This window comes from Syntrophorhabdales bacterium (assembly GCA_035541455.1).
In the GTDB taxonomy this organism is placed as follows: domain Bacteria; phylum Desulfobacterota; class Syntrophorhabdia; order Syntrophorhabdales; family WCHB1-27; genus JADGQN01.
Map to the genome: position 1 here is coordinate 1 of DATKNH010000131.1, position 57,671 is coordinate 57,671.

Annotated in this window: 54 protein-coding genes (1 of these 54 running past the window's edge); 32 read left to right on the forward strand and 22 right to left on the reverse strand. The window is 53.4% G+C overall.

Features of this window, described 5'->3' with window-relative positions:
* The 3 genes from larA to VMT71_14120 all read left to right on the forward strand — a co-directional run.
* Positions 1-972, forward strand: a 972-nt coding sequence (gene larA, locus VMT71_14110; GenBank protein HVN25103.1) for a nickel-dependent lactate racemase, incomplete at its 5' end; no start/stop codon positions are given.
* 53 nt (positions 973-1,025) lie between these two features.
* Positions 1,026-2,423: an FAD-linked oxidase C-terminal domain-containing protein gene (locus VMT71_14115; GenBank protein ID HVN25104.1), complete on the forward strand. Its 1,398-nt coding sequence runs from the start codon at positions 1,026-1,028 to the stop codon at positions 2,421-2,423.
* 363 nt (positions 2,424-2,786) lie between these two features.
* Positions 2,787-4,190, forward strand: coding sequence for an FAD-linked oxidase C-terminal domain-containing protein (locus VMT71_14120; protein ID HVN25105.1), 1,404 nt, complete (start codon positions 2,787-2,789; stop codon positions 4,188-4,190).
* Positions 4,191-4,274: 84 nt separating this feature from the next.
* Here VMT71_14120 and VMT71_14125 read toward each other — a convergent pair whose 3' ends face one another.
* Positions 4,275-5,438 (reverse strand): aldo/keto reductase, encoded by a 1,164-nt coding sequence (locus VMT71_14125; GenBank protein HVN25106.1) that lies wholly within the window; start codon positions 5,436-5,438, stop codon positions 4,275-4,277.
* A gap of 217 nt (positions 5,439-5,655) precedes the next feature.
* On the opposite strand from VMT71_14125, the gene VMT71_14130 reads away from it, so the two are divergent.
* Positions 5,656-6,753, forward strand: a complete 1,098-nt coding sequence (locus tag VMT71_14130) for an NAD(P)/FAD-dependent oxidoreductase (GenBank protein ID HVN25107.1) — start codon at positions 5,656-5,658, stop codon at positions 6,751-6,753.
* A gap of 94 nt (positions 6,754-6,847) precedes the next feature.
* On the opposite strand, the gene VMT71_14135 is transcribed toward VMT71_14130, so the two are convergent.
* Genes VMT71_14135 through VMT71_14145 form a run of 3 tightly spaced genes read right to left on the reverse strand, consistent with a single transcriptional unit; the run spans position 6,848 to position 8,715 of the window.
* Positions 6,848-7,681 carry an HDOD domain-containing protein gene (locus VMT71_14135; GenBank protein ID HVN25108.1) on the reverse strand — a complete coding sequence of 278 codons (834 nt, stop codon included), beginning with the start codon at positions 7,679-7,681 and terminating at the stop codon, positions 6,848-6,850.
* Positions 7,671-7,967, reverse strand: a complete 297-nt coding sequence (locus tag VMT71_14140) for a hypothetical protein (protein HVN25109.1) — start codon at positions 7,965-7,967, stop codon at positions 7,671-7,673. Before VMT71_14140 ends, VMT71_14135 begins: the two co-directional genes overlap by 11 nt.
* A complete protein-coding gene (locus VMT71_14145; protein ID HVN25110.1) occupies positions 7,945-8,715 on the reverse strand; it encodes a response regulator in 771 nt (256 codons plus the stop codon). The genes VMT71_14140 and VMT71_14145 overlap by 23 nt, the downstream gene beginning before the upstream one ends.
* Before the next feature lie 215 nt (positions 8,716-8,930).
* On the opposite strand from VMT71_14145, the gene VMT71_14150 reads away from it, so the two are divergent.
* The 15 genes from VMT71_14150 (at position 8,931) to VMT71_14220 (ending at position 26,117) form a co-directional block, all read left to right on the forward strand.
* Positions 8,931-10,064, forward strand: a complete 1,134-nt coding sequence (locus VMT71_14150; GenBank protein ID HVN25111.1) for a Xaa-Pro peptidase family protein — start codon at positions 8,931-8,933, stop codon at positions 10,062-10,064.
* A gap of 171 nt (positions 10,065-10,235) precedes the next feature.
* The gene (locus VMT71_14155) at positions 10,236-11,429 is read left to right on the forward strand and encodes a M24 family metallopeptidase (GenBank protein ID HVN25112.1); all 1,194 of its coding nucleotides are present in this window, start codon (positions 10,236-10,238) and stop codon (positions 11,427-11,429) included.
* 253 nt (positions 11,430-11,682) lie between these two features.
* Positions 11,683-12,666 (forward strand): NAD-dependent epimerase/dehydratase family protein, encoded by a 984-nt coding sequence (locus VMT71_14160; GenBank protein HVN25113.1) that lies wholly within the window; start codon positions 11,683-11,685, stop codon positions 12,664-12,666.
* Positions 12,663-13,631 (forward strand): tripartite tricarboxylate transporter substrate binding protein, encoded by a 969-nt coding sequence (locus VMT71_14165; protein ID HVN25114.1) that lies wholly within the window; start codon positions 12,663-12,665, stop codon positions 13,629-13,631. Before VMT71_14160 ends, VMT71_14165 begins: the two co-directional genes overlap by 4 nt.
* A gap of 56 nt (positions 13,632-13,687) precedes the next feature.
* A complete protein-coding gene (locus VMT71_14170; protein HVN25115.1) occupies positions 13,688-14,884 on the forward strand; it encodes a M24 family metallopeptidase in 1,197 nt (398 codons plus the stop codon).
* 78 nt (positions 14,885-14,962) lie between these two features.
* Entirely contained in the window at positions 14,963-15,967 is a 1,005-nt protein-coding gene (locus tag VMT71_14175; GenBank protein HVN25116.1) for a D-2-hydroxyacid dehydrogenase, read from the forward strand.
* Between the two features lie 90 nt (positions 15,968-16,057).
* Positions 16,058-17,026, forward strand: a complete 969-nt coding sequence (locus tag VMT71_14180) for a tripartite tricarboxylate transporter substrate binding protein (GenBank protein HVN25117.1) — start codon at positions 16,058-16,060, stop codon at positions 17,024-17,026.
* Between the two features lie 41 nt (positions 17,027-17,067).
* Positions 17,068-18,036, forward strand: coding sequence for a tripartite tricarboxylate transporter substrate binding protein (locus tag VMT71_14185; GenBank protein HVN25118.1), 969 nt, complete (start codon positions 17,068-17,070; stop codon positions 18,034-18,036).
* Positions 18,037-18,207: 171 nt separating this feature from the next.
* Complete coding sequence (locus tag VMT71_14190) at positions 18,208-19,179, forward strand: tripartite tricarboxylate transporter substrate binding protein (protein ID HVN25119.1); 972 nt, start codon at positions 18,208-18,210, stop codon at positions 19,177-19,179.
* A gap of 24 nt (positions 19,180-19,203) precedes the next feature.
* Positions 19,204-19,671, forward strand: coding sequence for a tripartite tricarboxylate transporter TctB family protein (locus VMT71_14195; GenBank protein HVN25120.1), 468 nt, complete (start codon positions 19,204-19,206; stop codon positions 19,669-19,671).
* A gap of 15 nt (positions 19,672-19,686) precedes the next feature.
* On the forward strand, positions 19,687-21,186 hold the full coding sequence (locus VMT71_14200; protein ID HVN25121.1) for a tripartite tricarboxylate transporter permease: 1,500 nt from the start codon (positions 19,687-19,689) through the stop codon (positions 21,184-21,186).
* A 254-nt stretch (positions 21,187-21,440) separates the two neighbouring features.
* Complete coding sequence (locus tag VMT71_14205) at positions 21,441-21,890, forward strand: tripartite tricarboxylate transporter TctB family protein (protein HVN25122.1); 450 nt, start codon at positions 21,441-21,443, stop codon at positions 21,888-21,890.
* 1 nt (position 21,891) lies between these two features.
* Positions 21,892-23,400, forward strand: a complete 1,509-nt coding sequence (locus VMT71_14210) for a tripartite tricarboxylate transporter permease (protein ID HVN25123.1) — start codon at positions 21,892-21,894, stop codon at positions 23,398-23,400.
* Between the two features lie 351 nt (positions 23,401-23,751).
* Positions 23,752-24,741: a tripartite tricarboxylate transporter substrate binding protein gene (locus VMT71_14215; protein ID HVN25124.1), complete on the forward strand. Its 990-nt coding sequence runs from the start codon at positions 23,752-23,754 to the stop codon at positions 24,739-24,741.
* Between the two features lie 173 nt (positions 24,742-24,914).
* Positions 24,915-26,117, forward strand: a complete 1,203-nt coding sequence (locus VMT71_14220; protein HVN25125.1) for a mandelate racemase/muconate lactonizing enzyme family protein — start codon at positions 24,915-24,917, stop codon at positions 26,115-26,117.
* A 34-nt stretch (positions 26,118-26,151) separates the two neighbouring features.
* Here VMT71_14220 and VMT71_14225 read toward each other — a convergent pair whose 3' ends face one another.
* A complete protein-coding gene (locus tag VMT71_14225; protein HVN25126.1) occupies positions 26,152-27,261 on the reverse strand; it encodes an aminotransferase class V-fold PLP-dependent enzyme in 1,110 nt (369 codons plus the stop codon).
* A 230-nt stretch (positions 27,262-27,491) separates the two neighbouring features.
* Between VMT71_14225 and VMT71_14230 the strand changes: the two genes are divergently transcribed.
* Both VMT71_14230 and VMT71_14235 read left to right on the forward strand, forming a co-directional pair.
* On the forward strand, positions 27,492-28,268 hold the full coding sequence (locus VMT71_14230) for a sugar phosphate isomerase/epimerase family protein (protein HVN25127.1): 777 nt from the start codon (positions 27,492-27,494) through the stop codon (positions 28,266-28,268).
* The gene (locus VMT71_14235; protein ID HVN25128.1) at positions 28,268-31,249 is read left to right on the forward strand and encodes an AIR synthase-related protein; all 2,982 of its coding nucleotides are present in this window, start codon (positions 28,268-28,270) and stop codon (positions 31,247-31,249) included. Before VMT71_14230 ends, VMT71_14235 begins: the two co-directional genes overlap by 1 nt.
* On the opposite strand, the gene panD is transcribed toward VMT71_14235, so the two are convergent.
* The 5 genes from panD to VMT71_14260 all read right to left on the reverse strand — a co-directional run bounded on the left by panD (position 31,250) and on the right by VMT71_14260 (position 35,155).
* Complete coding sequence (gene panD, locus VMT71_14240) at positions 31,250-31,606, reverse strand: aspartate 1-decarboxylase (protein HVN25129.1); 357 nt, start codon at positions 31,604-31,606, stop codon at positions 31,250-31,252.
* Positions 31,603-32,451, reverse strand: coding sequence for a pantoate--beta-alanine ligase (gene panC / locus VMT71_14245; protein HVN25130.1), 849 nt, complete (start codon positions 32,449-32,451; stop codon positions 31,603-31,605). Before panC ends, panD begins: the two co-directional genes overlap by 4 nt.
* A gap of 77 nt (positions 32,452-32,528) precedes the next feature.
* Positions 32,529-33,326: a 3-methyl-2-oxobutanoate hydroxymethyltransferase gene (panB, locus tag VMT71_14250; protein HVN25131.1), complete on the reverse strand. Its 798-nt coding sequence runs from the start codon at positions 33,324-33,326 to the stop codon at positions 32,529-32,531.
* Between the two features lie 189 nt (positions 33,327-33,515).
* Complete coding sequence (locus VMT71_14255; GenBank protein ID HVN25132.1) at positions 33,516-34,103, reverse strand: hypothetical protein; 588 nt, start codon at positions 34,101-34,103, stop codon at positions 33,516-33,518.
* Between the two features lie 77 nt (positions 34,104-34,180).
* A complete protein-coding gene (locus tag VMT71_14260) occupies positions 34,181-35,155 on the reverse strand; it encodes a TAXI family TRAP transporter solute-binding subunit (GenBank protein HVN25133.1) in 975 nt (324 codons plus the stop codon).
* A 186-nt stretch (positions 35,156-35,341) separates the two neighbouring features.
* Here VMT71_14260 and VMT71_14265 point away from each other — a divergent pair, with 186 nt between their 5' ends.
* Both VMT71_14265 and VMT71_14270 read left to right on the forward strand, forming a co-directional pair.
* Entirely contained in the window at positions 35,342-36,769 is a 1,428-nt protein-coding gene (locus VMT71_14265; protein HVN25134.1) for a UbiD family decarboxylase, read from the forward strand.
* A gap of 26 nt (positions 36,770-36,795) precedes the next feature.
* Positions 36,796-36,951 carry a hypothetical protein gene (locus tag VMT71_14270; GenBank protein ID HVN25135.1) on the forward strand — a complete coding sequence of 52 codons (156 nt, stop codon included), beginning with the start codon at positions 36,796-36,798 and terminating at the stop codon, positions 36,949-36,951.
* 11 nt (positions 36,952-36,962) lie between these two features.
* Here VMT71_14270 and VMT71_14275 read toward each other — a convergent pair whose 3' ends face one another.
* The 3 genes from VMT71_14275 to VMT71_14285 form a co-directional block, all read right to left on the reverse strand.
* On the reverse strand, positions 36,963-37,946 hold the full coding sequence (locus VMT71_14275) for a glycosyltransferase family 4 protein (protein ID HVN25136.1): 984 nt from the start codon (positions 37,944-37,946) through the stop codon (positions 36,963-36,965).
* 261 nt (positions 37,947-38,207) lie between these two features.
* A complete protein-coding gene (locus VMT71_14280; GenBank protein HVN25137.1) occupies positions 38,208-38,393 on the reverse strand; it encodes a hypothetical protein in 186 nt (61 codons plus the stop codon).
* A 139-nt stretch (positions 38,394-38,532) separates the two neighbouring features.
* Positions 38,533-39,786 (reverse strand): ATP-binding protein, encoded by a 1,254-nt coding sequence (locus VMT71_14285; GenBank protein ID HVN25138.1) that lies wholly within the window; start codon positions 39,784-39,786, stop codon positions 38,533-38,535.
* 184 nt (positions 39,787-39,970) lie between these two features.
* On the opposite strand from VMT71_14285, the gene VMT71_14290 reads away from it, so the two are divergent.
* Together VMT71_14290 and VMT71_14295 are read left to right on the forward strand one after the other, a co-directional pair.
* Entirely contained in the window at positions 39,971-40,258 is a 288-nt protein-coding gene (locus VMT71_14290) for an antibiotic biosynthesis monooxygenase (GenBank protein HVN25139.1), read from the forward strand.
* A 69-nt stretch (positions 40,259-40,327) separates the two neighbouring features.
* On the forward strand, positions 40,328-41,740 hold the full coding sequence (locus VMT71_14295; GenBank protein ID HVN25140.1) for a lipopolysaccharide kinase InaA family protein: 1,413 nt from the start codon (positions 40,328-40,330) through the stop codon (positions 41,738-41,740).
* Here VMT71_14295 and VMT71_14300 read toward each other — a convergent pair.
* Genes VMT71_14300 through VMT71_14310 form a run of 3 tightly spaced genes read right to left on the reverse strand, consistent with a single transcriptional unit; the run spans position 41,718 to position 45,182 of the window.
* Positions 41,718-42,869, reverse strand: a complete 1,152-nt coding sequence (locus tag VMT71_14300) for a radical SAM protein (protein ID HVN25141.1) — start codon at positions 42,867-42,869, stop codon at positions 41,718-41,720. The two genes, VMT71_14295 and VMT71_14300, sit on opposite strands and share 23 nt — an antisense overlap.
* Complete coding sequence (gene rnc / locus VMT71_14305; GenBank protein ID HVN25142.1) at positions 42,866-43,546, reverse strand: ribonuclease III; 681 nt, start codon at positions 43,544-43,546, stop codon at positions 42,866-42,868. Before rnc ends, VMT71_14300 begins: the two co-directional genes overlap by 4 nt.
* Before the next feature lie 55 nt (positions 43,547-43,601).
* Positions 43,602-45,182, reverse strand: a complete 1,581-nt coding sequence (locus VMT71_14310; protein HVN25143.1) for a class I adenylate-forming enzyme family protein — start codon at positions 45,180-45,182, stop codon at positions 43,602-43,604.
* 123 nt (positions 45,183-45,305) lie between these two features.
* On the opposite strand from VMT71_14310, the gene VMT71_14315 reads away from it, so the two are divergent.
* Positions 45,306-46,901 carry a class I adenylate-forming enzyme family protein gene (locus VMT71_14315; GenBank protein ID HVN25144.1) on the forward strand — a complete coding sequence of 532 codons (1,596 nt, stop codon included), beginning with the start codon at positions 45,306-45,308 and terminating at the stop codon, positions 46,899-46,901.
* A 160-nt stretch (positions 46,902-47,061) separates the two neighbouring features.
* Entirely contained in the window at positions 47,062-47,463 is a 402-nt protein-coding gene (locus tag VMT71_14320; GenBank protein ID HVN25145.1) for a hypothetical protein, read from the forward strand.
* Between the two features lie 64 nt (positions 47,464-47,527).
* Here VMT71_14320 and VMT71_14325 read toward each other — a convergent pair whose 3' ends face one another.
* Both VMT71_14325 and VMT71_14330 read right to left on the reverse strand, forming a co-directional pair.
* The gene (locus VMT71_14325) at positions 47,528-48,028 is read right to left on the reverse strand and encodes a hypothetical protein (protein HVN25146.1); all 501 of its coding nucleotides are present in this window, start codon (positions 48,026-48,028) and stop codon (positions 47,528-47,530) included.
* Positions 48,029-48,212: 184 nt separating this feature from the next.
* Positions 48,213-49,055 carry a HesA/MoeB/ThiF family protein gene (locus VMT71_14330; protein HVN25147.1) on the reverse strand — a complete coding sequence of 281 codons (843 nt, stop codon included), beginning with the start codon at positions 49,053-49,055 and terminating at the stop codon, positions 48,213-48,215.
* 259 nt (positions 49,056-49,314) lie between these two features.
* Between VMT71_14330 and VMT71_14335 the strand changes: the two genes are divergently transcribed.
* Both VMT71_14335 and VMT71_14340 read left to right on the forward strand, forming a co-directional pair.
* The gene (locus VMT71_14335) at positions 49,315-50,607 is read left to right on the forward strand and encodes an OFA family MFS transporter (protein HVN25148.1); all 1,293 of its coding nucleotides are present in this window, start codon (positions 49,315-49,317) and stop codon (positions 50,605-50,607) included.
* A 124-nt stretch (positions 50,608-50,731) separates the two neighbouring features.
* Entirely contained in the window at positions 50,732-51,595 is an 864-nt protein-coding gene (locus tag VMT71_14340) for a M48 family metallopeptidase (protein HVN25149.1), read from the forward strand.
* Positions 51,596-51,644: 49 nt separating this feature from the next.
* Here VMT71_14340 and VMT71_14345 read toward each other — a convergent pair whose 3' ends face one another.
* The 4 genes from VMT71_14345 to VMT71_14360 form a co-directional block, all read right to left on the reverse strand.
* Positions 51,645-52,262: a CPBP family intramembrane glutamic endopeptidase gene (locus VMT71_14345; protein ID HVN25150.1), complete on the reverse strand. Its 618-nt coding sequence runs from the start codon at positions 52,260-52,262 to the stop codon at positions 51,645-51,647.
* Positions 52,259-53,146: a 1,4-dihydroxy-2-naphthoate octaprenyltransferase gene (gene menA, locus VMT71_14350; protein ID HVN25151.1), complete on the reverse strand. Its 888-nt coding sequence runs from the start codon at positions 53,144-53,146 to the stop codon at positions 52,259-52,261. The genes VMT71_14345 and menA overlap by 4 nt, the downstream gene beginning before the upstream one ends.
* Before the next feature lie 169 nt (positions 53,147-53,315).
* The gene (locus tag VMT71_14355; protein HVN25152.1) at positions 53,316-53,753 is read right to left on the reverse strand and encodes a hypothetical protein; all 438 of its coding nucleotides are present in this window, start codon (positions 53,751-53,753) and stop codon (positions 53,316-53,318) included.
* A gap of 50 nt (positions 53,754-53,803) precedes the next feature.
* Positions 53,804-54,499, reverse strand: a complete 696-nt coding sequence (locus VMT71_14360; GenBank protein ID HVN25153.1) for a GntR family transcriptional regulator — start codon at positions 54,497-54,499, stop codon at positions 53,804-53,806.
* Between the two features lie 273 nt (positions 54,500-54,772).
* Between VMT71_14360 and trpS the strand changes: the two genes are divergently transcribed.
* The 3 genes from trpS to VMT71_14375 all read left to right on the forward strand — a co-directional run.
* Positions 54,773-55,753 (forward strand): tryptophan--tRNA ligase, encoded by a 981-nt coding sequence (gene trpS / locus VMT71_14365; GenBank protein HVN25154.1) that lies wholly within the window; start codon positions 54,773-54,775, stop codon positions 55,751-55,753.
* Between the two features lie 63 nt (positions 55,754-55,816).
* Positions 55,817-56,641, forward strand: coding sequence for a glutamate racemase (gene murI, locus VMT71_14370; protein ID HVN25155.1), 825 nt, complete (start codon positions 55,817-55,819; stop codon positions 56,639-56,641).
* A protein-coding gene (locus VMT71_14375; GenBank protein ID HVN25156.1) for a hypothetical protein crosses the window boundary here: on the forward strand, positions 56,638-57,671 show its 5' portion. 922 nt of this gene lie beyond the right edge of the window; only the first 1,034 of its 1,956 coding nucleotides appear in the window; its start codon is at positions 56,638-56,640; its stop codon lies off the right edge, out of view. The genes murI and VMT71_14375 overlap by 4 nt, the downstream gene beginning before the upstream one ends.

Genomic DNA, 57,671 nt, shown 5'->3' on the forward strand with positions numbered 1-57,671 from the left:
ATACATAGGCCCTCGACCGAGGAGGAGCGCGCTCGACTGGTAGGGCAGGAGATCGTGAGCGCTTACCGAATCGTTGATCACCTATCCAAGAGAAAAGAAGACATGGTGGAGGTGGGTACAATTGCGGGCGCCGTCCCAGCGCTCGTGAACCGTCTCTATGTAGAGGCCGACCTGAAGATTCTCACAGGCTTTATAGAGCCCCATATGTGGGCTGGTTATTCCGGTGGCAGAAAATCGATCTTACCGGGAATCTCTTCTGTTGAAACGCTCGAATTCATGCACGGTCCGGAAATGATTGCGCACCCGATGACCGAATACGGCCAGCTGGACGGAAATCTTTTTCACGAAGCCGGCCTCCAGATTATGGAGAAAACAGGCGCCGACTTCATGGTGAATGTGACGCTCAACAAAAAGAGAGAGATTACCGGGATTTTCTCGGGTCACCCCGTAAAGGCGCATCTGGGGGGCTGCGCGTTTCTGGCAAAGCACTGCGTGCGTGAGATCGATGCGCCGCTTGATTTTGTTATCACCACAAATTCCGGCGCGCCTCTCGACTGCAACCTGTATCAGAGCGTCAAGGGCATGACCGGAGCCGCAACAGTGGTCAAGCGAGGCGGCGATATTCTTATTGCCACACGTTGCGCGGAAGGTGCGGGCAGCCCTGAATACAAAGAAGTGCTCAACATGGTCGATTCTCCTGAATCTTTTGTCTGTCGGATCATGCAAAAAGAATTTTTCATTCCTGACCAATGGTGCGCTCAGGAAATGTACCAGGTGCTGATGGAGAAGGACGTATGGGTTTACACAGAAGGTTTTTCGCAGGAGGAGCTCAAGCGATACCATCTGCGTCCCGTTGATTCAATCGAAGGATGCATCCGTTCACTTTTTCAGAAACATGGCGTACATGCCCGCTGGGCAGTGGTTCCCGACGGGCCGATGGTGATTCTCAGGCTGAAAGAAGCAGGGGCGTGAGCAGTAAAGGATAAGGCAGAGAAGGACAGGAAATCACTATAAGAAGGTATTCTATGAAAGAAAAAATAGAGCAACTGATTGGAGAGTGCCGGGGTTTCCTCAAAGATGAGCAGATAGTCACGGACAAGGAAGGCATGTCCCACTACTGTTACGATGCGACCGAAATGCGCTTCATGCCTGACGTCGTGCTCCTGCCATTCTCCACTGAAGAGATATCGAAGATACTGAAGCTGGCTTACACTAACGATATACCGGTCACGCCGCAGGGTGGCAGAACAGGTCTCTCTGGAGGCGCGTTGCCCGTAAAGGGTGGTGTGCTTCTCTCCCTCCTCAGGATGAACAGGATACTGGAGATCGATGAGAAAAATATGCAGGTTGTGGTGGAGCCGGGTGTGGTTTCAGCTGATCTGCAGGAGACATTGAAAAAGTACAATCTCTTTTTTCCGCCGGACCCGTCAAGCACCATAGAGAGCACGCTCGGCGGCAATGTGGCAGAGAATGCCGGCTACACGAGAGCGGTGAAGTACGGAGTGACCAGGGACTACATTATCGGTCTTGAGGCTGTTTTGCCGAATGGCGACGTAATCAACGTGGGCGGCCGGACGGTGAAGAATGTCACAGGGTATGATCTTGTCGCGCTTATTATCGGCTCTGAGGGTACCCTTGCGGTGGTGACTAAGATTACTGCAAAGCTGCTGCCGAAACCCTTCCTTCGACGGACATGCATTTTTTATCTGGATGATCTTGTTGCAGCCGCAGACCTTGTGGTCTCGGTGTTCGGCTGCGGGATAATCCCCTGCGCTATAGAATTCATGGATAACACAAGCATTAAATGTGTTGCCGATTACCTCTCTGCGGATCTGCGCAAGGATGCGGCGGCGATGGTGCTGATCGAAGTCGACGGGAGCAATCAGGCTGCCGTGGATGAAGACGTCAAACTGGTGATGGCGACCGCTGATAAAGCCAGGGGCGTGATCGAAACCAAACTCGCCGGCAGTGATGAGGAAGCAGAACGGTTGTGGCGTATCCGGAGGGAGACCCTGCCTGCCTTAAAGGCACTCGGGAAAGATCACCTCGAGGCCGATGTCGTGGTCCCCCGGTATCAACTGCCCTTGCTTGCCCGGTCGATACAGGAGAGTGGTGCAGGAAAGAAAGTGAACATAGCGACGTACGGCCATTCAGGAGACGGGAATCTCCACGTCACGATCCAGTACAGGAAAAGAAACTTTGCTGAGACTGAGGAAGCATACGAGCTACTGGGAGAGATATACAGAAAGACTATCGATATGGGAGGAAAGCTGAGCGGCGAACACGGCATCGGGCTTACTGCGAAAAATTACATGTCTGCGCAGATGGGCAGAACCGAGATTGAGCTGATGAAACGCATTAAACAGGCCTTCGATCCTAAAGGCCTGCTTAATCCACAAAAAATATTCCCTGATGAGGAATGAAAAAATGCAGACCGCTCCGCTAGGACGACCGCCCTGCGGGCTAGGAAGATGGAAGGGGAAAGTGAAAACCCATTTCAGCACCAGAGCTGTGGCTTCTTTCGCGCTCGCGGCGCAAGCTTCGCTCGGGGCTGCCGGGATGGGTTTGATGTATTTCGAGGCGTTAGGAGTTGGGAGTCGGAGATAGTACTGATGTACATCGACGAGTCACGACGACGCGGCGTGCGACCCGCGAAGCGAGCTGGCTGCATTCTATTGTTGTTAAAGGTCGCGGGTGCCCCGCTAAATCATCGGGCAAACTGTTAAACGTGGGCGCAAACCCTAATCCTGGCGGCACCGACGAACATTACAAGGAGAGAAAGAAAAATGAGAAAAGGATTACAGCAGGACATAATCAAAAAATTGGAGGACATAGTCGGGGAAAACCATGTACTGAAGACCGAAGAGACTCTGGAAAAGTACAGCAAGGATGAAACACTGGGCCTCCAGGCCTGGCCCGATGCGGCTGTGCGAGTCGGCTCGGCTGATGAAGTCTCTAAAGTACTGCGCGTGGCAAACGAATACTCAATCCCGGTGACACCGCGGGGGCTGGGCACTTCCTTGAGCGGAGGTTCAGTGCCCGTTCACGGTGGGATAGTCCTTTCCCTGGAAAGAATGAATCAGCTGCTCGAAATCGATCAGGAGAACCTGATGGCGGTCACGCAGCCCGGCATCGTTACATCCGAACTCCACCGGCTTGTGGAGGAGCAGGGCTGTTTCTATCCCCCGGACCCTGCCAGTAAGGATAGTTGCAGTATCGGGGGAAATGTCGCCGAGGGATCAGGTGGGCCCCGGGCTGTCCGTTACGGGACCACCAAAGATTATGTATGCGGCCTGGAGGCGGTTTTGCCTTCCGGAGAGATGATGACTATCGGAGGAAAGGTGGTGAAGGACGTTACCGGGTATAACCTTTGCCAACTCCTGGTAGGCTCTGAGGGCACGTTGGCCATAGTCACCAATATTATCCTTCGTCTGATCCCCAAACCCAAGATGAAAGTGGATCTGCTTGCGCCGTTCAATGCACTTGCACCCGCGGCCGAAGCTGTCTCCGCGATCATCGGAGAGAAGATTGTGCCTACTGCGATAGAGTTCATGGATAACCCCGCGATCAGGCTTGCCGAGAGGTACCTCAACAAGAAGGTCGTTTTCAATACTGCTGCCGCTCATCTGTTAGTTCAGCTTGACGGAAATCGGCAGGAGGATTTCGAGCATGCGATGGACGTGGTGGAGCACATTTTTGAAAAATTCGGCGCCTGGGATCTGCTTGTAGCAAAAGAGCCCGAGGCCCAGAACAGACTATGGGAAGCCCGCCGCTGCATCTTTGAGGCAGCCAACCGCATGGGCGTTATATACGAGACCATGGATGTGGTGGCGCCGCGCTGCTGCGTTGCAGACCTCGTGAAAGCCAGTGAAACGATAGCCGAAGAGTTTCGTCTCGACCCCTTGTGCGTGGGCCACGCGGGTGATGGAAACGTTCATGTGCTCTATTTCAAAAAAGATGACATGGACAAGGAAGAGTGGGATAGGACCCTTCCAAAAGCCAGCAAGCTGCTCTACCAGAAGACTCTTGAAATGGGCGGAAAGATAACGGCTGAGCACGGCATAGGTCTTACCAGAAAAAAATATCTGCGCATGGACTACACTGAAAGGCAGATCGATCTCTTGAGGGGGATAAAGAAGACATTTGATCCGAAGGGGATTTTGAATCCGGGAAAAATTTTCGATCCGTGATCGGCGGGTGCACAGGTAAGCGCGCGTAAGTCAATCGCTATGCCTGCAGTCCCCTTGCGCGTGAAGTCCAGCAGGAATTATTCTTCAGCCTTGCCCTCCTTCTCTGAAAAGCCGGGTATGGACCTTCTTGAGTTCCTCGGGGATAGCAACGTGCTGAGGGCATTTCTCCTCGCATTCGCCACACTCGGTACATGCGGACGCCCTCTGCTCGGGAGCCAAGAAGGCGTTGTAGACCAGCACCCCTGTAGGATCTTTGAACGTCATCGTGTCATTGTAGAGGGAAAGGTTCATGGGGATATTGACGCCCGAAGGGCAGGGCATACAGTAGGCGCAGCCCGTGCAGTTGACGGTAAGCAGGCTGCGATAGACATTGCGCGCCTGGTCAATGAGGAGCAAATCCGCAGGCGAGAGAGAATTTGCCGTGCCTTTTTGCGCAGAGCGGACATTCTCCCACACCTGCTCCAGGCTGCTCATGCCTGAAAGGACCGTTGCCACCTCGGGGCGATTCCAGACCCACCGCAACGCCAGCTCGCTAGGGAGCCTCTTTTCAGGTGACGCCTCGAAGAGTTCCTGCACTTGAGGCGGTACCTTTGCCAGCTTCCCTCCGCGGAGTGGCTCCATCACCACAACGCCTATGCCTTTCGATGCCGCGTACGCGATGCCTTCGCCGCCCGCTTGGTATACCTCGTCCAGGTAGTTGTACTGGATCTGACACATGGTCCAATCGTAGGCGTCTGCTATCTCCTTAAATACGGCGAAGGTGTCATGAAAAGAGAAGCCCACGCGGCGCACGCGGCCTTCCTTCACAGCCTTCTCAAGGAACGGAAATACGCCAAGGTTCTTCGCGTTCTCCCACGTCACTGCATTCAACCCGTGGAGGAGATAGAGATCGAGGTAGCCTGTCTGGAGTCGTTTGAGCTGCTCACCGAGAAACCTGTCGAAGTCCTCACGCTTCTTGGCCAGGAACACAGGCAGCTTCGTGGCGAGAGTGACGCGGTCACGATAGGGTTTCAGCAGTTTGCCGAATACCATCTCGCTCTTGCCACCGTGATAGTTGTAGGCCGTATCGAAGTAGTTGACGCCGTGCTCTATAGCATACTCGACCATCTTCGCGGTCTCTTCCTCATCGATTGATCGTGCGGGATCGAAGGAATCGGTCGGATTCTGCGTTCCTCCGACCAGGGGAAGGCGCATGGCGCCGAAGCCGAGGATGGAAACGGGTATCTCTTTCAGGGACCTGTACAGCATATGCCCTCCTTATGTTCCTGTGGTCAGACTACAACAGACAGTTTACCAGCACCGAAGGGTGGCGTCCAGACAAGCGCCATGCCCAGCGTGTGGATCGAGACGAAACCAATACCCTTGACTGCCGTATAAGGAAAAATGCTTCTTCAAATTGATACTGCATTTGAATCAGCGTAGAGTGGAATTAAATGCAGGAGAGTCGTGACAGGACGGAGAGCATATGAATGAATTCGACGTGATCGTCATAGGGGCGGGTCCTGCCGGTTGTTACGCCGCATTGAGCGCTGCTGCAAGAGGATGCACAGTGGCCCTTTTCGAGGAACATAGTGCCATAGGATGGCCCAGACACGACCCGGGTTGGCTGATGGCGTCTGATTTTTCCGAGTCCATCATAGGCAGTATGGGTGCGTCTGTTCCATGGGCAAGGGTCAAAGAATATAGAGTGTGCCATGCAGAATCGGGTGAGCTCATAGAGGCGAGCACACGGGCGGGTTTTATTGTCAGGAGAGACCTCCTTGAAAAAGAGTTAGCATCATTGGCAGTAAAAGCGGGCGCCCGCCTGTATCTGAAAACAAGGGTTGTGAATATTATCAAAACAGGCGATACAGTTGAAGGTATTGAAACAAACTCCAGAGCTACTCCAGAGGCCAGGGCGCGGATCATCATATGTGCTGACGGTATCAGATCCGCAAGTCATGGATTCGCCGCAAAGGAAGCGTTGTGCAAGAGCACCGATCCAAAGCCGGGAATAAGCTACCTTCTTGCAAACGCGGATGTAGCACCGGGAGTCATTGAACACTTCATGTCCCCGGATCCGCTGCTCAATTACAAGACCTTCTTTACCCATGGCGATGGTTTATCCATTTTCAGCATGTTGTCCGCGGCAGCGTTTCATGATCTGAGGGAGAGAAAGGATAATGTGGTATCGCGCAAAATAGCGAATGCCTGTCCTCTGGAGATCAGTGGGTTCGCAAGAACATCAGCGGGCAAATACGGAGACTATTTCAGCAGCATGATCAGTGGGAACATCATCTTCGTAGGAGATGCTTCAGGTGGCGCAGGAAATATTCATGGAATGATACAAGGGCAGATGGCCGCAACGGTCGCCGCGTCTGCCCTGAGGGATAAGGACACAGGCAAAGAAAGATTATCTGAATATCACGAACTGGTGCGAAGCACTTTGGCTAAGGCTCCCTTTTTCTATTTCAGTGCGCGAAAAGATTTCAGCTCTTTTGAAAACTGGTTTCGCGAAGTAGAAGAGGCAACGCAAGGATTGACAGCTTCAGAGTGTTCACTTCCTTTTCGCAGGTTTTTATAGCGATATAGTGAAGCCGCCATCGATAGGCAGCAGTGCGCCGACGATATACCCGGCATTATCCGGGTGAAGCGGTTACGCGGATGAAGAGACGCACTCACTCGTCGGCGAGAAAACTCCGTGCCTCGTGGATAAACTGCTCACTTTCCCAAAGGATAGAATTGATCTCCGAGCGGGACATCGCCAGCCGTGTCCATGCCGTCTCGTCAAGAAGTGGCACAAGAGAATCACCGCCGGAGCCAAACCCGCGAGCCCGCGTGAGGATATCTGCAACGTGCAGCAGTGCGGACCTCGTCGGCCAGGTCCTGGCAAGAGAAGGCTTGTGATGGTATCTGATGGGCTCAATGAAGTAGCGGGGGAGGTTCCAGTTTTCGAAGACCCAGTTCGCAACTTCTGGATGAGTTGATTGGAAGAGCTTCTGTTCTGCGTCGATAATAGGGATCCTGTTCTTTTCGGCCATTTCGAGAGCACTCCGGTAGGTGTCGGGAAGCTTCAGGTACATGAAGACTTTCCCGATGTCGTGAAGCAGGCCCGTAATGAAAAGCTCCTTGGCTTCTCGCATCCTTTTTCTCCGTGCGGTAATCTGCGCTATGATCGCGCATCCGATGGAGTGAGCCCAGAGCCCCTCCATCTCCTTCATGAAATCAAAGAGACGCATGCCCATGAGGAGCGCTTTTGCCTGATTAAGCCCAAGGAGCAAGAGCGCCTGCGCCACGGAACCTATCCTTCCCTTAAAGCCGAAGAAGGGCGAGTTTACAACCTGCAGCAAGCGCGCGGTGAGCACCGGATCTTTTGATACGAACGCGGCAATGTCGCTGAGCGAGAGGTAGGGGTTGTCAAAGATCTGGAGTAATTTCCTCACTATAACGGGTATTGTAGAGAGTTCCTGCATCTGCTGCATCTCATGGTGAAAGGCCTCTCTAGTCTGCATAGAGCTCCTTCAGGTACTCCGCTACGGCGCTTTCCAGGAGCGCCATGTGAGCCTCGTTGCGCGTGAGGTCAAACCTCCTCTTCAGCTGGTCAAGGGCTTCGTCCAGCGTTGCGGCATCCGGATCTCCGCCAATGCACACGCTTCTCACGCCTATTCTCAGCAACCTGCGGATCAATGGCTCCGTCAGTGTTGTTCCGGATTCGAGCAGGACCACGCCGGCCTCGTTGGTTGCGGGTCTGGACAACTTCATGCCATCCTGTGCCTTATCCAGAGAAATGAAGCGCACATTCCACCTCGTTCTGCTGATCCCCCGCCGGTTCCCTGAAGATGAGTACCATCCCCCGCACCTCCTCGGTCCCGTTCACCACAGGAGCTGCTCGGTATACTATGGGCACGACCTTTTCATCCCTTGTGCGTACGAACGCTTGTCTATCGCCTTTCTCAGACATCAGCCGTGCCCCGGGCATATCTTCCTGGATCACATTGAATACTTCGAGCCCACTTCTTCCCAGTGCCTCAGTTTCGGGCCAGCTCAGGAGCGCTTCTGCAGCGGGATTAATGAAGCTGACCGCACCCCGCGCATCGAGTGCAATGATCGCCTCATCGATGTTAGCGAGGGCGGTCTTGAACCACCCCCTGCTTTCCCGCAGCTGTTCCTCCATCCTGTGGCGGTAGAGGGCCATCTCGATTGCTGTGTGCAACTCGCGCTCGCTTATCGGTTTGAGGATATAGCCGAAGGGTGCTGTCACCTTTGCCCGGTCCAGAGTGGACCGGTCTGAGTGGGCGGTGACGAAGATCACCGGACAAATATCTCTTCTCTGAATGATTTCGGCGGCCTCGATGCCATCCATGGGCCCCTTCAGGACAATGTCCATCAGGACCACGTCCGGCCGCAGGGTCAGGGCGGAAGCAACAGCGTCGTTGCCTGAAGCTACAGGGCCGACGGGCTCATAGCCCAATTCCTGGACGGTCTGATGGATCTCCGTGGCGGTAATCTTCTCATCCTCGACAATAAGTATGCGCTCGTGTGCCATTGTGCCCTCCTCAACACATAGATATTATCGGCTAAATAGAGAATAACGAGAGCCCCTAAAATTTTCCTGTGTGGACTTCACACGTGAATCTTGTGGTATGATACATTTTACCCAATCATAAGTCGTACCCCATCCAGGGCAAGCCAGTGAGATCAACGCAGCGTGGCAGAGCAAATCTCAGCAGCGGAACGGCTTAGAGTAAAGGAGACGACATCATGTTCAGTGGTGCAGAAAGGGCGCGGAGAGAGAAAGCCATTCGCGGGGTGATGGAAGCCAAAGGGCTCAAGGCACTCGTGCTTATAGGCGACACGAACGTAGGTAGCGAGTATCTTGGCGATTTTCGGTACTACGTCGACAATAGGATCATTGCAGGGCAGCAGGTGGCAGTACTTTTTCCGCAGGCTGAGCCGGTGCTCTTCATGGGGACGGCCATTCAGCAACAGGCAGCCTCACGCAGGTCTTCCGTAAAGGATTGCCGCGTGAGCGACAATGTGCTGGCCGACGCGGCGGGTCTCCTCAAAGAGCGCAACATTGTGAAGGGTAGCGTGGGCATCAGCTTCGCGATGCTTTCCGTACCGATGTATAACTATCTCAAGGCTGAACTTCCAGGTATCGACTGGGTCGAGACGCATCAGGAGATTTTCGAGATTCGTATTCACCACAGCTCCGAGGAAGCAGATCTTTTCCGGAAATGCGGGAGTGTAGGCGCCGGGGAATTCGAAGCCGCTGTCAAAATGATTAAGCCCGGTGTCACTGAATATGAGATCGCTGCAGCCATCGAGGAGTACGGACGTGTCAGGGGAGCAGAGCAGCATTTTACCCTTGTTGGCTCCGGCAAATACGCGCCCGGAGAGGCGAATGGTCTTCCTCTGCCTTATTCACCTTCGTCTCGTCGCGTGGAGAAGGGGGACAGTGTAGTGATGGAGATCACGCCGAGGGTAGAAGGTTACTGGACACAGATCGTGCGCACGGTGAACGTGATCACCCCTAACGCAGAGCTGGAAAAGCTTTACCGTGTGAGCCGCTATGCCATAAAGAAGGGGCTCGAAGTTTTCAAGCCTGGTAAGACAATAAGGGATGTTGTGCTGGCTATGGATGCGCACGTGAAAGAGTCTGGTTATCTTTTCAGGCCGCCGACAGGCCATGTATGTGGCGTGGACCTCATCGAGGGGCGCGTCTCTGCGCAAAACACGAGAGTGCTTGATCCTGGGACTGCTGTGATCATTCACCCTACGGTGGCCACACCGGACGGAAGAAACACGTTTTTCTGGGGAGAAACGTATCTTGTGACAGAATCAGGACATGAAAGGCTCAACCCGGTAACCGATGAGCTGCTGACATTGAAATGACGAGGAAGCGAGGAAACGAGGAAGCGGATAACTGCGAAAAAGTGAGGAAGTGCGGAAGCGGATAATTCAAGCACGTCGTATACGGTGTATAAGGTCTGTTCCGCTCTTCCGCATCCTCGCATCATCGCTTCCTCGCTTCATCAGAATAATTGAAATGAAAGGAGAAGACTAATGGCATACGATCCCAAAGAGACGCTCACCCTGGCTCCATCTGACCAGGAACTCGCGCGGCGCTGGAAAGCGGTTCGGACCCGCATGGAGGCCGAGAAAATCGACGTCCTGATAATGCAGAATTCCAACCAGTGGCTGGGCGGCTACATCCAATGGTTTGCTGATGTCCCCGCGCGTAACGGCTACCCTGTGACGGTAATTTTTCCCCTTAAAGAGGAGATGACCACCATCACGTGCGGAGGCAAGCCGCCGTTTGATTTTGGCCCACCAGCGTGGACTATGCGGGGCGTGAAGAACAGGCTGGTCGCTCCCTATTTTCCGAGCATGTACTACAGCAATGAATATGATGCGGAGTTGGCTGTGCAGGCATTACAGGCCTGGAAGGATGGCACCATCGGCCTGGTCAATACGGCGACGATGGGCGGCATGTTTTTGGAATATTTGCATAAGAAACTTCCGAACACGAAATTTGTCGATGCCACCGAACTGGTGGATCGGATCAAAGCAATAAAGAGCGAAGAAGAGATCGGCTTCCTCATGAAGACCATAGCCCTTCAGGATGAAGCAATGGCCTATGCGCGAACCGTCATAAAGCCCGGCAGAAAGGATTTCGAGATAGTGGCTGATGTTGTCCACAAATGCGTGCTCCTCGGAAGCGAAGAGCAGCTTGTGATTGGCGGCTCTGCGCCCTTCGGCATTCCGAACCCCCCGTTGAAACGCCATTACCAGAACCGTACGGTAAGAGAGGGCGATCAGTTCACGCTCATGATCGAAGTGAATGGCCCGGGGGGCATGTACGGCGAGGCAGGACGTTGTTTCTTCGTTGGTGAAGTGCCGTCTCAGCTTCACGATGCAAACGAGCTGTGTAAGGAGGCGCAGGCGTTCACCGTGAAGATGCTCAAGCCCGGCGCAGACCCGAAGGACATATGGGATGCCTACAATGAGTTCTTGAAAAGTAAGGGACAGCTGCCAGAATCGAGACTGTATGCGCACGGCCAAGGCTATGATCTGGTCGAACGTCCTGCGATTCGTGACGATGAGCCTATGAAGCTTGCTGCAAACATGAACATTACAATCCATCCGACGATCACGGATGGTAAAATCTGGGTCTCGGTGTGGGACAACTGGCTGATCACGGAGAAGGGACCGAGCGAGCGTCTCCACAAGACGCCCCAGCAGATCTTCTCCGTATAACGCAGACCGCCGCGCTCGGAGGGGCGAAGTCCTCGAAGGGGGGACGACCGCTCCGCCAGAATGACCGTCACGCCTTTGGCGTGACTAGGAAGATGGAAGAGGGAAGAACGCTGCGCTCGGAAGATAGAGATGCTTTTTTTACTGCGAGCGAAAGCGAGCTTCGCTCGGATTTGCCCGGATGGGTTTGATGGATTTCGAGGCGCAAACCCTAGTCCGGGCACATCCGACGAACACTTAAAGAGGGAGGGATAGGATGAAGATCACTATAGCCGGTGGCGCAGGTTGTGTAGGTTCATGCGCAGCATACAGACTGGCCCAGGATGGATTTGCGTCTGAAATTGTCCTGCTCGATTCTCGCCGCAACGTGGCGGAGGCGCATGCTCTCGATGTTGAACAGGCGGTGGTCCACCGCACGAGGACGCGGGTGCGGGCAGGAGACGTGGAGGACACTGCCGGCTCGGACGTGATTATCATTGCGGTCGGCGTCTGGGGTCGCTCCCCTACACCCTCGCGCGCTCATAACCTTCAACAGAATGTGGGCCTGGTGCTGGACTTGGTGAGATCCCTTCATGCGCACTCACCGTCCGCTTTCTGGATGGTTGTCACCACGCCGGTGGACGCGCTCGTGCACCTGATCCATCGGATATTTTCCATCCCTCGTGAAAAGGTAATCGGCATCAACCGGAATGACACCTCCCGTGTGCGGTGGTCCATAGGCAAGGTACTGTCGGTTCCGGCGACTGACGTCGAGGCTTACGTGTTGGGGGAACACGGGGATACCCAGGTGCACCTGCTCAGCCGCGTCAGCGTGGCTGGCAAAAGAGTCTCGCTGGATACCCATCAGAAAGAACAGGTGAAAAGCAAGATCACCAATTTCTTGTCACAGTGGCATCAGTTGCAGTCGGGCCGGACAGCAGGCTGGGCAACTGCCGAATCGATCGGTGATATTATCACCAGCATGGCTTCACGCGATGGTCGTGTTTGGGCGTGCGCTACGCCTCTGCAAGGCGAATACGGCTTGCGCGACGTGAGTCTCGGCGTACCGGTGCGGTTCGCACCTGGCGGGGTGGCAGAAATTGTTGAATATGAGATGGATCTAGCCGAAAGGAGCGGCCTCGAACTTTCAGCAAAAGCAATCAAAGAACAGATCAAGAAAGGAGAGGCGTTACTCGCTGAGTCTGCAGGAGTAATAAATGAACTCCTCTCGTCATTACAACAAGGGGGTGGGAAATCATGACTACGAGAACTGTTTTGGTTCTCACGATTATCACGATGGTGGGGTTTACTGTATTGTCGCCATCGGTCTCCTCCGCCGGGTATCCCGATCACAATATTCAGCTCATTATCCCGTATGTACCGGGCGCCACCGGAGATATCACGGCGAGAATGCTCCTGGAAGAATTGGAAAAGATTTTAGGGACAAAGATCATTCCGAATAACAAGCCGGGAGCCTCGGCCGTGCTCGGCACTGTTGCTGCAGTGAGGGCAAAGAAGGACGGCTATACGTTACTCTACGTGGGCGCGTCAGCCCTCGTGTATGCGCCTGTCTCAAATCCGGAGATTGTTCATTACGACCCGTTTAAAGACCTGGAGCCTTTGGGGTTTCATTATTATTTCCCCCAGACGATTGCCGTCAGATCGGATGCCCCCTGGAAAACCTTTCCGGAATTGATCGATTACGCCAAGCAGAATCCCAAGAAGCTCCGTATCAGCACAATTGGCGTAGGCTCCACGCCGCACTTCATGGTGGAAATGATCCAGGGCATCACAGGAGCCCAATTCACTCACGTTCCATTCGAAGGGGGAGAATCGGTGATGACAGCGCTTCTGGGCGGCCACGTGGAAGTCACCTGTGATGGGTTGGCCAAAATAAAGCCTCACATGGACGCAGGAAAGATGCGCGTTCTCGTGATCACCAACAAAATGGCTGCGTATCCTGAATTCCCGACTATCACCGAGCTGGGCTATAAACAGAAATTGTTCGGCACATGGTTCGCCATGTACGCCGGGTCTGGAATGCCCGATGAGGCGAGGAAGGTGCTGATCCCGGCCATCGAAAAAGCGGTAAAGATCACCAAACCCAGGATCGATAAAATGGGAAGTATCGCTGAGTACAAAACGCCGGCTGAGCAGAGGAAGATGGTCGACGAGGAGTACAAGGTTGCCGTTGAGGTTGCAAAGAACATGGGTTTGCGAAAATAGTAAAGAATTATCGATCCGTGGTATTTTAGTCGACTACGGCTGTCAAAGGAGGATGCATGATGACCCCTGAACAGAAGGAGGTTGTAACGCTGGCAATTTCAGATGCTGAGCTGGAGCGCCGGTGGGCCGCGGTGCGGGACAGAATGAAAGAAGAAAAGATCGAAGCTCTGGTCATGCAGGATACCAACGAGTGGCTGGGCGGCTATGTGAAGTGGTTTAGCGACATCCCTGCCCGAAACGGTTACCCGATGACTGTTATCTTTTTCGTGGACGATCAGATGACAACGATTACGTGCGGTGGAAAACCGCCGGGAGACCTCGGACCTCCTGCCTGGACCATGAGAGGGGTTAACAACAGGCTGACAGCGCCTTATTTTCCGAGCCTCAATTACAGCAATACCTATGATGCCGAGCTCACGGTGCAGACTCTGAAGAGCAAGAAGAAAACCAAAATCGGCATTATGGGCAAGGGAAGAATCTCAATCGCCTTTTATGAGCACCTGGTCAAGAGTATGCCCGGGGCAACCTTTGCTGATGGTACCGACCTTGTTGACGAGATAAAAGCAGTGAAGAGCAGTGAGGAGATCGAACTGATCAAGAAGGCCTGTGCCCTTCAGGATGAGGCTATGGAGTGGGCGAAGACGATCATTAAACCGGGCAGAAAGGATTTTGAGATAGTTGCCGATGTCGTTCATAAGGTGACCACGCTCGGTAGCGAAGAACAGCTCGTCATTGCCGGATCAGGGCCGCTTGGCAAGCCAACGCCGATGCAGAAGCGCCATTTTCAGGGGAGGACGCTGAAGGAAAACGAATCCTTTACGCTTATGATCGAAGTGAATGGCCCCGGCGGCATGTACGCTGAATTGGGCCGGATCTTCTTTACGGGAGACGTGCCTGCAGAGCTTTCAGATGCGTATGAGCTCTGCAGAGAGGCACAGCAGGTGACGTTAAAGCTCCTCAAGCCGGGTGCAAACCCTAAAGACATCTGGGACGCGAATAACGAGTTCCTGGTCAAGCACGGCATGCTTCCGGAGACGCGCCTCTATGCGCACGGCCAGGGTTACGATCTGGTGGAACGGCCGGCAATCCGTGACGACGAGCCCATGAAACTGAAAGCGAACATGAACATCACCGTACATCCTACCATCGGCTCTGATCGCCTCTGGGTCTGGGTTTGCGACAATTATCTGATCACTGAGAATGGAGTGAGTCCGTGTCTGCATAAGATTCCGCAGAAGATTTTTTCGGTGTAAAGCCGCTTCCGGGCCGGGGTGGGCTTTGCCCGATCACCCCGGCTGCGCTCAGATAAACAGCATGAAGGAGAGAAGGGTATGGATCAAGTAAAGGTGCTCATATTCACGCGTGACGTACTGCAAGAGAAGCTTTTGGGCATGCTCCGTCAGGTCTCGCCGAGGCTCGTAATCGAGGCCCATAGCGACAAAGAGGAGAAAAACCTCGGTACGGGTATCTGGCGCGACGTGGAGATACTTTTCACTACCGACCCTCTTCCTCCTGAAGGCGCTGCCCCCAAGCTTCGCTGGATTCAGGGGTACTACGCGGGCGTGGACCGCTGGGGCCAACTCCCTTTCACCCTCCCCTACATCTTTACCACCACCAGCGGCATTCACGTGCATGTTGCGGAACTTGCCGTAACGTTGATGCTGGTATTTGCCCGCAAGGTTCGCCCTTTATTGGAGAACCAGCAGAAGGCGGGATGGCCGCCGGACCGCTTCTCTCTTTTTGAGCCGTACGAGCTGAGGGATTCTACGGTGGGCATAATAGGCTACGGTGTGATCGGCCGCCAGGTGGGAACAATCTGTCGCGCCTTCGGTATGCGCGTGCTTGCAGCGGACCGGCCTGAGGTGCTCACGGTTGAGCCGCCGTGGAGGCTCCCGGGATCGGGAACTGCACTGCCGGATCGCCTTTATGAACCTTCCGATGTTGAGTCCCTATTGAAAGAGAGTGACTATGTGGTGCTATGTGCGCCTTACACGCCGCAAACCCACCACATGATCAACGCCGAAACCCTCGCTGTTATGAAGCCTACGGGAGTGCTGATAAACGTTGGTCGCGGCAATCTCGTTGACGAGGAGGCTCTGATCGAGGTGCTGAAAGCAGGTAAGATAAGGGGTGCGGGGCTTGACGTATATTCAAAAGAGCCGCTTCCTCCGTCGAGCCCACTGTGGACGCTTCCGAGTGTCGTCGCCTGCCCCCACGTGGCCGGGTTGAGCCCGCATTACCTCTCGCGTGCTATGACTCTTTTTGCGGAGAATCTCCGCCGTTACCTGGCAGGAGAACCCCTGCTCAACGTTGTGCAAAAGGAAAGAGGGTACTGAGAGAGGCGCGTGAATTACAGAGTCTGATATGGTAGAATTTCAAAACTACAAACGAATTCGTTTGCGATCTACACGCGGAGGTAACGTTGTATGAAAACGAAGTTCTTTCTTGCGGTTACAGTACTGTTGGGTTTTGTTGCGCTCTTTTCCGCGGTTTCTCACGCCGCGGGATATCCTGATCGCAACATCCAGTTGATTATTCCCTACGTGCCGGGGGCCACCGGAGATATAACTGCAAGAATGCTTGCAGAAGAGCTGGAAAAGAGTCTCGGCGGCGCGAAAATTATTCCCAACAACAAACCGGGTGCCGGGACGGTTTTGGGGGCTGAGGCTGTTGTCAGGTCGAAGAAAGATGGGTACACGCTTTTTTACGGCGGCGCTTCGCCATTTGTCTATGCTCCCATAGCTAACCCTGATGTTGTTCACTATGATCCGGCAAAGGACGTAGAGCCGCTGGGGTTTCATTATTTCTTCCCTACGGTGGTAGGAGTCAGGGCAGATGCGCCCTGGAAAAACTTTAAAGAATTTGTGGAGTATGCCAAGAAGCACCCTGGAAAAATCCGTATCACCTCGATTGGTGTCGGTTCTTCTACCCACTTTGCTATAGCAATGCTCGAGTCTATCACGGGCATTCAGTTGACCCATGTGCCCTTCGAGGGCGGTGAATCGGTTGTCACCGCGGTATTGGGAGGACACGTAGAGGCAACGCTGGACGGTTACGGAAAACTGAAGCCCCACGTGGAAGCCGGCCGTATGAGAATTCTTCTGATCGACCCCAAGAAGCCTGATCAGCCCCAGATACCGACTTTGAAAGAATTAGGTTACAAGCAGAACGTGCCGGCGACATGGTTCGCGCTGTGGGCTCCGGCTGGGATACCCGAGGACGCGAGAAAGGTCTTGATACCGGCGGTCGAAAAAGCAGTGAAAGCCACAAAGCCGAAGATTGATGCCCTGGGGAGCATTTGTGAATACAAGTCCCCTGCGGAACTCAAGAAATTGAGGGACGACGAATACAAGCAGATGTACGAGATCGCTATCAAAATCGGTCTACGCAAGTAAAGCACAAGAGTTAACAACACAAGGCTGAGATTAAGATTCAGATGGTAAAGCCGATCATTTTTGCCGCGCTCTTCCTAGCCCTCGCGACGTGTCTCTTTCCCTCGCCCTCCTGTGCTGCGGGTTATCCGGATCGCAACATACAGCTCATTATCCCGAATGTCGCAGGCGCACAGATGGATGTTACGGCAAGGCTGCTGGCAACCGAGCTGGAAAAGATCCTCGCTACAAAGATTATACCCAACAACAAACCAGGCGCGGGAACTGTTCTCGGCACGGAGGCTGCCATCAGGGCGAAGAAAGACGGGTATACCCTGCTCTACGGCAGCAATGCAGCGTTTGTCACCGCTCCTGCGTGTACCCCCGAGGTTGTGCATTTTGATCCGATTAAAGATGCCGAGCCTTTGGGGTTGCATTATTTTTTCCCCCAGACTATTACCGTCAGATCTGATGCGCCCTGGAAAACCTTCACCGAATTCATTGACTACGCGAAGAAGAATCCTAACAAGATCCGCGTAAGCACAACGGGTGTAGGGTCGGGGCCGCACCTCATCGTGGAGACGATTCAGGCTATTACCGGGGCCAAGCTGACCCATGTGCCCTTTGAGGGCGGGGAATCGGTGATTACTGCGGTTCTTGGCGGACACGTGGAGGCGACCTGCGATACACTGGCCAAAGTCAAACCACAGGTGGACGCGGGGAAGATGCGCATTTTCCTTCTCACGCGGAAGATGCCCGGCTATCCTGATGTGCCCACTATCACGGAACTGGGCTATAAACAACCTCTGTACGGCGGGTGGTTTGGGATGTATGCCCCCGTGGGTATTCCCGAGGAGGTGAAGAGCATTCTGGTGCCTGCAGTAGAGAAGGCAGTAAAAATTACAAAGCCAAAGATCGATGCCCTGGGGAGCATTTGCGAATACAAGTCTCCGCCGGAACAGAAAAAGATGACGGAAGAAGAGTACAAGAGAGCTATAGAGATCGCGATCAGGATAGGGATGCGGAAGCAATAACGGCCGGGGCATGGGTCACGGGGCGATCCGTGACTGAAGGAATGGGACCGCACGGGCACCCCGCTAAGGAAGGCTGGACGATCGCCTACAGCTAGGACGACCGCCCGCCGCGGCGGGCCTTGGACGATGGACGAAAGTAACTACGCAAATGCAACGAGGAGGCAAAACACCATGAAACTGACACATCTCTGTTTGATCATTTTGTTTTGCGTGTTGGCATTTGAGATCGTGGCGCCTTCTGCGTCGCATGGCGCAGGGTATCCCGATCACAACATCCAGCTCATCATACCCAATGTTGCGGGTGCACAGATGGATATCACCAGCCGCATGCTGGCCTCCGAGTTGGAAAAGATCATCAACGCGAAGATCATACCCAACAATCGTCCAGGCGCAGGGAGCGTGCTTGGTACGGATGCTGCCCTCAGGTCAAAAAAGGACGGCTACACCCTTCTGTACGGCACAGCCTCAGCCATGGTATACGCACCGGTCGCCAATCCGGACGTTGTCCATTACGATCCGATCAAAGATGCTGAGCCTCTTGGTATGCATTATTTCTTTCCCCAGACGATCACCGTCAGGGCAGATGCGCCCTGGAAGAATTTCAAGGAATTTGTCGAATATGCGAAAAAGAATCCCGGTAAAATCCGTGTAAGCACCATGGGTGTCGGGTCTCAGCCGCACTTTGTTCTTGAAATGCTGCAATCCATTGCAGGTATTCAGTTAACCCACGTTCCCTTCGAGGGCGGGGAATCGGTGATTACTGCGGTTCTGGGCGGACACGTGGAGGCCACCTGTGACACGCTGGCGAAAGTGAAAGGTCAGGTAGAAGGTGGAAAGATGAAGATGCTTCTGATCACCAACAAAATGCCCGGCTATCCGGATGTCCCGACCATTCAGGAGTTGGGGTACAAGCAGACATTGCCGGGAGGCTGGTTCGGCATGTATGCGCCGGCGGGTATTCCCGACGACGTCAAGAAAGTGCTCGTGCCTGCCGTTGAGAAAGCAGTAAAGGCTACCAAGGCCCGCATTGACGCGCTCGGCAATCTTTGTGAATACAAGACTCCTGCGGAAGTCGTGAAGATCACCGAGGAGGAATACAAGCGGGCTGCTGAAATAGCAAAGAAAATGGGCCTGCGTAAGTAGCAAAAGGCAGGAGAGGAGAGTTTGATGGGTAAGTCCGACCGAGTCAGCGGATCATTCTGGTTTCTTTTTTGCCTTTTCATAATATACCAGTCATACAAACTGGGGTTGGGTAATGTCTATCAACCCGGTCCGGGTTTTCTTTTCTTCTGGACAGGTATTGTTGTGGCAATCATGGCACTCGTGGTTGTGGCTCAGTCCTTCAGAGTGAAGCCGCAGGAAGAGGCCGCAGAAGCGCCCGCGGGAAAGCGGACCGTGACCAAAGTTATCCTTGTTCTGGTCGCCCTCTTCATCTACGCTGCCCTTATGGAATACCTCGGGTTCTTCATTGTTACGCTGCTTCTTTTCTTCTTTCTTTTGAAAGTTATCGAAAAAAAGAAATGGTGGTTTGCGGCCGCCGTGAGCATCCTTGTGACCTTTTTTTCATACCTGATCTTTGAAACGGCTTTGCAGTCCCAACTCCCGAAAGGGATTCTGGGTTTCTTGAGATTTTAAGGCGGGGGCGGACAGATGCTAGATATTCTCCAGAATGTGGGTTACGGTTTTCAGGTTGCCCTTCAGCCTGCCAATCTCATGTACTGCTTTTTCGGCGTACTCATTGGGACGTTGGTAGGGGTTCTGCCTGGCTTGGGGCCTGCTGCGGCCATCGCGCTCTTACTCCCGACAACCTTTCATGTCTCCCCTGTTTCAGCAACTATCATGCTTGCGGGCATATTCTACGGAGCAATGTACGGAGGATCAACAACCTCCATATTGGTCAATATACCCGGCGAAGCCGCTTCGGTGGTTACCTGTATAGATGGCTACCAGATGGCGCGAAAAGGCAGGGCAGGTGCTGCATTAGGGATTTCGGCGTTCGGCTCTTTTATTGCGGGCACTTTTTCAGTCATTGCTCTCACCTTCGTAGGACCCTTCCTCGCGAATATAGCGCTCGCATTCGGTCCACCTGAATATTTCTCCCTCATGATCGTGGGTATCACTGTACTCACGTACCTGAGCAGCGGATCAATGCTCAAGTCACTGATGATGGCAGGAGTCGGACTCATCCTTTCGGGCGTGGGAATGGACACCATTGCAGGAAAATACCGGTTTACGTTTGATATTCCGGCGCTGCTGGACGGTGTCGGCGTTGTGCCTGTTGCCATGGGTCTTTTCGGCATATCCGAAGTTCTTCTGAACCTGGAGACGGAGATCAAGCGCGACCTGCTGACGACTAAAGTTAAGAACCTGTTCCCTTCGGTCAAAGACTGGGCTCTCTCCATATGGCCGATTATACGCGGTTCAATCCTAGGGTTTTTCCTCGGTATCATTCCTGGCGGCGGCGCGGTCATTGCTTCATTCGCCTCTTACGCTATAGAGAAAAAGATTGCAAAGCACCCGGAAGAGTTTGGCAAGGGTGCCATCCAGGGGGTTGCAGGTCCTGAGGCTGCCAACAATGCTGGTGCTGGCGGTTCCTTCATTCCTCTCCTGACGCTCGGTATACCGGCGAACCCGGTGACTGCTATACTCCTTGGCGCCCTCATGATCCATGGTTTGACTCCCGGCCCTCTCCTGATAAAAGATGCACCCGACCTCTTCTGGGGCACTATCGTGAGTATGTACATCGGCAACGGCATGCTCCTCGTGCTCAACCTTCCGCTTATCCCCTTGTGGGTGAAGGTGCTCAAGGTCCCCTATTTCATTCTTTATCCCCTCATACTGCTCTTCTGCCTGATCGGTGCGTATAGCCTTGATAACAACATTTCAGACGTGATCATCATGCTGGTGTTTGGAATCACGGGGTTCCTGATGAAGAAATATCGTTATGACGGCGCACCGATGATACTCGCGCTGGTTCTCGGGCAGAAACTGGAGACGTCACTTCGCAGGGCGCTGATCATGTCCCACGGTGACTTCTCAGTGTTCGTCACCCGTCCGATCTCTCTGGGCTTCCTGATCATTGCTGTACTACTTCTGATTGTCCCGATCGTGACAGGGCGGAAGAAGCTGTCGACGCTGGCAGAGGAATGACGAAACCAGGGCTCTTCCTGGCCCTTTCGACGCAAGTGTGCAACAAATCTCGTCTGCCACAATGATTGTTTCTTCTTGACAGGTAAATCCGTTCCTTTTAGAATTCACTAGGCCTCATCACCAGGGAGTCCGCAGACGTAACGGTTGAAAGGAAACGAGTCCATCCAGGCTGCTTCACCGCTTCCCGTGAACGTGTATATTCCGTCTCATGAGATTGGGAGCGATTGCCGGTTTCGCCGGAGTATAAGGACTGCATGCTTCGTGTAAAGAGCCCTCAGGATCTCGGGGCAGCGATTGTCTTTATAGTGATCAGTCTGGCCGGACTTTTCTTCGGCAAGGACCTTACCTTCGGCACAGCCTCACAGATGGGCCCCGGTTTCTTTCCCACCTGGCTCAACTTCGCGATCCTCGCCATCGGCATCGCCACCGGCGTGAAAGCATTGTCTGTCGACGGGCCCTCTATCGAACGATTCCAGATACGCCCGATTCTCTTCATCGTTGTGGCTATAGCAGTTTTTGCCATTCTCATCAACACAGTCGGTCTTGCACTGTCCGCAATGCTCATGACGATCTTCGCGGCTTACGCGCGGCGCACCGTGAAGGTGACCGAAACAATCCTGCTTGCCGTGGGGCTCGCCATTTTCAGCGTGATTGTGTTTGTCTACATGCTCGGACAAGCAGTGCCTGCCTGGTGGGGTCTGTAGGATGGAGATTAATCTTATCCACAATCTGGCAGTTGGCTTCGGAGCGGCAGCCTCATTCAAAAATATCGGGTTTGCACTCATCGGCTGTCTCGTGGGCACACTCATCGGGGTGTTGCCCGGCATCGGGCCTGTCGCTACCATTGCCATGCTATTGCCGATCACCTTCGGACTCGATCCCTTGGGCTCGCTCATCATGCTCGCCGGCATCTTCTACGGCGCACAATATGGCGGTTCGACTACGTCGATCCTCGTGAATATGCCCGGCGAGGTATCGTCGATCGTAACGTGCATCGATGGCCACCAGATGGCCCGGCAGGGACGTGCCGGTGCAGCGCTCGCAGTGGCCGCCCTGGGATCTTTCTTTGCCGGTTGTGTCAGCACGGTTTTCGTAGCAGCCTTCGGCCCGCCGCTCGCGGCCATTGCCCAGGAATTTAACTCGCCGGACTATTTTTCGTTAATGGTCCTGGGCCTCGTCACCGCAGTGGTTCTTGCGCATGGATCGGTGATCAAGGCGATAGGGATGGTTCTTGTCGGTTTACTCTTCGGCCTGGTCGGAACGGATGTCAACAGCGGGGTCACGCGCTACACGTTCGGCGTTTCGGATCTGTGGGACGGCATCGACTTTCTCCCCTTGGTCATCGGCATGTTCGGCATCGTCGAAATTATCCTTAACCTGGAACAGCCCACTATGCCTCGTTCGGCAGCGGCCACAAGGTTCAGGGAACTCTGGCCGACCAAGAAGGATTTCAGAGAATCCTGGCGCGCGGTGCTGCGCGGCACCGCTCTCGGTTCGATCCTCGGCATATTGCCGGGCGGCGGTGCCGTCCTGGCCTCATTCGCGAGCTATACCGTTGAGAAGAAAATCGCTAAAGACCCGAGCCGGTTCGGCAAGGGTGCCATCGAAGGCGTGGCAGGGCCCGAATCGGCCAACAATGCAGCCGCACAGACCTCCTTTATTCCCTTGCTCACCCTGGGATTGCCATCTAATGCAGTGATGGCCCTGATGATGGGAGCGATGATCATAATGGGCATCCAGCCCGGTGCTTCCGTGATGAACACCCGTCCGGACCTCTTCTGGGGACTCGTTGCCAGCATGTGGATCGGCAACGCGATGTTGGTGGTGATCAATCTTCCGCTGATCGGCATGTGGGTCCGGCTGCTCACCGTGCCCTATCGTTTCCTCTACCCCGCAATTCTCCTCTTCTGCGTCATCGGTGTGTATGCGACCAACCCGAACGTAGCCCAACTGATGCTCACGGCCCTCTTCGCCGTGTTCGGTTATGTTCTCACGAAGTTCGGGTGTGAGCCCGCACCGCTGATTCTGGGTTTCATTCTCGGCCCGCTCATGGAGGAGAACCTTCGTCGCGCCCTGGTGCTGTCGCGCGGCGATCCGATGGTCTTCATTCAGAGACCGATTTCGGCGATCCTGCTGGCCATTACTGTCGTTATCATAGCCTTGATCGTGTTGCCTCAGATTAGAAGAACCCGTGAGAAAGCGTTCCAGGAATGAAAGTATCTTACATTGATATTGCCAAAAGTTGTACGAAAATAAAATGAATTTCATCATAGATACATGCGGATAAAGGCAAGGAGAGATAAGAACGGACGAGTATACTTGTGCCCAGCATTGTGACACAACGACAATGCTGGGCACGCTTCAGCGCTGCGCGCAGCTCGCTCACCTCTGCCGTGGCGGATTGCTGGTTGATCGGCTGTGGCGTTCTATCGCACAGACGGTCAAAGATAATTCATCAGCGTTCATCAAGGCATCTATCCGCTCTTATCTGCGCTGAAGGCAGTTGCGTCTTGCTGAAAAGAGCTTGAGTTTGACAGTACACTTACATTCTAAAGGAGGGGAATCATGAAAGTGAGATCGAAATTGATGTTGCACTCCTTTGTGCTGGCCATAGTTATGGCCGTGATAGCGGCCGCGGTGCCGATTGCCGCTCATGCACAGCAGTATCCAAAGCAGGATATTCACCTCGTCTGCGCCTTTCCGCCGGGCAGTGGGGCCGACGTGCTGGTTCGGTATTTCGGCGATAAACTCCACCCCATCACAAACCGAACGATCATTGTGGACAACAAGGCCGGGGCCCAAGGCAATATCGCGACCGAATACACTGCAAGGGCAAAACCGGATGGCTACACCATTTACGTCCATGCGGCCAGCACCGTGGCGGCAAGTATGCACCTATTTAAGAAGCCGCCCGTCGACGTGACTAAAGCGCTCCTGATTGCGGCAACGATCAACCAGCAGCCTTTCATGATGGTTGTTGATGCAAAGAGTCCCTACAAGACTGTCGCCGAGGTGACTGCTGCCATGAAAAAGAAAGGGGCAAAGGCCAGCTACGCGACATCGGCTCCAAACGGCACATTGATGGGCGAGGTCTATAAGGCCAAGACAGGCGTCCAGGCCCTGGAGATAAACTATAAGACCGCGCAGGATTCCTTGAACGAAATGCTCAGCGGCAAAACAGACTACGGCATGATGGACCCTCAATACTCGATGGCCCAGGCACGGGAAGGAAGACTGCGAATCCTTGCCGTCAGCAGCGGAAAAAGGCTGCAGGCAAGCCCGGATATCCCCACCATGAAAGAATCCGGAGTCGACATGGACCTGACCGGGTGGTGGGCTGCGATGGTGCCCGCCAAGACCCCTAAACCGATCGTCGCCAAGATAAACGAGTGGTTCACTCAGATTGTAAAAACAGATGAAACAAAGAAGTTCCTGGCCAGTTACGGCGGCGATCCTTTTGTCATCTCACCCGAAGAAGGTCAAGCGCTTTTCATAAAAACTGAGAAAGAATGGGGAGAGTATATCAAGTTGGCCAAGATCGAGCCGAAAGGCTAAAATGGACGAGGTGCAATCGTATGAGTAATCACGGATCCTCTTGTTCATCGTCGCCTAATCCGACTCATGCACACAAACGGAGACCCAGCGCCCTCGGACCTGAGGCGGTGGGATCTCCGTTGCATTAAAGAGCAGCAGTTGTACGCATATAAATCTCATGGGATGGTGATTGTATGAAGATTACCGGCGTCGAGATGTTTCCGGTGAGCATTGCTTTCAAACGAAAAGTCAAAACGTCATTTCGAGGCATGGCGAGAGATGAAGGCATCAGTGAAGACAATGTAGTTATCAGGATGTATACCGATGAAGGAGTGTCCGGGCTGGGTGAGGCAGGCACGTGGGGGATCTACTACTGCGGAGAGAGTCAGGAATCGATCATGGCCGCTATTGGGACCTATCTTTTTCGCGAAGTGCTGGAAGGAGAAAATCCGTTCAATATTGATCTGATCCATAAAAAAATGGATGAAGCGGTACTCCGAAATTCAGTTTCCAAATCGGCTGTTGATTTTGCTCTTTACGATATCATGGGTAAAGCGCTCAACGTGCCGGTGTATCAGCTCATCGGCGGTTGCTATGCAAACCAATTCCCTGTAACCGGAGCCGTTCTCGGCATCGACACGCCGGAGATAATGGCGAGAGTTGCCAAGGATGCGCTAAAAGATCTGGGGCCGGAGGGCCGTTTGCTAAAAGTGAAGCTCGGGCTGGAATACCTGAAAGACGTCGAGCGGGTCGAGGCTATCCGCGAAGCGGTGGGCCCGGAGCATTATCTTTTACTGGACTGTAATGGGTCATTAGATGTGAAGGAGGCAATTCATTTCGGGCAGAAGGTTGAGGCGTTTGCACCGGTCTTTCTTGAACAGCCGGTCGACTATGATGACCTGGAGGGCTTGCGCGAGGTCAAGAGAAACGTGCCGGTTCCGGTAGGCGCATGCGAATGTGCTATGACGATCGAGGATATGATGCGTGTGATCAGAATGGACGCCGCTGATTTCTTCAATTTCAAGATCGATCGTTTAGGAGGTATCTATAAGGGAAAGCAGGCAGTGGGTATGATAAACGCGGCAGGCAAATGGACCCTGCTCTCGGGCCAGGTAAGCGTTGGTATTGCAGCGACGGCGCGCAACCACTTCGCTGCAGCAACCTGTACCATGTTTCGTCCTGTTGCCTCAGGTGTTTCCGGCGTCTTCACGATCTACCCCGCTTCTTACCCGGAATATACCGAGGTGGAGAATGTTCTCGTAGGCGGAGTTAAAGTTGAAAAAGGGTATGCCCAGGTTCCTCCGGGCCCAGGCCTTGGTATCGAACTCAAAGAGCAGGCTCTGGAGAAGTTCATTACGACAGGGAAGAGCCGCGTGCTTGTAGGGAAGAAGGGGTGAAGAATGAAATGAGCGGTCTTCCCGGCGAGCGCTCTTATCTCAGTACCTGACGCAGCGCCCCAAGCAGGCGATCCACATTTTCCTTGCGTGACGTGTAGCCCATCAGGCCAATGCGCCAGACTTTGCCGGCGAGAAGCCCCAAGCCCCCACCGATCTCGATCTTGAATTCGTTGCGCAAACGCCGCCTGACGGACAACTCATCTATGCCTTCGGGCACCAGGACAGCGTTCAGCATAGGCAGACGGTAAGGTTTCTCCACGAGCAGCTTCATGTTCAGTTCTTCGAGTCCGGCAACCAGCGCAAGGTGATTTTCCTTGTACCGGCTGAATACGTGCTCCATGCCTTCATCCAGTAAAAGGAGCAACGCCTGGTAGAGGCCATATACCATGTTTGAAGGGGTAGTGTGGTGGTAGACATGGTTTTTTCCCCAGTAATTACCGATAAGCGTCAGATCGAGGTACCAGTTGGGTACTTTATTTTTTCGTCCCGCTGCCGCAGCCATGGCTCTCTCAGAAAATGAAAGCGGCGAGAGCCCCGGAGGGCAGCCAAGGCATTTCTGGCTGCAGCTGTAAAGCACATCGATGTTCCACTCGTCCATCCTCATCTCTATCCCGCCGAGACTGGTGACAGCGTCTACCACATAAAGGGTGTTGCTGCCTTTGAGAAGCGCACCGATTTCCTGGACTGGATTCTGTACACCGGTCGAGGTTTCGGCATGAATGACTCCCACTATTTTGTAGGATTCCTGCCGGACCTTCTTTTCCACCGCTTTAGTGTCGACGGGCGTGCCCCATGGGAACTCCAGCACGTCAACCGCAGCACCAAGTCTGGCGGCGACTTCCTGCATGCGCTGACCAAAAAAGCCGTTCACCAGTATGAGGACCCTGCCTCCCGGTTCGACCAGATTCACAAAGGCTGCCTCCATACCGGCCGAGCCTGTTCCCGACAGGGTAATCGTCAGTTCGTTCTTGGTGTTCATGATCTTCCGCAGCATCCCCTGGAGGTCTTCCAGGATCCTCATCAAGTGGGCATCGAGATACCCCAGAGTCTTGCGGCTCAACGCAGTATAAACTTCGGGAGGCACACAATTCGGGCCGGGCCCCATGAGCAGGACTTCTTCTATATCCTCCAATAGATTCTTCATCGCGGTATTCTCCTTGTTCTTCAGAGAGCGGTGTTTGTTAAGTCCTTTCCAACCGGTGCTCGTGAGAGCCTTCATGCATTCGCATTTGTGAGTAGCTGGTAGTCAGCGGTGGAAATCAGGGACAGAAAAATAAACCATATATCGGAGGAAATGTACAACGATAATTTGTACGGTCAGGCAGCTTAGCATTTTGGGTTGATTTACGCACTCCGGTCGAGTAAATTAAGGCTGTGGCAGGACCCGAAAAGATACCGTTACTCGTCAACGCCCCTTATCACATGATCAAGGAGAACATGGAGAGGCTCACGCGCCTGGGGATAGGTGTGGAAATCTTTTTCAGTAATAATATCATCGACGGGATTGATACCGGCGAAGTAAGGGAACTGGGAAAACACTTCAAGGAGCGCGGCGTCTATTGCACGGTGCATGCTCCCTTTGCCGATCTCTCGCCGGGCGGCTTTGACAAGAAAATAGTTGCCATTTCAAGGGAAAGGATCAAAAAGGCCGTTGAACTGGCGCAGCATCTCTCCGCGCTGGGAACTGTGTGTCATCCCGGTTTCGATAAATGGCGCTTCCAGGGAAGCGAGCAGCTCTGGCTCGACACCAGCATAGAAACGTGGTCGGAGGTGCTCAAAGAAGCCGACAAAAACTTTCCCATCATGCTTGAGAATATTTTCGAGGATGAACCATCCACGCTCATCACGCTCTTTGGCTACTTTAGAGACAAGAACCTCTGGTTCTGTTTCGACACGGGCCATTTCAACCTGTTCTCCAAGGCATCTGTAGAGGAGTGGCTGCTCCCTCTGAGGGATCGGCTCAGAGAGTTTCACCTTCACGACAACAACGGGAAATCGGACGAGCATTTGCCTATAGGCGCAGGCACCTTTCCCTTTCGTACCCTGAAACAGCTGATCAAGAGAACGGAGAACGTGATCTTCACACTGGAACCTCATGGGGAAACGGTTTTGGGAGAGAGTATAAAAAGCGCAAAGGAGTTTCTATCATAATGGCTACCCGGATTGAAATTGCGTATAAAGAAGGCGTGCGCGACGTACCCGCAGAAAAACTGAAAAAAAGAATCGAGCTGGACCTGGGCATGTTTGTTGATGCCCATGTGGTGGACGTGTACACCGTGGACAGTGAGCTTCCGCAAAGTATCATCGATCTCCTCGTGTCCGATGCGTTTATAGACCCGGTTCTTCAAAGGGCGCACGTGAAACAACCCACAATGTTTGACGCCGATTGGGTGGTCGAGGTTGGCTTCAAGCCGGGCGTCACAGACAATGTGGGGCGCACGGCAAGGGAGGTGATCGAAGCGCTTTCCGGAATTCGTTTCGGCGAGGAAGAAGGGGTTTACACCTCGAGGCTCTATTTCTTCAAAGGTGCCCTCGATGAGCAAGGCCTCAAAAGTATCACCGAGGGTTTGCTTGCGAATACCCTCATCAACCGCTACGCCTACAAGTCCATAGCCGCGTACCGCAATGAGAACGGCATGGGAAGCTATGTACCCAAGGCGACGATGGGGCACGAGCCGCAGGTCGAATCCTTCGATATGGCAATGGACGTGGAAGCTCTGCTTGCCATCAACAGGGAGCGCACATGGGCGCTCTCGAGAGAAGAGCTCCTTGAAATAAAGGAGTACTTTTCGAGGCCTGAGGTTGCAGCCGAACGGAAGGCTGCAGGTTTGTCCGGCGGCCCTACAGACGTGGAGATGGAGGCGCTCGCTCAAACGTGGTCGGAACACTGCAAGCATAAAATCTTTAACGCACTGATCGAGTATAACGACGACAGCCGTAGCGAGACCATAGACAGTCTCTTCAAGACGTATATCGCAGGGTCGACGAACAGGATACGCCAATCCCTGGGTAAGCGCGACTTCTGCATGTCTGTTTTCAAGGACAATTCAGGGATCATCAAGTTCAATAACAAGTATAACCTGGCTTTTAAAGTCGAAACGCACAACACGCCGTCAGCGCTCGATCCTTACGGCGGCGCGCTGACCGGCATCGTCGGCGTAAATCGTGATCCTTTCGGATCGGGCAAGGGCGCACGTCTCCTCTTCAATACCGATATTTTCTGCTTTGCTGCTCCTGACTACAAAGGTGCGATTCCTCCGAGGCTTCTCCATCCCAAACGGGTGCTGGAGGGCGTGAGGGAAGGCGTGGAGCACGGGGGCAACAAGAGCGGTATCCCGACGGTGAACGGTTCTCTCGTATTCGATAAGGACTTCCTGGGAAAGCCCCTTGTCTATTGCGGTACGTGCGGTATTATGCCGGCAAAGATAAACGGCGAGCCGAGTCACGTGAAACGGGCGAACAAGGGCGATCTCATTGTGATGGTGGGAGGAAGGATAGGGAAAGACGGTATCCATGGCGCCACTTTTTCATCAGAGGAGCTTTCTGAGGCATCGCCGACAAGCGCAGTGCAGATCGGTGATCCGATCACGCAAAAGCGAATGACGGACTTTCTGCTGCTGGCAAGGGATCAGGACCTTTACACCTCCATCACGGATAACGGAGCAGGTGGGCTTTCCTCCTCTGTCGGAGAGATGGCGGAGGACACGAACGGCTGTGTACTCCATCTGGAGCGTGCCCCGCTCAAGTATCATGGTCTCGACCCCTGGGAAATCTTGCTGTCAGAAGCGCAGGAGCGCATGACCGTCGCGGTGAGCCCGGACAAGATTGACCGGTTTCTCGCTCTCTCAGAGAAAATGAACGTTCTTTCCACCGTGCTGGGCGAGTTCACTGATACAGGCAAATTCCACGTCATGTTTCAGGGGAAGACAGTGTCGTACCTAGGCATGGACTTCCTGCACAATGGCTATCCCAGGATGCAGTTGGCCGCGAGATGGACAAGGAAGCTCACAGATGAAACCCCGCCTCCCGAACCGCGCGATTACGCCTCTCTTTTGTCCGCGATCCTCGCACGCTGGAACGTCTGCAGCAAGGAATACGTGGTCCGCCAGTATGACCACGAGGTGCAGGCAGGCACGGTCATAAAGCCCCTTTCAGGAAAGAATAACGAGGGGCCGAGTGATGCAGGCGTGGTCAGGCCGGACCCTTCCGGCCTCGAAGGCATTGTGGTGAGCCACGGAATCTGCCCCAAGTATAGTCAGTTTGATGCCTATCACATGGCCGCTCTTGCCATCGATGAAGCAATACGGAACAATGTCGCGACAGGGGGCAGCCTGGAGCGTATGGCACTGCTCGACAACTTCTGCTGGTGCGACCCGGTGGCATCAGAGAGGACCCCTGATGGAGAGTACAAGCTCGCGCAATTGGTGCGGGCCAATAAGGCACTCTACGATTATACAGTGATCTTCGGTACCCCGTGTATTTCTGGAAAAGACAGCATGAAGAACGACTACATGCACGGTGACCTCAAAATCTCCATCCCTCCCACGCTGCTCATCTCAGCCATTTCTCGCATTCCTGATGTCGCCGAAAGCGTGACCATCGATTTCAAGGAAGCTGGCGATCTTGTGCTGGTTATCGGCATGACGTATGCAGAAATGGCGGGTTCCGAATACTTCGGGCACCTGGGACTTACCGGCAACATTCCCCCGAAAGTAGACGGCAAGAAAGCTCGAAGAATGTACCGAGCGTTGGAGCGGGCCATTCGTGCGCGCCTCATCAGGTCCGCTCATGACATATCAGATGGAGGGCTCGGCGTAACGCTTGCTGAGTCGGCCTTTGCGGGCGATCTCGGGGCGACCGTTGATCTGGCGCAGGTGCCGCGCATAGGTGTCTACAGGGACGACTTCCTGCTTTTTTCGGAATCAGCCAGCAGATTCGTCGCGTCTATCCGCGAATCCGACTTTCCGAAAATTGAGAAGCTCTTCCGTGGCTTGCCCTATGCCGTGATCGGGAGAGTCACTGCGGATGCGCGACTGGTAATAAAAGGGATGAATGGATCAGTGCTGATTGATAGTGAGAATAGGACACTGAAGGAGGCCTGGCAGGCCCCCTTCAAAAATCTCTTCGGCTAGTCAGTTGAGCCTCATAATCTGATTCTTCTCGTTAACATAGAGGCGCTTCGGCTCAAACGTTGCGAGTTCGGTGTCTGAATACTGTCCGTAGGAAACAATGATGACCACATCGCCCTTCTTGGCCTTGTGGGCTGCTGCTCCGTTGATGCAGATCACCCCGGAATCCCTGCCGCCGCGTATCGCGTAAGTGGTGAAGCGTTCACCGTTTGTCACGTTATAAACCTGCACCTGCTCGTACTCCTGGATATCTGCCTTCTCAAGAAGGCCCTCGTCTATCGTGATGCTCCCCTCATACTCGAGATTACTCTCGGTCACTCGCGCACGGTGGATTTTTGATTTCATCATGCTCCGGATCACGTTGTCCCCCCTAATATGGCATTGTCTATGAGCCTCGTTGTCCCGATTCGCACAGCGACTGCATATACGGCTCTATCTTTTATGGAGTCCACTTCAGCAAGCGTTTCGGGATCGGATATGCTTACGTATTCGACGTTAATGCCGTTCTCTGATGTGAGCAGGCGGTGTGCCTCTTTTTTGAGCACAGAGCTGTCCTTCTGGCCGGCACTCACAAGTTCCTGCAATTTTTTGATCGATGCATAGATAAGCAGCGCTTTTTGTCGGTCTGCGGAAGAGAGGTAGGTATTCCGGGAACTCATGGCAAGCCCGCCCTCTTCGCGAACTGTCGGGTGCGGGATGATCCGGACGTCCATATTGAGATCCTTGACCATCCGCTCGATGATAGTCAGCTGCTGGTAATCTTTCTGCCCGAACACAGCGATGTGGGGCTTGACCATATTGAAGAGTTTTGCCACAACCGTTGCAACACCCACAAAATGGCCCTTGCGTGTCTGCCCGCACAGGTAATCTTCCAGTCCGCGCACCTGCACGTACGTCGTGTATCCTTTCGGGTAGACCTCTTCGCCGGAAGGATAGAAAAGAATATCGGTCTTTTCCTGTTCGAGCAGTTTCATGTCCCGTTCGAGATCCCTGGGGTACTTGGCGAGGTCCTCGGTCGGCCCGAACTGTGTGGGGTTCACAAAAATGCTTACCACGGTCACATCCGCAAGCTCCCGCGCCCTTCTGACCAACGCGAGGTGCCCCTCATGCAGATATCCCATGGTCGGAACAAAGCCTATGCGCTTTTCTTTGCGCAGGCTGTCAGCCGTCTCCTGCATCTCTTTGACTGTTGCTATAACCCTCATGTTCTAGCTGCCATGGCGAGTTGCGCGTTGCGAGTCTGAAAGCAATAATCGCGAACCCGGAACTCGTAACATTTTCTTTAGTGGAACGAATGGCTGTCATCGGGGAACGCCCCGCTCTTCACCTCTTCAATGTATTCCTTGATGCCTTTTTCTGCTTCAGCGCGGATGTTCACATAGCTTTTTACAAATTTAGGCCTGAACTTGCCGAGCAAACCAAGGAGATCATGAAGCACCAGCACCTGGCCGTCGCAGTCAGGCCCTGCGCCAATGCCTATCGTGGGAATGGTCAACATCTCGGTGATCTTTTTGGCGGCATTTCGTGGCACGCCTTCGAGGACCACTGAGAACGCACCCGCCTCTTCAACGGCTCTTGCATCTTCAAAGAGCATTTCTTCGGCAGCGCCTTTACCCTGCACTTTATAGCCACCCATCCGATGCACGGACTGAGGTGTGAGTCCTATGTGGGCCATCACGGGGATTTCGATATCGACCATGGCCCTGATCACGTCCTTCATTTTGGCTCCGCCTTCCACCTTCACCGCTTCTGCGCCGCTCTCCTTGATCATTCTGCCAGCGTTCCGGCGCGCCTGCTCAACGCTCTCCTGGTAGGACATAAAAGGCATGTCAATTACCACGAGAGCCCTTTTTGTTGCTCTGACAACCGCCTTGGTATGATGAATCATTTCTTCAACTGTGACAGGAAGCGTATTTGGATAACCGAGCATCACGTTGCCGAGGGAATCACCCACAAGCGTGACATCGATGCCTGCTTCATCAACGATGCCACCGAAGACAAAGTCGTACGCGGTGAGCATGGTGATCTTCTCGCCGCCTTTACGCTGCCTGATTGCCGGGACTGTCAGCTTCTCCATCATGCCCCCTCAAACCGTCCCCAAAAAAAAGAACCTTCTGAGCTGTGTTCAGAAGGTTCGCGTACGTCCTGCCTTTCCTTCCGTCTCAGTCCAGCCAGGGGATCCAAGCGGTTAATGGCAATAGTATAGCTGAACTGGATTATTAGTCAAGAACTATTTTTGGGATGGCGTTTCATATAGTGAAACGACCAATTAATGGCTAAACGGACCTGCCCCGGCGAAGAGCGGGTGAGGGGAAGATTCTGCTGCTGCGGCCATTTCCATGACATACCCCGGACGCACGTCATCTTTCCAGTGTGGATAGCCGCCCAGCCACACGTACAGGAGCACGTCATGAAATTGTGGCCGATTGAAGGCGTAGTTCCCGATGGCTATGGACTCTCCTTTCGGGTTCACCATGACCGGGACGCGCCGGGCCGGAGCGAACGTGGCAACAAGCGCCTCTATCCTCTCCCGGGTCGAGTGGCCTTCCGGGTTCTGCTTAAATGCTGCGGTTTCTACCGGAAAGGGAAAGATCCGGTAGACTTCGCCGATAAAACCCTTCAGGTCGACACCCGCGATAGCTCCCCGGAGATTTCCGATCGCCTCTTGAGACAGCACGTACATGACCCATGCAGCCCGGTAAGCACTCTCCGGGTGGTGATGAGCAAGCTCGGTCACGCGTTGACAGAAATCGGATGCGAAGAAAAAGTGATTGTCGAGCAGAAGCATATCAGTTTCGATGTTGAAAAATCCGAAGGGTAATTGACCGTGACTCACAGAGTTGAAGAGCAAGGGCATGGGCAAAGTCTAGCAGAAGAACCGCACCCAGCTCAAGCAACGGAGAGCACTGAACTCCTCTTTACGGCTTTCGGTTGCTACTTGATGGCGCCCGCTTCCTTCAGGTATTTCTCAGCGCCCGGATGAAATGGTACCAGAATGGTCTTCTTTGCATTCTCCACTGTGAGGCCGCGGGCATCCTGGTGGATCTGGTAGTATTCATCCTTGTGATCGAAAAGGGTCTTCAGGAAAGCAAAAATCAGATCGTTGCTGGCGTTGGCGTGCGTCCAGACTGCGCTCGTCCATCCCAGAATAGGTGTATCCTGCTCGATGCCTTTATAGGATTTTGCTTTCACCACATTTTGATAGTGGCCCGGATGGTCCGCGATAATCTTCTTGGCGATCCTGTCGTCAACGGGAATGATGCGCGCATTGAACCTCGTGGAGAGCTCAAGGTAGGATGGCATCGGGTAGCCTCCCGCGAGGAAGCCGCCGTCGAGAGAGCCATCCTGTATGCCTTCCACCGTCTCCTTGTACACGTAGTAGAAGGGCTTGAAGTCTTTCTTTGTCACGCCATAGTATTCGAGAATGAGATGCCCGAGGTTGGCCGGCGAACTGCCCGGACCGCCCATGCCGATCTTTTTGCCCTTGATGTCCGCATACGATTTGATGGGGGAGTTAGCAGGCACGGCGAGATAGAGATCAACCACGTGGTTGAAGATTACAGCACGGAGTTGGGGGAACGGCCTTCCTTTGTACTCTGCTTCTCCTTTGTAGGCATTCCATCCGTCAGGGGTACCGAAGGCGGCCAGCAACTCTTTTTTCTGGCCGTAGGCCAGTTGAAGCCGCCTGACCATGTCGAGGGTGCCGGTGGTTGCTTCGTGCATGAATCTCACGTTTCCGGGCATGTACTTGTTGACGGTGTTGACCATGCCCGCGACCGTCACGTAGGAAAGCCCGCCGGCAGCCGGGCTGGCAAAGCCGACAAGCTGTTGCTGCTGAGCCGGCGCAGGCGCAGCGCACACCGATGAAAGAACTAATGCAAGCACTACAACAAAACATCTACCGTTCATGAATCACCTTTGCTCCCTGCAGTCCGCCGGTCTACCCGGTGGAAATCTATAGCCGGTCCAATTATCGGAAATGGAGACTCGCCATGTCAAGAGAAATTGCCTTGCGTGCGAGCATGGTCACACGAGCACGGTACGCGTTGACTCTCCACAGGCCGTTTGCTATAGTAGCCGAGTGAGGAGGCGGTAATGATGCGAGACCTGCGAAGTTTTCTCCGCACGCTCAAGGAGGTCCTCCCCCGGGACTTCGTCACTATCAGTAAGCAGGTGAATCCCGCCCGATTTGACGTGACCGCTCTTCTCAAACACCTGGAACTGGAAAACAAATATCCCGTGCTTTTTTTCGAGAACCTTCTTGATCTTAATGGAGAGAAATGCCGCTTCCCGCTGCTTTCGAATCTCTTTGCGTCGCGGCAGCGCTGCGCTCTTTCCCTGGATCTCGATCCATCCCAGTGGAAGCTGGCGCTGAGCCTCGAATATGCCGCCAGGGAAAACAGGAGGCTTCCGGCTGCAGTCATTGCCGGGAATCAAGCGCCCGTCAAGGAAGTGATCAGAACAGGAGAGGACGTTGATCTACGCAAGCTGCCCATCGTCCGTCACCACGAGATGGACGGAGGGCCCTACATAGACATGACCGTGATACTGCGCGACCCGGATGAAGGTTTCTACAACGCTTCCTTTCATCGCAACCAGTACAAAGAGCCGAGGAAGCTGGGCATCCATCTTTCGCCACGACACAACTGGACCATACTGCGGAAGAACGAAGAGAGAAACCTTCCCACGCCCTGCGCGATCATTATCTCCCATCACCCTGCCTTCTATCTTGGCTCGCTCAACGTGGCACCCTATGGCGTCGATGACTATGAGCTCATAGGCGGCATCATGGGAGATCCCCTGAGACTTACCAGCTCGGAAACGTGGGGGGACGAATTCATGGTACCTGCAGACGCAGAAATGATTATCGAAGGGGAGATTCCGCCGAAGGTCAGGGAAGTGGAAGGACCGTTCGGCGAATTCCCCGGCACGTATGGACCGCAACGCTGGCGGCCTGTAGTCAATGTAAAGGCGATCACGCACCGGAGTGACGCGATCTTCCAGCATATCTTCACGGGTCATCGAGATACGTGGATCGTGGGCGGTATCCCCAAGGAGGGGAGCTGCTTCAATGCGGTAAAGGGCGTGGTCCCCACGGTCAAGGCGGTGCACTTCGCCATCTCCGGCGCGTGCAGGTTCAACTGCTACATATCGGTTGACAAGAAGGTGGAGGGTGAGACCAAGCAGGCTGCACTCATGGCCATGGCCCACTGCGATTTCGTCAAGAACGTGATCGTGGTCGATGCGGATGTAGACCCGTTCAAGGAAGAAGAGGTGATGTGGGCGGTGGCAACGCGCGTGCAGCCTGATACTGACATCGACATCATACGAAACATAAAGGGCAACACCCTCGACCCTTCCCTCGTTCATGATATCCGTGGGAGCAAAATGATCATCGACGCCACAAAGCCCGTGGACCGTCCATTCTCCAAACGCCTCAATGTGCCTGACGAGGCTATGGCGCGCATGCAGCCGGCTGATTTTATTGAGGCGGAAACGTTGGCTAAGATTCCCGTCGGATAGCTGACTTAACGGATAAGGAGGAACCAGTGGTCAGGATCTTTACCATCGTGTGTCCCAAATGCAAGAAGGAGTTCGAGGTGCATTTCGGGGAGCTGAGGCACAAGGACGTACAACTGCACTGCCCTTTTTGTGACAACTGGTTTAAGCAGGAAGAAAGCCCCAGTATCGACGATCGATGGTGACTCCGGGCGGGTTAAGCCTCTCTCAGCACGCGCTCAAGTGCCGGTGCGCACGCTTCCAGTGAAAAGGATTTTATCACCAGTTCGTGTCCACGCATGCCCATGGTTTTTCGCAAGTGAGCATCCTCGACCAGCCGGGAAAGCTTGGCGACCCACTCCTCGTGCGTCATTGCCCAGAACCCGTTGATGCTGTCCTGGACTACATCCCTGTTCACACCAACCGGCGTGCAGACCGCGGGCACGCCTACCCCGTAGTATTGCAGGATCTTCAGGCCGCATTTTCCCCATGACCAGGGATCGTCCAGTAAAGGCATGACACCGATATCGAGATTCTTGAGGTCCTCGATTTCAGTTTCCTGGCCCCATCTCTTCTTGACTACCTTCATGCGCTCGCAATCAAAGAAAATATCGCAGATGATTTCAAGCTGTGCCTGCGGATACTTTTTTCCCAGCTCCTCAAACACAGGACGCATCCTCTCCAGGTAGTGGAGGCTTCCATGGTCGCCGATCCATCCTATGCTCACTCCCTCCTTCTTCACTGAGTAATCTTTGAGGACATAGCGCGCATTGTCTATGGGCGAAGGGATAACCACCACGTGATCCGTGTATTGGGCTGCTTTCTCCTGCAGGAAAGAGTTGCCGGCGATCACATAATCAGAGGCTTTGATCATCTCCGCAAAGCGCCTTTGCCTTGTGCGCGAGTGGGGTGAGGCTGCCTTGGAATTGTGGTACATGATGGCATCGTCGAAATCGAAAACGATGCGACGCGCTTTGCGGCGCAGTAACCCGAGGAGGCCCGGCTGAAAGCGTTTTCTCTGGAGGAAGAGTATATCGTAACTCGGAAGCTCCCGGAAGAAGCGAAAGAGTTGACCAATCCCGCGGGGATAAACGCTGACGGTAGGTTTAACACCTCTCGATTCAAGGTACGGCAGGTATTGCAGCACGCGGTAACGGCTCGCAGCCACTTCAAAGCCCTGGATGAGGAAGAGTACGTTCATCTCCCGGTCTTGCGTTCCTCTAGAAGCGCTCTGAGAATGAGGCCTTTGGGGTCCTTGGGTCGGGGCATCCTCCAGAAGTCTTTAGGAAGCCTACCGGAACCGAGTTTGATTAATCTGTCGTGTTCCATCTTTTTCATGTGCTTTGAAGTTACTGATATGTTGACGGCTTTCATCGCTGTTATGAACCACTCCGAATTATTATAGCATGTCGAGGCATATTGGCATACAATCAGACTGTAGCGCAAAATCTGTCTTGCGCGCTCAGGTCCGCTCGCCAAGTTCGAGCGAAGGCATAGAGGGTTCTTCCCTCTTGACCCTGCCGACGACCCACTTTTTTTGTATTGACAGCCTGCTTGTGAAAAAATCGTAAGTGGGGGTGAAAGCAAACAGGTCAACCCCTGGAGACTTGGCCACGTTTTCCTCGACCAGCCTCGTTGACCTGCTCATTTTTTCTCCTGCCTGACGATACGAAGTAGAATGGACCGAGAATAGTATGCACATAGTCTTCCTGGCAAGCCATGCGAGCAGTGGCAGCGGGTGGAGGACTAACCGAGACAGTGAGCACGCGGGGATGAACCGCTTGGCGTCAATGGCGCCATTTGGGAGGGCGATGTTCCCCGCACAGATTGCCCCTGTGAACCGCGGACAGTGGTATGGTCGTTTGACGAGTTTTCTTTGTTAGCGTTGTCATGGACCGGATGAACCCGGTCAAGGGGGCGACGGTCACGTTCCTGGCTAAGGGGTAACTTTCTTCCACCGGAGCCACTACCCATGCCTCTTTGATGGAAAGGTCGTCAAGCGCATTCCAGAATCCCTTGCTTACCTCCGGTGCGGCCGAAAGTTTACATTCCACCCCGATCCTCGTCCGACCTTTCTCCAGTACGAGATCGATCTCAGCACCTGTAGCTGACCGGTAGAAAAAGCTGCGCCAGTTCCGAAGCTCCCCGAGGATGTTTTCGATGACGAACCCTTCCCATGATGCGCCTCGTACCGGGTGACCCAGAAGATCATCCTCATCTTCGATGTCCAATAGTGTGTGCAGTATACCCGAATCCCGGATGTAGATGCGGGGAGACTTAACGAGCCTTTTTTTCAGATTCGGAAGAAACGGTGGTAAGACGCGTATCATGAAGGTTTCCGATAGTAAGTCGAGATAAGACCTTATTGTCGTATGGCTGGTGTCAAGCGCTGCGCCAAGGCTGGACTGGTTCAGAAGCTGCCCATGGTAGTGTGCACACATCTGCCACAACCGCTCCAAAGTCGTGGCGGGTATACGGAAGCCCAATTGGGGTATGTCTCTCTCCAGAAACGTTCGAACAAAGTTCTGTCGCCAGTCTACGCTCTCCATGTTCGATCCGGCTAAGAAGCTTTCCGGAAAACCTCCCCTGAGCCAAAGCGTGTTCCGTGAGCCGCGAGATTTAACCTCAGAAAGCAAAAAGGGTGTCAGTTCCAGATACGCTATGCGGCCGGCAAGGCTCTCAGAACTCTGGCGTATGAGATCCCGAGATGCAGATCCAAGGATAAGGAATTGACCGTGCCGACCGCGTTCGTCAATCACGCTCCGTAGCACAGGAAAGAGGTCAGGGCGCCGCTGTATTTCGTCGAGGCACATGAGTTCCTCCTTGTGCGAATCGAGAAATATCTCCGGCTCTGACAGCTTTCGAATGTCGGATGGTCGCTCGAGGTCCAAATAGGCCCCATCTTTGTGCCCTTGCATAATTATCCGGGCAAGGGTCGATTTTCCGCTTCGTCTAGGGTCCAGGACAGCCACTGCAGCGAAAGAATTGAGGCGCCTGGTTACTTCCGTTTCCAGCTTTCTCTTTATGTACGCACAATGCATTTTGAAAGTGTAACTTTCAAGATTGAAGCCGCAAACCTTGCACCTTGCACCGGTCTACGCGTGGCGCGCTCACTGCTCGCATTCAGAATCGTTTCGTGGTACCATCACCAACGCTGGGCAGAGAGCCGTAAGGGAACGCTGACTCAGGCTCTCAGTGCCTCACGCAAGGAAAGGAGAATTTCTGATGTTTGTTGTGATTGTCAATTTTCCACCTGTCAGGGAAGGGAAAGACGAGGAGTTCAGAGAGTGGTTTGTCTGGACAAATAAGGAATTTGCCAACTGCAAGGGCTTTATTGGTCGCCGGCTTTTGAAGTCCACGAAGGACGGCTCGTACGCTGCCATTATGGAGCACGAAAGCCAGGAAACCTTTGTTGCCATGGGTAAGACCCCTGCCCATGCCGAGGCAGGGAGGCGTGCAGCACTCCTTCTCGACGGCCAACCGACAGTGCATTTCTATGAAGCGATCGAATGAACGCGTACCGCTCCTGCCCATGCGTTGACTCCGTTCTCTGCCCTTTGCTATAGTACCAAAGGAAGAATCTTGCACATCTTTAGAACATCGGGCATAACATGGTTTCTTGAGGATGAGCCACTCGAGCGCGTGGTGCAAGAGCTCGCATACGAGCCGGCGCAAAGACGGGTTCACCTGGTCAGGGAATACGAGCATGGAAAAGTCTTCATAAAATTCTTCAGGGAGAAAGGTCTCTCCGGTCAGATCAGGAACCGTATCCTTCCAAGAGGAAAAAAAGAGTACGAGCTGAGCAAGAAGCTTCGCTCACTGTCGATACCCACGCCGAAACCGCTAGGGTACGGTGTGGCACCACAGGGATCTTACTTAGTCCAGGAATGGATAGAGGGGGTGCCCCTTCTCGACTGGGTGGAGAACAGAAACAAGAGAGAACAGCTTCTCGTATCCCTCGTCACGCTTCTTGCACGGCTGAAATCAGCGGGTTTCCGTCACAACGATCTGCATCTCGCGAACATGATTGCATCATCGGATGAAATCTATCTCGTGGATCTCCACAAAGGTGCCTTCAAAAAGAATTTCACAGTGGGGGACGATGTTTCGAATGTTTCCCATGCCCTTGCTATTCTCTATGAGAGCATGGATGAGAGGGAGAAGGAATGGTTTTTCAAGCAGTATGGCGGCGATGCGCTCAGGGTCCCGGTTGAGAAGGAACTGGCGCGTCTCAGGCAGCGCTGGGTGGAGAGAAAGGCCGAACGGGCATTCAGGACGACGTCACTGCTTGAGCGTTCCGGAAATCGGATCACCGTGAGGAGCGTGGACGGGGAGATACATGGTGCCTACCTTGCGACGATCAAGAAGGATAAGAAGGTGAAGGTCGAGCGCTACGCTGATCATCTGCGCAAGACCTATGTCCATAGACGGAGGTTGCACCGTGCCTGGAAGCACCACGTAATCCTGGAGTACATGCGATTTTTCATAACCCCGCGGCCTTACTATGTGGAAGGGCCGTCCACATCAGGGCCGGGTTACATAGCAATGGAGGACCTGACAGGGAAGGGCGAGGAACTCGACCGGTTCCTGGACAGAAACTATGACGGTATGGAGGTTCCTGCGAGGCGCGCTTTTATCGGCCGCCTTTCATTGTTCTTTGTATCGGTCCTGAAAAAAAAGATATTCCACGCGGACTTGAAGGCATGCAACATATTCGTGCTGCAGAAGGGCTCTTTTCTTTTTCTTGACGTGGAAGATCTGAATTTTTCCGGCTTTGACGATGCGGCCATCAAGAGAATGCTGGTGCAGCTCAACACCACCATACCTCAGAGGATTCCGATTGGTGATCGTCTCCGCTTCTTTACGAAGATTACAGAGGGGCTTTTGCCGCGGCCTGAGCGAAAGTGCCTGCTCAAGGAGATCATTTCGGAATCGCTGCAGAGTGAGATCGTTTATGAAGGGGTTAGTGGTCTCAAAAGGGAAGCATGGAAATAGCATCCTGGAGCCAATGTCCCTTCACGCGTATACCTTCGTTGTCGCTACGTCGCTCTCCTCGCCGTACCGTAAGGTACGGCTGCGTCGGCTCCTCGCTGCCGCCCGGGGTACCCGGCCGAAGGCTGGGTCGTCCACGCGAACGGACATTGGCTCCAGACATTCTCTCTGGAATACAGACCAAAAACTCGCCGGGAGAGAGATCGGTCTCACGCCAATCAACGTGAAGTGACTGTTCTTCGAATCTCTTGATGTTGAAGCGGCGATGCCCGATCAGGTGAGGTACATCCTTTTTGCTGATTAAGACCGTGACCGTGCCGGAAAGCCAGTGTTCCTTGCAGACCTTGAGTATTGCGAGAAAAAAAGCTTCTGAGCGCACGAGATAGCCGAACGCAGGATGATAAGGACCGGCCACGATCTCGCTTTTCAGAAACTCGTTTCCTGTGAGACCCATCTTTATTACCTTTACGGAATGGGTCACCGCGTGCAGATAGATGAACAGCGCCCTGAGAACAGCCTCTTCGAGGCTTAAGGGAGTGAATCGCTTTTCATGAAACGCTGCACAGAGCGGCGTATCCCGCAACACGACAAGCGGGTAGATCCGGATAAAGGCAGGCTCGAGACGCAGCAGATGCTCGACGGTCGAGCGTATATCCTGAGTTGTCTCTTCGGGCAGCCCTACCATTACCTGGATGCCTACCGTAAAGCCCGCACCGGTGAGAACCTCGTAGGTATCGTACAGGTCCCTGACCGTATGACGTCTGCCAAGGGCGCGCAGCTTCTCATCTGAGAAGACGGGAATCCCCAGTTCTACCGTTGTCACATTGTGGGCGCGCAAGAGGTCGATGACCTGCATGTCCGGCTTGATTGGTTCGGTCGACAGGCGTATGGTTTTTATCTTTTTTCGATATTCTCTGAAGGAACCGAAGAGACGGGCCAACCCGTCCGGCCCGAGACCGAAAGGATTGCCTCCGTAGATCGCTACTTCAACCGGTTCACTGACAGGATCGAGAGCCCTGCGGATGCTCTCTTCTGTGCCCCGGCTGCTTGTCTCCCCCGTAATATGATGTTGATTACAATAGATGCACTTCTGTCGGCATCCAAGATGCGGCAGAAAGACGGGCACGATCACGATCGCCGCTTTATCTCTTTCAGCAAGGCTTCGGCAGCGTGCCGTTCTGCTTCTCTCTTGCTTTTGCCGATGCCCCTGGCTTTGAGTGTCTTGCTCACGTAGACGTAAATGCTGAAGCCATCCTGCATTTTTCTCGTGAGGCGGTACCGCGGGAGCACGCCCCATCGTTTTTGAGAGTATTCCTGGAGTTCATTTTTGGGATTCTTGGTCTGAAGTTTTTCCTCGTCAAAGTATTGATGAAAGAGCTGTCGTATGATGCGTGTCGCAACGCGGAAACCGCCGTCCATGTACACAGCGCCGATGAGCGCCTCGACCATGTTGGAAAGAACCTTTGAATCTTTCGGCACGCGGGACTTCCCATTGCCGAAGGCCATGTGGTTTTCCAGTTCGAGGTCACGCGCAATCTCCGTCAGGGCGTCTCTCTTGACGAGCACAGAGCGCGCATTGCTGAGAAAGCCCTCATTCCTGTCTCTATACTTTCTGTAGAGAAGGATGCTGATCACCGCGTTGAGAATGGCGTCCCCGAGGTATTCCAGCTTTTCATTGTCGGATTTCGCGCGCTGCTCCTCCTCTTTCAGTGAAGAGGTATGCGTTATCGCATGGTCGAGAAGGGACCTGTTCTTGAATGTGTATTTGATCGTTTCTTCCAGCGGTGAAGGAAAATGTTTTTTGTGCACTGGTCACCACTCATCGGCCACTGACTTGTCAACCAACGGTCGATATCATTTCATGTTATTTCATCTTGAAAGCTTCTTCTGAGCCTCCGTACAGCTTTCTCAGCTTGGGCTTCTCAATTTTACCCGTGGGATTACGGGGAACTTCGCCGAAGACAATCTTTCTTGGCCGTTTGTACTTCGGCAAGCCTTCGGAGAATTTGATCACTTCCTCCTCGGTAAGACTCTTTCCGGGAACTACGTCTATGATCACCACGACGATTTCTCCCAGACGCTCGTCCGGCAGGCCTATTGCCGCCACATCCTTGACTGCGGGGTGTGCGTGCAGGAAATCCTCCACTTCAACAGGGAAGACATTTTCGCCTCCTGTTATAATCACGTCCTTCTTCCGATCGACGATCCAGATGAAGCCTTCGTCGTCCATGCGGACCATGTCACCGGTGTACAGCCACCCGTCTCTCAAGGTTCTTGCCGTGGCCTCCGGATTTTTGTAGTATTCCCTCATTACGCCGTCTCCGCGCACGATGAGTTCTCCCGGCTCACCCTTCGACACATCACGCCCGTTTTCATCAACGATGCGAGCCTCCCAGTTGAATCCGGGCACGCCGATCGCCCCGACTTTATGCGTATTCTCGATTCCAAGATGTACACAGCCGGGACCTGTCGATTCACTCAGGCCGTAGTCCGTGTCGTACTGCATGGCAGGAAAATACTTTTTCCAGTGCATGATCAGGCTCGGCGGTACAGGCTGCGCCCCGATGTGCATCAAACGCCACTGGTCAAGCTTGTAATTCTCCTTCTTGAGCTCGCCGCTGTCCAGCTTAAGAAGTATATCCTGCGCCCACGGAACCAGGAGCCAGACTATTGTGCCGCCCTCCTCATTGACCGCTTCCAGAACCCATTCAGGCGATACACCTTTGAGAATGACCGCTTTGCTGCCCACGATGAAACTCCCGAACCAGTGCATTTTTGCGCCTGTATGATACAGCGGCGGGATAAGAATAAAGTTGTCTTCGCGCTTCTGGTAATGGTGGGCATTTTCAGTGATACAGGCGCAGACCATGTTCTTGTGGGTCAGAAGTATCGGCTTCGGCTGTCCCGTGGTGCCGGATGTAAAATAGAGACCGCAGGGATCGTCAAAACCGATCTCGATGTCAAGCGGTGTGCTGGATGCACTATTGATAAGGGTCGTGAACGACTCGGCGAACTGCGGGATTTTTTCGCCCAGGCAGATATAATCCTTTGCGGGAAGTTCTTTGCGGACTTCTTCTATTTTCGATGTGAAATCCTGATCGAACACCAGGAGCTTCGGCTCTGCGACATCGCAGCAGTACTTGAGATCGGCTCCTGTAAAGCGGAAGTTGAGGGGCACCACCCACGCTCCGGTCCGCACAATGCCAAAGTAAGCAATCAGCCAGTTGATTGAATTGTTCATCCAATGAACGACCTTGTCGCCTTTTCGAATGCCCTTCTTCGCGAGCACATTCGCGAAGCGATTTGCGCCCTCGTCAAACTCCCTCCAGGTAATCTGAAACCTCTTCTTTTCGGCGGGAATGCGTTCGACCAGCGCCACGTCATTTGGATACATTCGAGCGTTTCGTGCCAGTATTTCGCCTATATGAATGTATACATTACCCATCGTGCCCCTCCGGTTTTGTGAAAAAAATTTTTTACGTTGACAAAGCCATATTTTCAATCTATCATGGGTTAAATTTTGCAGTCAATATATTAAAAAAAATAAACAGTTACAGGGAGGGGGCGTATGAATTTTGCACGGTTTTGCTGGCTGAATGCAAGTAAGTTTCCTAACCGCGAGTTTCTCATCGAGAGTTACCCTTCAAAGAAGGCCAGGAGGGCTCTCACCTGGAAGGATCTCAATGATCAGACGAACAAAGTGGCAAATTATCTCATCAAGGACTGCGGGATCAAGAAGGGGGACGTCGTCCAGCACCTGATGCTCAACAGCCTCGAATGGTACGTCACCTATATGGCGGTTCTGAAAGCGGGTGCCGTCATCAGCCCGCTCAATTTCCGTTTTGCGTCGAGCGACATTAAGTATGCGTGCGACGTAACAAAGAGCAAGGTCTTCATTCTGGGCGACGGGTTTGTTTCGCGCGTAGAGCCCATTATGAAAGAGATGAGCTATGTGAAGCAATACATATGCGTCGGTGAGAATGTGCCGGCAAGCATGGCCTCATATAAGCAGGTCCTGGAGAAAGGTGATACGGCTAATGTGCTGGTTGACACGAAAGATGACGACATGGCTGAACTCATGTTCACATCAGGCACAACGGGCGCACCGAAGCCGGTGTGCCACACACATGAGACACTCTTCTACATCGGTATTGGTAACGCCCTGACGTACAACCTCGGGTATAACAGCGTGTACCTGGCTCCGCATCCTTTCTACCACAGCGGGACCCTTTTTCTCTCTTTCCCTTGCTTCATCGCCGCAGGGAAAATCCTGATGGCCATGGAGATACAACCGGAATTCTATCTGAGGAGTCTTGCGGATGAGAAGTGCACGGGCGGCTGGAACACCGTTCCCACGTGGTCGGACGTGCTGAATGCCATAAAATCGGGTGCGGTCAACCTCAAGGATTATGACCTGTCGGCTCTCAGGCACATAGAGATCGGTGCGCAGCCTGTTCCTTATGTGTTGCTCGAAGATTCGAAAAAGATCTTTCCGAATCTGCCCATTGCTAATATTTACGGTATCACCGAAGGCGGTGGTGGTGGTCTTACCAACTGCTATGACGAAGACATCATGCGGAAACCCGGTTCAATAGGCAAAGCGACAGTCTTCATGGAAGCAAAAGTTGTGGACGGGGAAGGGAAGGAATGCAAGCCTAATGAAGTTGGCGAGCTCCTGATGAAGGGCCCGAGGCTCATGAAGGAATATGCGTATAATCCCGAGATGACTGCAAAGACGATCACTGATGGCTGGCTGCACACGGGTGATCTTGCGTACATAGACGAGGAGGGCTACATCTTCTTCGCAGACAGGGCAAAGGATCTCATCATCAGGGGCGGTGAGAATATATTCCCGGCGGAGATTGAGGACTGCTTGAGAAAACACCCCAAGGTCCAGGACATTGCCGTGCTTGGTTATCCCCACCCGAGGCTTGTCGAGATAGTGATGGCGATTATCCAGACAAAGCCGGGCCAGGCCCTGACCGACCAGGAAGTGATCGACTTCGTCAAGGAGAAAGGTCTCGCCAAATACAAATGGCCTGAAAAGATGGTCTATTCGGATATCCCCCGCAATCCGGCAGGGAAGATCGAGAAGCCCAAACTAAGGGACATCTACGTGAAGCCTGCGAAGGAGGCCATGGAAAAGGAGTTCAAGAAACAATAAGTACGGTTGTGAGGCATGTGACATCTGCTCCGTTCTGATGCAGCGCCCGTTCTTCCGGGGACGGGCGCTGCTGTTGCTCAGCCTGACACCGGGTTCAGGTTGCTCGCGGAGCTGGCGCTTTAATGTCAGCGTGCATATGCTATGATAAACGGTGTCCTTGATGCGATATAATCTGCTCCTCGCGAGCCTCGTCATTCCGCTTTTTGCTCCGGCGTGGCTGTGCGCCGGCCCGGTGCTGCTGTCCGATCAGTATTCGGCAAGCGAACTGCAGCCGACAAAATTCGTGGTGGTGCTCGATGGAATCTCCCGGGATGTGCTCCCGGAGCGGTTTCCGGATGGCACCTCGCGCCTCAGATGCGATCTTGGGGATATCGCGGACGGGGCGCACACTGTGAAGGTAAAGGCCGTAAACTCGGCTGTTAATCCGAGAGCCCCTTTGGAATCAGCCGATGTTATTTTGTCATTCAGGAAAGCTGGTTCTCTGGTAGAGCGTATGAAAGCTGAGTCGGAGAAGCTCCCGGCAACACGCACACCCAAAGGCTATCTTAAAGAAGACCATTAGAAAACAGCATACGGCTGACGCCCGCAGCCTACTGCAAAAGGGCAGGGGCTAATGGTCTACGACTTCATGAGAGCGATTTTAACTCCTCGGCAACCTCGTGAGCCCGCTCCTTCACATCACCCGATCTGTCCGTCATGCTGAGAATGGAGAGTTTTCGCTTGATATCTTCCTTTTCTCTCGCGGTGGCACTGGCAGCGACCTCCTTTAATTTATCAATCGTCATCAGCATAGTGTCGGGATCCTTTGTATCCAGGATAAGCAGGAGCGTTGAGACATCTTGCGGCAAACCATAGGCCTTGATGAATTTCTGGACGTGAGCGAGGAACGTGGATGAACCATAGGATTTATGGATGGCGTTGTGAAGCTTTTGGTACTCCAGGGTACCCTTCTTTCCCTGGAAGAGCTTCTCAAGGGCTTGTTTATAACGACCCTGTTCATACCGGTCCGCGCCCGGCCTTGCCCCGCCGCTGCGCTCTTTCTTCTCCTGTCTCACGTGCGAACTGCGGTCTCGCTTCTTGTCGATTTCCCGCCAACTGGGTCTCTCGTCGTCATCGTAATCGGACATGATGTACCTCCACCACTAAAATCAAATCTCAAATTCTGAGCACCAAATTCCAAACGATTCTCAAAGTACCGCACTGAAGTGATCCATGGGAGGTGTGCCGGGACTTGGGAGCATTTGCTTCGAGTTTTTGAAAATTGGGATTTGTTTCGGATTTAGACATTAGGATTTGGATTTTGCCTCTGCATCAGCACTTTATCTTGAACTTACTGAACTGCATGTCCAGAAGATTGATCGTAAGCATTGCACCGGTCACTGATGTGCCGCGCCCCAAAAGGATCTTGCAGACCTCTGCGACCTGGAGGCTTGCGACAACCGCCGGGGTAAACGAGGGATTACCAAGATGCTTCTCAACACCTACTCCTTCAGCGCAGCGTCCGTAAATTGCCTGCAACGTGCTTTCTCCCGGCAACTGAGTGACGATCTGGCCGTACCATCCTGCAATTGAACCGTGGACCAGGGGGACGCCGAGGTCGGAACAGACCTCTGCCAATTCCAGCCGGGTGATTATGTTATCCAGGGCATCAACCGCGACGCTGACGCCACCAAGGAATGGCCTGCCATTCTCTCTGGAGAAACGGTCCCTCACGGCAAGGACCTCAACAGCGGGATTTATTTGCGCTACTCTGGCTGAAGCAGCTTCAACTTTTGGCTGCCCCAGTGCCGCGATCGACGACATGAGTTGACGGTTGAGGTTGTGCTCCTCGAACACATCAGGATCAATGGCCCTCAACTGACCTACACCAATCCGGGCCAATTCCTCTACAATATAGCCGCCCAGTCCTCCGCACCCAATGATCGCCACCGTGCCGCGCAAAAGCTTCAGTTGATCTTCGATTGATAATGTCTTGCGGTTGCGTTGGTAACGAGTGGGCAACAGACCGGCTTCCAGTGCGACCTCCTCGACCTGACTCAGGCTCATACCGTACAGTTCCGCCGCAGTTCTTTGATCTGCCCACGACAACAAACCTTCCTTGCTTCTGCCCAGCAAGTGGTCGCGCAATTCTGTCTTTTTTTCATCAACTTCCATTCGCTGCACACGAATCCTTGTTTACAGGGCATTACCCTGCATAAGCTCTACCATCTTAACCCATCCTTAACCCATTATAAGCGATGGCATGTGAGTAAGCAACAATTGAGGTGATGTGCGTGCAAAAAAGCTGGCAGATGCAGTAAGGGCTTTGAAAATCACGCAAGGGTATCGGAAATTGTTTGACACATTCTGTCTGCCTGTGCTAGTTTTGTGAATTAAGTCACAAGTAAAAAAATGGGGACAGGAGACGCGGCAGATGACTGAACAACAGGAATCGAAAGGCTGGACCGTCACATTTTGTGGAATGGGTGTCAACCTTGCACTCGGTATCCTCTATGCGTGGAGTGTCATTAAGGGCGGCATTCCTGACTCGTGGGGCTGGAGCAATGCGGACAAGGCTCTCCCATACTCCGTCGCGTGTCTGATCTTTGCACTGGCCATGGTGCCTGCCGGCAGGCTGCAGGATAAAATCGGCCCGCGCTGGGTCTCGACTATCGGCGGCATTCTGGTCGGTGTCGGTTTTATTATTGCGGCTCTTGCAGGTTCCTCGCTTGCCGGTTTTGTCGCAGGGTTTGGTGTCTTGGCGGGCACCGGGATAGGTTTCGGGTATGCGTCGGCGACGCCTCCGGCAGTGAAATGGTTTCCTCCCCAAAAGACAGGACTCATCGCAGGACTCGTAGTTGCGGGTTTTGGGCTTGCGTCAGTCTACATAGCACCTCTTGCTACGCAACTGCTGAGTTCGTTCGGGACTGTTATAACAAAAACTGATCCCGCCGGCGCTGTCAAACAGGTTGTTGAAAAGGGAGTCTCCAGCACCATGCTGGTGTTTGGTATTGCATTTCTTGTCATAGTGGTGATCCTGTCGCAGTGGTTGAAGGATCCCCCTAAAGGATACGTGCCGGCCGGTACCCCGGCAAAAGGAAGCGCCGCAGCTAAAGCTTCAGTAGATCGGGGTTGGAAAGAGATGCTCTCCACAGGACAATTCTACATTCTCTGGCTTATCTACTTTGCCGGTGCTTCTGCCGGACTGACTTTCATCAGCGTCGCGCAGGATCTCGGGAAAAAGTCTCTCGGAGAACTCGCCTTCGTGGCTGTAGCAGTCCTGGCGGTCGGAAATGCGAGTGGCCGTATTGTCGCGGGTATCATTTCCGACAAGATGGGCCGCCAGTGGACGATGTTCGGATTTCTTATCCTGCAGGCCATAGTACTCTTCGTGCTCTATTTGCTGAAAGGCGGTGCGGAGTGGCCTATTGTGCTGCTCATCGTGCTGCTTATCGGGGCCAACTACGGGTCAAACCTGTCGCTCTTTCCTTCTGCAACCAAAGATTATTTCGGGCTCAAGAACTTCGGCGTGAATTACGGCTTCGTCTTCACCGCTTGGGGTATTGCAGGCCTCATCATGCCGTGGGTGAACGGTCGTATTAAGGACGCCACAGGCTCTGATACTCTGACGTTCTTCATAATCATCGCGGTTCTCATAATAGCCGCGCTGCTGACCTTTGTGAGCAGATCTATAGCAGCAAGAGACGCAGCTTTGGCAAAGGCGTAAGACGATTTCCTTTCATAGAGGGCCGGCGATGGGTTTCCTGGGCCGGCCCTTTTTGTAAGCAGGTGACCCGAAGGTTGATCCTATACTGCCTTTCCGCTTGCAAGCCGTTGAGAAGTAGAATGCGATGGTGAGGCTTGTAACTCTTGGTCGGGAGGAAATGATGCTGCACATCCCGGGAAAAAAGAGATTTCCGCTCGTTGCTGTCTGCGCCATCCTGGCAGTCTTCGGTATTCTCGTTTCCTGTGAGACTGTGCCTTTGACTGGACGACAATCGCTCCACCTGGTCTCTGACACGGAATTGGTCACGCTGAGTTTGCAGCAGTATCAGGACGTGCTGCACAAATCCAAACTTTCCCAGGACCAGCAGAAAGTTCAAATGGTAAGGAACGTAGGTTCCAGGATAGCGTGGGCGACCGGGGACCTGTTGAAACAACGCGGAATGGGAGCAGAGGTGAGTACCTACAAGTGGGAGTTCAACCTCATTGAGGATGACAAGACCGTTAATGCTTGGTGCATGCCGGGCGGGAAAGTAGCTGTTTACACCGGTCTTCTCCCGGTCGCGCGCGATGAGACAGGGCTTGCTGTCGTCATGGGACATGAGATAGCTCATGCTGTGGCCAAGCATGGCAACGAACGGGTCAGCGAAGGTCTTATTCAGCAGATGGGAGGCGCTGCGCTCTCGGTCGCTCTTTCAACCCAAGCTGCTGCCACCAAGGATCTTTTTCTCCAGGCGTACAACGCGGGCACGAACGTGGCGTTCATGCTTCCCTACAGCAGGCTCCAGGAGTCGGAAGCAGACCACATCGGCCTTATCCTGATGGCAAAGGCCGGTTACGATCCCAGGCAGGCGGTGCCTTTCTGGAAGAGAATGGCTGCGTCCGGCGGCAGCCGGCCTTCGGAATTCTTGTCAACACATCCTGCACCGGAGACCAGGATCAAACAGATCGAAGCTCTGATGCCTGAAGCAATGAGTTACTACAAGCGATGACAGCCGATAGATGAAGGAGCAAAATATTTTTTCTCTTGTCGAGTTGGGATCAGTTGAAGGGGAAGAGGACGAACGTCATCAAGTCCCACAGGGCGTGAGAGAGCATAACAGGCACAAGGCTTCCCTCGCGCAGATAAAGAAGTCCCCAGAACAGGCCGCAGACAGCTGCAGCTACGAACAGCATAAAATTGAACGCGAATATGTGGATGAGCGCATAGACGGCTGAAGTGATAAGCAGGCCTGTCGTTCGGCCCAGACGGCGGCTCAAGGTCTTTTGAACAAACCCCCTCCAGTAAATCTCTTCCGCAGGTCCCATAATGAAAAAGAGCAGTAACCCTATAGCAGCAGGGTTGAGTTCAGCTTTGGTCACATAAACGTTGCCGATCTCCCGTGATGCAAATGGGAACAGGGCTGTGGATATCTCCCGCCCCAACCAAAAAATCGCATAGAGAAGGACCGCTGACAAGATACCTACAACGACAAATCGCACTCTGACATGGAAGAGTTTCTCTTCCCTTTTGAGCAGAGACTTGAGAGCAAGGAGGGCGAGCAGGAGAGCCGAGCAGGAGAGTTTGAGCCAGAAATTACCACGATGGACGGCAAAAGTGAGAAACCAGAGCAGGAAGGCGGCGGGGATTGTGACCAGCACCCTTTGAAGGGGTGTCACGAGAAAAGCCTTTGCAGTACCAGTGAAAGCACAAGGAGCAAGCCGTATATCGTGTTGAGCTGCGCCGTCCTTGCATCTGCATCAGGAAGAACAGCAACCTGCATCTGTTTGATGAGTTTAAGGGCGAGCGGAAGAGATATGAGCGTGAGCAGACCCCAGAGACTCAACTGCCCGGCAACAATCAGCAAGAGTGTAATGGCGTACGAAGCGAAGATAAGCATCCCGTAAAGCCTTACCGCCCCTTGCTTTCCCAGGATGGTCGCTATAGTGCGAACCTTTGCGCATGTGTCAGAGGTCAAGTCTCTTATGTTGTTCGCGAAGAGTATAAGGGCTACCAGAATACCGATAGGAATGGATATCCACGCTGCCTGACCGGAAAATTCACTGCGCTGCACATAATAGGTACCACTGACCATAAGCGGTCCCCATACAAGAAAGACCGCGGGCTCGCCGAGTGCATAGTATTTGAAGCCAATAGGGCCACCCGTGTAGAAGAAGCCCACAAAAAAACCGAGCAGCCCGAGGATGAGGACAGGCAGTCCTGCCTTGACGGTGAGATAGATGCCGATCGGCAACGCAAAAGCGTAGAGCGCGAGACCTACGGCTAGTACCTGAGCCGGCGAGAGCAGATTTCGCGCTATTGCTCGACCACCGGTACCGAAGCTCCCTGGCACGTGCGACGTGTCGACGTCATTCTTATAGTCGAAGTAGTCGTTCAGTACATTCGCGCCGGCCTGCATGAGCATCATCCCCAGAAGCGTGAGCACATAACGGCTCCAGTTTACAGGACCGGATAACGAAGCAACCGCTGTGCCCGCGCTCACCGCGACGAAGGAGATAAGGAGAGACTCGGGTTTGATACTCATGATCAGCCCTTTGAACACATCGGCTCCTTTTTCTACAAAGCAGTAAAAAACATCAGGATCGAGGGTGCGATCGTGTACACACTGCGGTTTCGATAAGCAGCACTATAGCATAAGAATGCGGACTAATAAAGGCTTCGGAGGCAGCCATTCGTGTCATGACGAATGGGACGGCGCTCCATATCTCAACTCAGTTCCCCCGGCGCCATTCATCGAGAGGAATCGCTCTTTCCTTGAACGTATCGTAAACGAGAACTATGCCGGACAAAGCGTCGACATAGAAGAGCCTGTCGATAGACACCTTATTCGCCTGTAAGCCCTGAAAGCGAATGGCATAGAAGGAATTCCCTCCCTGGTTCTTGTCATTATCGTCACCGGAGTCGGGCCTCACGACAACTGTCGCCAGGGGGGTGCCACCTTCTTCCAGTATTTTTTCGATCTCTTTACGGACTTCCGGCAGGTTCCAGATCAGGTCGTAGGCTTCATCTTCTGCCAGTATGTGATTGCGTTTCGGTTGGGCCTCACTGTCTTGCTGTGGCGAGATGATTACGACCGGCGGAGCATCTCGCGCGGAGTCGGGTCCGCTTTGAGCAGTGGTGGTTGGTGCAAAGCTGCCCTCTGCATGCAAATCTCCGCCGATGCCCAAAAGCGTTACGAGAATTGTTATGAAGATCGTTTTTACCAGACGCGTGCCTGCTCGCCCTGTCTGATCTTTTTCTTGATGATCTCTCTTCCTCTGCCGACATGCTTACGTACCAGCCTCTCAACCTGTCGCGGACTCTTTGCCTTTATGGACTGGACCATTTCCTTGTGGTCTTGTACGGCGAGATCAAGCTTCCTCTGATAATGGAGAATAATCACTCGGTAGCGATACATGTAGTCTCTGAGATCGTTCAGGAGTGTGTATAGACGTGCATTCTTCGCTGCCTTGTAGAGCACATCGTGAAACTCGCCATCGAGGCGTATAAATTCTTCAACATCGAGATGCTTAAGGCATTCCTCCTCTTTCTCTATGATCTGGTCAAGCTCTTTAAGCTCCGCATCCGTGATTCTTGAGGTAGCAAGATACGCGGAATATCCCTCAAGTATACTTCGCAGTCCCAGTATTTCCTCTACTTCCTCTTCGGTGACGGGCTTGACTGCAAAGCCTCCCCTTGGCAGTCGGAAGATGAGGCCTTCCTTTTCCAACTTTTGAATCGCTTCCCTCACGGGCGTTCTGCTTGTAACCATATCAGCCGCCAACTTTTCTTCAATCAGTCGTTTGCCCGGCTGAAAATCGCCCCCTATAATGGCGTTCTTGACACCCGTATATACGTGTTCCCTCAGAAGCCTTCTCTTTCTTGCTGTTTCCTGCTCTTGTTCCCGGCCGGCCATTGCTCTTACCTCCTCGGCTACATGAGTCTTGTGAGTGATGTCCTCTTTCCGGGCCAATAGATTATGCTGATTGGTTCCCGAAAAGAACGCTTTGCTGCGGGTACTGTATACAATAAATGGATATGGCATATATATAGTACGTTTCCAAAATCATGTCAATTCTTTCATGCTGGATCGTATTTTGGGCGCAAAGGCGGCTGACAAGCAGCGCTTCTCGCTGTTGATTTTTTGTTCTGCTCTAGTGTAGATTAACCATGCTTTCGGAGGCGCTCAGTGAAGAGAATCTTTAGCGGAATTCAACCTACAGGTGACATTCACATTGGAAACTACGTTGGTGCGCTACGGCAGTGGGTTGCCCTGCTCGAAGAGCATGAATGCATATACTCGGTGGTGGATTATCACGCCATAACTGTCGAATACGATACCGCCGAGATGAGTCGGCGCAGCTTCGACACCGCGGTTATTTTGCTCGCCTGCGGGCTAACGCCGGAAAAATGTCATGTCACGATCCAATCTCACGTCCCGGAACACACAGAACTCGCCTGGGTGTTCAATTGCGTGACGCCTGTGGGTGAGGTGGAACGCATGACCCAGTTCAAGGACAAATCGAGGCAGCATCGCAGCAACATCAATATGGGCCTTATGGGATACCCCGTGTTGCAGGCGGCTGACATCCTCATATACAAGGCAGGATACGTCCCGGTAGGGGAGGACCAAGTACAGCACGTGGAACTCTCACGGGAAGTGGCTCGGAAATTCAACAGCCGGTTTGGCCAGATCTTTCCTGAGCCTGAAGTGATCCTTTCCTGTGCGCCCAGGATTCTTGGAACCGAGGGTAAAAGTAAGATGTCCAAAACCCTCAACAACTATATCGGGATCCTGGAAGAAGAGAGCACAATGTGGGAAAAGCTGCGCACCGCGGTAACCGACGTGAATCGTGTCAGACGGAGCGACCCCGGAGACCCCGATATCTGTAACATCTTTACCATGCATAAAGCCTTCTCGCCCGAGCAGGCAACCAGTGAACTGGATAAAGGATGTCGCACAGCGTCGATAGGCTGCATCGACTGCAAGAAAGTTCTTTTCAAACAGATGATGGTAGAATTAACGCCAATTCGGGAGAAGGCATTCGCTCTGCAGAATGACCACGCTTACGTTATGAACGCTCTTAAACAAGGTGCTGATGCGTGCCGCGCGTTGGCTATTGAAACAATGGACGAGGTGCGGAAAGCACTGGGCCTCCTTAAACCTTGACGCATCCTCGCTGTACCGGGTTCCTTCCTTGACTTTTAGCAGCCTGTCACATAAGCTTTGGCGATGCAAAATCTTGCAATCGGAATGTTCGATTCGGGGATCGGCGGGCTCACTGTCTTCAAAGAAGTAAGAGATCTTCTGCCGAAGGAAAATATCATTTACTTAGGGGACACAGCGCGTGTGCCGTATGGTAACAAATCACCCTACACGGTGACCCGCTACGCGCTCGAGACTGCTCTTTTTTTGCTCGCGAAAGGCATAAAGGCGCTGGTGATCGCCTGTAACACGTCTTCTGCTTTATCACTGACCATTCTCAAAAGGAAATTACCTATCCCTGTAATCGGTGTGATCGATCCCGCCGCCTCGGCCGCTGTAAGGCAGACAAGGAGCAAGAAGGTGGGTGTCATCGGCACAAAAGCAACGGTGAAAAGCATGGCTTACGAACGGGCCGTCAGAAGAATCGACCGCCACGTACAGGTCTTTTCGCAGGCCTGTCCTCTTTTTGTCCCGATCGTTGAGGAGGGATGGGAAAATTCGGATGTTGCGCATCTGGTCGTACGGCAATACCTGACCGCCTTTCATGACAGCGGAATAGATGTGCTTGTCATGGGATGCACGCACTATCCCATCCTCCAGCCGACTATACGGGAGGAAATCGGCTCGGATGTTTTCATCGTCAATACCGGCAGGGAAACAGCGGCGCAGGTTCAGGATCTTTTGAGTGCCCGCGGTTTACTGAGGGAATCCGGGACCGGTGGGGTCAGCTATTTCGTCACCGACTCACCGGATACTTTTTCTGAAATAGGAAGCCGCTTTCTGGGCGAAACTGTACGTGGCGTTAAATTGGTCAAGAACCTTGACCTGAAAGACTTCTTGCTTTCTACATGATTGCGCATGTAGCGCTGCCTTTGCCCCTCAACAAAACATTTTCCTATGCTGTCCCCGGGCGATTGGAGAGTTTCGCAAAGCCCCTGGTGAGGGTAACCGTTCCTTTTGGCAGCCGCACGCTGATAGGCTTTATTCTGTCTCTCGAAGAAGGAGAAAAGGAGGGCCTCAAGGAACTTGCGGACATCCTCGATATTTTTCCGCTGATCGATGACAAGACGTTCGAGCTGTGCCGGTGGGCGTCACACTATTACGTTACGCCGATCGGCGTAGTACTGAAATATGCTCTGCCTCCTAAGCTTAACATAGTGAAGTATCTCCTGATAAAAGCGACGGACGACCGGTTCCGGCACCTCGACGGTCTTCCGGTGAAAGCAGCATCTGTGCAGGCGGGTAAGCGGGAACTCTGGGATTACTATCGTCAGGGGCTCGTGGAGTTTACGGACTCGTATACCGGAGCTTCGTTTCGTCCTCTCCCCGAGAGTGTGCTCAGAAAAGAATACCGGCCTGCGCTATACGTAGCGGACGTCGCACAGCGCAAGGAAAAGTATCTTGCGGTAATTTCGGAATGCCTTGATCAAGGACAGAACGTGCTGTTGTTGTTACCCGATTACCATGTGGTGGGCGATTATTTTTATCGTCTCCTGGTAGAGGCTCTTGGCAAGTGTGTGGTCTGGTATACCAGCTCTCAGCCCAAGGCCCGGATGGAAGTTTTTTTCAGGACGAGGACAGAAACAGGGTCCCTTGTCCTCGGTAATAAGAGCGCCCTGCTGTTGCCGATACTGCGCAGAGGCATGATCATCGTGGAACGGCCCGAGGAAGATGAATACAGGAACGAGGAGGCGTTTCATTTCCATGCAGTGAGGCTTGCTCTGAAGACTGCGGAACTGAACAGGGTACCGATTCTATTCGGCAGCGCTTCACCTCCACTCGATCTTGTGCGGCTCGCAGAGGAGGGAGCAATAGCGCTGGAGAAGGAACAGGACCTCTGCCTCGGACGACGCGTGGCGGAGATCACGACCGAAAGTAGAAT

What these genes read in the sequence shown, in the direction of transcription:
- VMT71_14115 (HVN25104.1), top strand. Translation starts at nt 1,026, where the DNA reads ATGAAAGAAAAAATAGAGCAACTGATTGGAGAGTGCCGGGGTTTCCTC.
- VMT71_14120 (HVN25105.1), top strand. Translation starts at nt 2,787, where the DNA reads ATGAGAAAAGGATTACAGCAGGACATAATCAAAAAATTGGAGGACATA.
- VMT71_14125 (HVN25106.1), bottom strand. Translation starts at nt 5,438, where the DNA reads ATGCTGTACAGGTCCCTGAAAGAGATACCCGTTTCCATCCTCGGCTTC.
- VMT71_14130 (HVN25107.1), top strand. Translation starts at nt 5,656, where the DNA reads ATGAATGAATTCGACGTGATCGTCATAGGGGCGGGTCCTGCCGGTTGT.
- VMT71_14135 (HVN25108.1), bottom strand. Translation starts at nt 7,681, where the DNA reads ATGCAGACTAGAGAGGCCTTTCACCATGAGATGCAGCAGATGCAGGAA.
- VMT71_14145 (HVN25110.1), bottom strand. Translation starts at nt 8,715, where the DNA reads ATGGCACACGAGCGCATACTTATTGTCGAGGATGAGAAGATTACCGCC.
- VMT71_14150 (HVN25111.1), top strand. Translation starts at nt 8,931, where the DNA reads ATGTTCAGTGGTGCAGAAAGGGCGCGGAGAGAGAAAGCCATTCGCGGG.
- VMT71_14155 (HVN25112.1), top strand. Translation starts at nt 10,236, where the DNA reads ATGGCATACGATCCCAAAGAGACGCTCACCCTGGCTCCATCTGACCAG.
- VMT71_14160 (HVN25113.1), top strand. Translation starts at nt 11,683, where the DNA reads ATGAAGATCACTATAGCCGGTGGCGCAGGTTGTGTAGGTTCATGCGCA.
- VMT71_14165 (HVN25114.1), top strand. Translation starts at nt 12,663, where the DNA reads ATGACTACGAGAACTGTTTTGGTTCTCACGATTATCACGATGGTGGGG.
- VMT71_14170 (HVN25115.1), top strand. Translation starts at nt 13,688, where the DNA reads ATGATGACCCCTGAACAGAAGGAGGTTGTAACGCTGGCAATTTCAGAT.
- VMT71_14175 (HVN25116.1), top strand. Translation starts at nt 14,963, where the DNA reads ATGGATCAAGTAAAGGTGCTCATATTCACGCGTGACGTACTGCAAGAG.
- VMT71_14180 (HVN25117.1), top strand. Translation starts at nt 16,058, where the DNA reads ATGAAAACGAAGTTCTTTCTTGCGGTTACAGTACTGTTGGGTTTTGTT.
- VMT71_14185 (HVN25118.1), top strand. Translation starts at nt 17,068, where the DNA reads ATGGTAAAGCCGATCATTTTTGCCGCGCTCTTCCTAGCCCTCGCGACG.
- VMT71_14190 (HVN25119.1), top strand. Translation starts at nt 18,208, where the DNA reads ATGAAACTGACACATCTCTGTTTGATCATTTTGTTTTGCGTGTTGGCA.
- VMT71_14195 (HVN25120.1), top strand. Translation starts at nt 19,204, where the DNA reads ATGGGTAAGTCCGACCGAGTCAGCGGATCATTCTGGTTTCTTTTTTGC.
- VMT71_14200 (HVN25121.1), top strand. Translation starts at nt 19,687, where the DNA reads ATGCTAGATATTCTCCAGAATGTGGGTTACGGTTTTCAGGTTGCCCTT.
- VMT71_14205 (HVN25122.1), top strand. Translation starts at nt 21,441, where the DNA reads ATGCTTCGTGTAAAGAGCCCTCAGGATCTCGGGGCAGCGATTGTCTTT.
- VMT71_14210 (HVN25123.1), top strand. Translation starts at nt 21,892, where the DNA reads ATGGAGATTAATCTTATCCACAATCTGGCAGTTGGCTTCGGAGCGGCA.
- VMT71_14215 (HVN25124.1), top strand. Translation starts at nt 23,752, where the DNA reads ATGAAAGTGAGATCGAAATTGATGTTGCACTCCTTTGTGCTGGCCATA.
- VMT71_14220 (HVN25125.1), top strand. Translation starts at nt 24,915, where the DNA reads ATGAAGATTACCGGCGTCGAGATGTTTCCGGTGAGCATTGCTTTCAAA.
- VMT71_14225 (HVN25126.1), bottom strand. Translation starts at nt 27,261, where the DNA reads ATGAAGAATCTATTGGAGGATATAGAAGAAGTCCTGCTCATGGGGCCC.
- VMT71_14235 (HVN25128.1), top strand. Translation starts at nt 28,268, where the DNA reads ATGGCTACCCGGATTGAAATTGCGTATAAAGAAGGCGTGCGCGACGTA.
- panC (HVN25130.1), bottom strand. Translation starts at nt 32,451, where the DNA reads ATGAGGGTTATAGCAACAGTCAAAGAGATGCAGGAGACGGCTGACAGC.
- panB (HVN25131.1), bottom strand. Translation starts at nt 33,326, where the DNA reads ATGATGGAGAAGCTGACAGTCCCGGCAATCAGGCAGCGTAAAGGCGGC.
- VMT71_14255 (HVN25132.1), bottom strand. Translation starts at nt 34,103, where the DNA reads ATGCCCTTGCTCTTCAACTCTGTGAGTCACGGTCAATTACCCTTCGGA.
- VMT71_14260 (HVN25133.1), bottom strand. Translation starts at nt 35,155, where the DNA reads ATGAACGGTAGATGTTTTGTTGTAGTGCTTGCATTAGTTCTTTCATCG.
- VMT71_14265 (HVN25134.1), top strand. Translation starts at nt 35,342, where the DNA reads ATGATGCGAGACCTGCGAAGTTTTCTCCGCACGCTCAAGGAGGTCCTC.
- VMT71_14275 (HVN25136.1), bottom strand. Translation starts at nt 37,946, where the DNA reads ATGAACGTACTCTTCCTCATCCAGGGCTTTGAAGTGGCTGCGAGCCGT.
- VMT71_14280 (HVN25137.1), bottom strand. Translation starts at nt 38,393, where the DNA reads ATGAGCAGGTCAACGAGGCTGGTCGAGGAAAACGTGGCCAAGTCTCCA.
- VMT71_14285 (HVN25138.1), bottom strand. Translation starts at nt 39,786, where the DNA reads ATGCATTGTGCGTACATAAAGAGAAAGCTGGAAACGGAAGTAACCAGG.
- VMT71_14290 (HVN25139.1), top strand. Translation starts at nt 39,971, where the DNA reads ATGTTTGTTGTGATTGTCAATTTTCCACCTGTCAGGGAAGGGAAAGAC.
- VMT71_14310 (HVN25143.1), bottom strand. Translation starts at nt 45,182, where the DNA reads ATGGGTAATGTATACATTCATATAGGCGAAATACTGGCACGAAACGCT.
- VMT71_14315 (HVN25144.1), top strand. Translation starts at nt 45,306, where the DNA reads ATGAATTTTGCACGGTTTTGCTGGCTGAATGCAAGTAAGTTTCCTAAC.
- VMT71_14320 (HVN25145.1), top strand. Translation starts at nt 47,062, where the DNA reads ATGCGATATAATCTGCTCCTCGCGAGCCTCGTCATTCCGCTTTTTGCT.
- VMT71_14325 (HVN25146.1), bottom strand. Translation starts at nt 48,028, where the DNA reads ATGTCCGATTACGATGACGACGAGAGACCCAGTTGGCGGGAAATCGAC.
- VMT71_14330 (HVN25147.1), bottom strand. Translation starts at nt 49,055, where the DNA reads ATGGAAGTTGATGAAAAAAAGACAGAATTGCGCGACCACTTGCTGGGC.
- VMT71_14335 (HVN25148.1), top strand. Translation starts at nt 49,315, where the DNA reads ATGACTGAACAACAGGAATCGAAAGGCTGGACCGTCACATTTTGTGGA.
- VMT71_14340 (HVN25149.1), top strand. Translation starts at nt 50,732, where the DNA reads ATGGTGAGGCTTGTAACTCTTGGTCGGGAGGAAATGATGCTGCACATC.
- VMT71_14360 (HVN25153.1), bottom strand. Translation starts at nt 54,499, where the DNA reads ATGGCCGGCCGGGAACAAGAGCAGGAAACAGCAAGAAAGAGAAGGCTT.
- murI (HVN25155.1), top strand. Translation starts at nt 55,817, where the DNA reads ATGCAAAATCTTGCAATCGGAATGTTCGATTCGGGGATCGGCGGGCTC.